The 55,470-nt window shown below is 66.0% G+C and carries 59 protein-coding genes and 1 pseudogene (1 of these 60 only partly in view); 26 read left to right on the forward strand and 34 right to left on the reverse strand.

The genetic code is table 11. From position 1 onward, the window contains the following. Positions 1 to 189: pseudogene (locus AC1DTF_RS05015) on the reverse strand (YihY/virulence factor BrkB family protein); the annotation flags it as partial. 61 nt (positions 190 to 250) lie between these two features. Continuing rightward, complete coding sequence (locus tag AC1DTF_RS05020) at positions 251 to 442, reverse strand: DUF7455 domain-containing protein (RefSeq protein ID WP_082614296.1); 192 nt, start codon at positions 440 to 442, stop codon at positions 251 to 253. Positions 443 to 577: 135 nt separating this feature from the next. On the opposite strand from AC1DTF_RS05020, the gene AC1DTF_RS05025 reads away from it, so the two are divergent. The 4 genes from AC1DTF_RS05025 (at position 578) to AC1DTF_RS05040 (ending at position 3,199) form a co-directional block, all read left to right on the forward strand. Next, positions 578 to 946 (forward strand): DUF952 domain-containing protein, encoded by a 369-nt coding sequence (locus tag AC1DTF_RS05025; RefSeq protein WP_057169006.1) that lies wholly within the window; start codon positions 578 to 580, stop codon positions 944 to 946. A 66-nt stretch (positions 947 to 1,012) separates the two neighbouring features. Further along, complete coding sequence (locus AC1DTF_RS05030) at positions 1,013 to 1,846, forward strand: SDR family NAD(P)-dependent oxidoreductase (protein ID WP_477473275.1); 834 nt, start codon at positions 1,013 to 1,015, stop codon at positions 1,844 to 1,846. Positions 1,847 to 1,882: 36 nt separating this feature from the next. Then, positions 1,883 to 2,677 carry a hypothetical protein gene (locus AC1DTF_RS05035; RefSeq protein WP_477473276.1) on the forward strand — a complete coding sequence of 265 codons (795 nt, stop codon included), beginning with the start codon at positions 1,883 to 1,885 and terminating at the stop codon, positions 2,675 to 2,677. A 129-nt stretch (positions 2,678 to 2,806) separates the two neighbouring features. After that, on the forward strand, positions 2,807 to 3,199 hold the full coding sequence (locus tag AC1DTF_RS05040) for a nuclear transport factor 2 family protein (protein WP_057168873.1): 393 nt from the start codon (positions 2,807 to 2,809) through the stop codon (positions 3,197 to 3,199). A gap of 64 nt (positions 3,200 to 3,263) precedes the next feature. Here AC1DTF_RS05040 and AC1DTF_RS05045 read toward each other — a convergent pair whose 3' ends face one another. Further along, positions 3,264 to 4,661, reverse strand: coding sequence for an RNA polymerase sigma factor (locus AC1DTF_RS05045; protein WP_057169013.1), 1,398 nt, complete (start codon positions 4,659 to 4,661; stop codon positions 3,264 to 3,266). A 207-nt stretch (positions 4,662 to 4,868) separates the two neighbouring features. Further along, complete coding sequence (gene ppgK, locus AC1DTF_RS05050) at positions 4,869 to 5,651, reverse strand: polyphosphate--glucose phosphotransferase (protein WP_477473349.1); 783 nt, start codon at positions 5,649 to 5,651, stop codon at positions 4,869 to 4,871. A 54-nt stretch (positions 5,652 to 5,705) separates the two neighbouring features. On the opposite strand from ppgK, the gene AC1DTF_RS05055 reads away from it, so the two are divergent. Further along, complete coding sequence (locus AC1DTF_RS05055; RefSeq protein WP_477473277.1) at positions 5,706 to 6,548, forward strand: inositol monophosphatase family protein; 843 nt, start codon at positions 5,706 to 5,708, stop codon at positions 6,546 to 6,548. A gap of 1 nt (position 6,549) precedes the next feature. Here AC1DTF_RS05055 and cei read toward each other — a convergent pair whose 3' ends face one another. Next, positions 6,550 to 7,203, reverse strand: coding sequence for an envelope integrity protein Cei (gene cei / locus AC1DTF_RS05060; RefSeq protein ID WP_477473278.1), 654 nt, complete (start codon positions 7,201 to 7,203; stop codon positions 6,550 to 6,552). A gap of 174 nt (positions 7,204 to 7,377) precedes the next feature. Between cei and AC1DTF_RS05065 the strand changes: the two genes are divergently transcribed. Beyond that, entirely contained in the window at positions 7,378 to 7,680 is a 303-nt protein-coding gene (locus tag AC1DTF_RS05065) for a DUF4193 domain-containing protein (protein WP_057169015.1), read from the forward strand. Positions 7,681 to 7,689: 9 nt separating this feature from the next. Here the strand turns inward: AC1DTF_RS05065 and AC1DTF_RS05070 are convergent, their stop codons facing one another. Beyond that, positions 7,690 to 8,178 carry a DUF3093 domain-containing protein gene (locus AC1DTF_RS05070; RefSeq protein WP_477473279.1) on the reverse strand — a complete coding sequence of 163 codons (489 nt, stop codon included), beginning with the start codon at positions 8,176 to 8,178 and terminating at the stop codon, positions 7,690 to 7,692. A gap of 25 nt (positions 8,179 to 8,203) precedes the next feature. On the opposite strand from AC1DTF_RS05070, the gene dut reads away from it, so the two are divergent. Both dut and AC1DTF_RS05080 read left to right on the forward strand, forming a co-directional pair. Further along, complete coding sequence (gene dut / locus AC1DTF_RS05075; protein ID WP_477473280.1) at positions 8,204 to 8,668, forward strand: dUTP diphosphatase; 465 nt, start codon at positions 8,204 to 8,206, stop codon at positions 8,666 to 8,668. Continuing rightward, positions 8,644 to 9,387, forward strand: a complete 744-nt coding sequence (locus tag AC1DTF_RS05080) for a DUF3710 domain-containing protein (protein ID WP_477473350.1) — start codon at positions 8,644 to 8,646, stop codon at positions 9,385 to 9,387. The genes dut and AC1DTF_RS05080 overlap by 25 nt, the downstream gene beginning before the upstream one ends. Here the strand turns inward: AC1DTF_RS05080 and AC1DTF_RS05085 are convergent. After that, positions 9,384 to 10,085: an alpha/beta fold hydrolase gene (locus tag AC1DTF_RS05085; protein WP_477473281.1), complete on the reverse strand. Its 702-nt coding sequence runs from the start codon at positions 10,083 to 10,085 to the stop codon at positions 9,384 to 9,386. The two genes, AC1DTF_RS05080 and AC1DTF_RS05085, sit on opposite strands and share 4 nt — an antisense overlap. Positions 10,086 to 10,205: 120 nt before the next feature. Here AC1DTF_RS05085 and AC1DTF_RS05090 point away from each other — a divergent pair, with 120 nt between their 5' ends. Together AC1DTF_RS05090 and AC1DTF_RS05095 are read left to right on the forward strand one after the other, a co-directional pair. Continuing rightward, positions 10,206 to 10,577 (forward strand): OB-fold nucleic acid binding domain-containing protein, encoded by a 372-nt coding sequence (locus AC1DTF_RS05090; RefSeq protein WP_477473282.1) that lies wholly within the window; start codon positions 10,206 to 10,208, stop codon positions 10,575 to 10,577. 83 nt (positions 10,578 to 10,660) lie between these two features. After that, positions 10,661 to 11,251 (forward strand): DUF3159 domain-containing protein, encoded by a 591-nt coding sequence (locus AC1DTF_RS05095; RefSeq protein ID WP_082614316.1) that lies wholly within the window; start codon positions 10,661 to 10,663, stop codon positions 11,249 to 11,251. Here the strand turns inward: AC1DTF_RS05095 and AC1DTF_RS05100 are convergent. After that, positions 11,239 to 11,904 carry a potassium channel family protein gene (locus AC1DTF_RS05100; protein WP_477473283.1) on the reverse strand — a complete coding sequence of 222 codons (666 nt, stop codon included), beginning with the start codon at positions 11,902 to 11,904 and terminating at the stop codon, positions 11,239 to 11,241. The genes AC1DTF_RS05095 and AC1DTF_RS05100 overlap by 13 nt on opposite strands. After that, on the reverse strand, positions 11,904 to 12,575 hold the full coding sequence (locus AC1DTF_RS05105; protein ID WP_477473284.1) for a potassium channel family protein: 672 nt from the start codon (positions 12,573 to 12,575) through the stop codon (positions 11,904 to 11,906). The genes AC1DTF_RS05100 and AC1DTF_RS05105 overlap by 1 nt, the downstream gene beginning before the upstream one ends. 111 nt (positions 12,576 to 12,686) lie before the next feature. Here AC1DTF_RS05105 and AC1DTF_RS05110 point away from each other — a divergent pair, with 111 nt between their 5' ends. Continuing rightward, positions 12,687 to 14,681, forward strand: coding sequence for an APC family permease (locus AC1DTF_RS05110; protein ID WP_477473285.1), 1,995 nt, complete (start codon positions 12,687 to 12,689; stop codon positions 14,679 to 14,681). After that, positions 14,678 to 15,874 (forward strand): class I SAM-dependent RNA methyltransferase, encoded by a 1,197-nt coding sequence (locus AC1DTF_RS05115; protein ID WP_057168883.1) that lies wholly within the window; start codon positions 14,678 to 14,680, stop codon positions 15,872 to 15,874. Before AC1DTF_RS05110 ends, AC1DTF_RS05115 begins: the two co-directional genes overlap by 4 nt. Here the strand turns inward: AC1DTF_RS05115 and AC1DTF_RS05120 are convergent, their stop codons facing one another. Then, complete coding sequence (locus AC1DTF_RS05120) at positions 15,875 to 17,140, reverse strand: HNH endonuclease (RefSeq protein ID WP_477473286.1); 1,266 nt, start codon at positions 17,138 to 17,140, stop codon at positions 15,875 to 15,877. It abuts the gene before it with no gap. Between the two features lie 63 nt (positions 17,141 to 17,203). Then, a complete protein-coding gene (locus AC1DTF_RS05125; RefSeq protein ID WP_477473287.1) occupies positions 17,204 to 17,749 on the reverse strand; it encodes a TetR/AcrR family transcriptional regulator in 546 nt (181 codons plus the stop codon). A gap of 55 nt (positions 17,750 to 17,804) precedes the next feature. On the opposite strand from AC1DTF_RS05125, the gene AC1DTF_RS05130 reads away from it, so the two are divergent. After that, positions 17,805 to 18,128 (forward strand): hypothetical protein, encoded by a 324-nt coding sequence (locus tag AC1DTF_RS05130; RefSeq protein WP_477473288.1) that lies wholly within the window; start codon positions 17,805 to 17,807, stop codon positions 18,126 to 18,128. A gap of 9 nt (positions 18,129 to 18,137) precedes the next feature. Here the strand turns inward: AC1DTF_RS05130 and AC1DTF_RS05135 are convergent, their stop codons facing one another. The 9 genes from AC1DTF_RS05135 to AC1DTF_RS05175 form a co-directional block, all read right to left on the reverse strand. Continuing rightward, positions 18,138 to 21,542: a DEAD/DEAH box helicase family protein gene (locus AC1DTF_RS05135; protein ID WP_477473289.1), complete on the reverse strand. Its 3,405-nt coding sequence runs from the start codon at positions 21,540 to 21,542 to the stop codon at positions 18,138 to 18,140. Between the two features lie 65 nt (positions 21,543 to 21,607). After that, complete coding sequence (locus AC1DTF_RS05140; RefSeq protein WP_477473290.1) at positions 21,608 to 22,312, reverse strand: hypothetical protein; 705 nt, start codon at positions 22,310 to 22,312, stop codon at positions 21,608 to 21,610. Next, on the reverse strand, positions 22,312 to 22,968 hold the full coding sequence (locus AC1DTF_RS05145; protein WP_477473291.1) for a hypothetical protein: 657 nt from the start codon (positions 22,966 to 22,968) through the stop codon (positions 22,312 to 22,314). The genes AC1DTF_RS05140 and AC1DTF_RS05145 overlap by 1 nt, the downstream gene beginning before the upstream one ends. Next, positions 22,965 to 24,752: an ATP-binding protein gene (locus AC1DTF_RS05150; protein WP_477473292.1), complete on the reverse strand. Its 1,788-nt coding sequence runs from the start codon at positions 24,750 to 24,752 to the stop codon at positions 22,965 to 22,967. The genes AC1DTF_RS05145 and AC1DTF_RS05150 overlap by 4 nt, the downstream gene beginning before the upstream one ends. A 560-nt stretch (positions 24,753 to 25,312) precedes the next feature. Beyond that, on the reverse strand, positions 25,313 to 25,870 hold the full coding sequence (locus AC1DTF_RS05155) for an exonuclease domain-containing protein (protein ID WP_477473293.1): 558 nt from the start codon (positions 25,868 to 25,870) through the stop codon (positions 25,313 to 25,315). A 655-nt stretch (positions 25,871 to 26,525) separates the two neighbouring features. Next, positions 26,526 to 27,071, reverse strand: coding sequence for a hypothetical protein (locus AC1DTF_RS05160; protein WP_477473294.1), 546 nt, complete (start codon positions 27,069 to 27,071; stop codon positions 26,526 to 26,528). Positions 27,072 to 27,143: 72 nt separating this feature from the next. After that, the gene (locus tag AC1DTF_RS05165) at positions 27,144 to 28,367 is read right to left on the reverse strand and encodes an exonuclease domain-containing protein (protein WP_477473295.1); all 1,224 of its coding nucleotides are present in this window, start codon (positions 28,365 to 28,367) and stop codon (positions 27,144 to 27,146) included. Further along, positions 28,367 to 29,542, reverse strand: a complete 1,176-nt coding sequence (locus AC1DTF_RS05170) for a restriction endonuclease subunit S (protein ID WP_477473296.1) — start codon at positions 29,540 to 29,542, stop codon at positions 28,367 to 28,369. The genes AC1DTF_RS05165 and AC1DTF_RS05170 overlap by 1 nt, the downstream gene beginning before the upstream one ends. Continuing rightward, positions 29,539 to 30,996, reverse strand: coding sequence for a type I restriction-modification system subunit M (locus AC1DTF_RS05175; RefSeq protein WP_477473297.1), 1,458 nt, complete (start codon positions 30,994 to 30,996; stop codon positions 29,539 to 29,541). The genes AC1DTF_RS05170 and AC1DTF_RS05175 overlap by 4 nt, the downstream gene beginning before the upstream one ends. 271 nt (positions 30,997 to 31,267) lie before the next feature. Between AC1DTF_RS05175 and AC1DTF_RS05180 the strand changes: the two genes are divergently transcribed. The 3 genes from AC1DTF_RS05180 (at position 31,268) to dxs (ending at position 34,757) form a co-directional block, all read left to right on the forward strand. Next, complete coding sequence (locus AC1DTF_RS05180) at positions 31,268 to 31,474, forward strand: DUF732 domain-containing protein (protein ID WP_477473298.1); 207 nt, start codon at positions 31,268 to 31,270, stop codon at positions 31,472 to 31,474. 61 nt (positions 31,475 to 31,535) lie between these two features. Further along, positions 31,536 to 32,807 (forward strand): Na+/H+ antiporter NhaA, encoded by a 1,272-nt coding sequence (nhaA, locus tag AC1DTF_RS05185; RefSeq protein WP_057168886.1) that lies wholly within the window; start codon positions 31,536 to 31,538, stop codon positions 32,805 to 32,807. A gap of 27 nt (positions 32,808 to 32,834) precedes the next feature. Next, positions 32,835 to 34,757, forward strand: coding sequence for a 1-deoxy-D-xylulose-5-phosphate synthase (gene dxs / locus AC1DTF_RS05190; protein WP_477473299.1), 1,923 nt, complete (start codon positions 32,835 to 32,837; stop codon positions 34,755 to 34,757). Positions 34,758 to 34,790: 33 nt separating this feature from the next. Here dxs and AC1DTF_RS05195 read toward each other — a convergent pair whose 3' ends face one another. Genes AC1DTF_RS05195 through AC1DTF_RS05205 form a run of 3 tightly spaced genes read right to left on the reverse strand, consistent with a single transcriptional unit; the run spans position 34,791 to position 37,175 of the window. Beyond that, the gene (locus tag AC1DTF_RS05195) at positions 34,791 to 35,285 is read right to left on the reverse strand and encodes a phosphate-starvation-inducible PsiE family protein (RefSeq protein ID WP_477473300.1); all 495 of its coding nucleotides are present in this window, start codon (positions 35,283 to 35,285) and stop codon (positions 34,791 to 34,793) included. 43 nt (positions 35,286 to 35,328) lie between these two features. Beyond that, complete coding sequence (locus tag AC1DTF_RS05200) at positions 35,329 to 36,594, reverse strand: HRDC domain-containing protein (protein ID WP_477473301.1); 1,266 nt, start codon at positions 36,592 to 36,594, stop codon at positions 35,329 to 35,331. Then, entirely contained in the window at positions 36,594 to 37,175 is a 582-nt protein-coding gene (locus AC1DTF_RS05205) for a DUF3000 domain-containing protein (RefSeq protein ID WP_057169019.1), read from the reverse strand. Before AC1DTF_RS05205 ends, AC1DTF_RS05200 begins: the two co-directional genes overlap by 1 nt. A 79-nt stretch (positions 37,176 to 37,254) precedes the next feature. Between AC1DTF_RS05205 and hemE the strand changes: the two genes are divergently transcribed. Genes hemE through AC1DTF_RS05225 form a run of 4 tightly spaced genes read left to right on the forward strand, consistent with a single transcriptional unit; the run spans position 37,255 to position 42,739 of the window. After that, positions 37,255 to 38,304 (forward strand): uroporphyrinogen decarboxylase, encoded by a 1,050-nt coding sequence (hemE, locus tag AC1DTF_RS05210; protein WP_057168890.1) that lies wholly within the window; start codon positions 37,255 to 37,257, stop codon positions 38,302 to 38,304. Beyond that, on the forward strand, positions 38,301 to 39,656 hold the full coding sequence (locus AC1DTF_RS05215) for a protoporphyrinogen oxidase (protein ID WP_477473302.1): 1,356 nt from the start codon (positions 38,301 to 38,303) through the stop codon (positions 39,654 to 39,656). Before hemE ends, AC1DTF_RS05215 begins: the two co-directional genes overlap by 4 nt. Positions 39,657 to 39,660: 4 nt before the next feature. Next, positions 39,661 to 40,353: a hydrogen peroxide-dependent heme synthase gene (gene hemQ, locus AC1DTF_RS05220; RefSeq protein ID WP_057168892.1), complete on the forward strand. Its 693-nt coding sequence runs from the start codon at positions 39,661 to 39,663 to the stop codon at positions 40,351 to 40,353. A 52-nt stretch (positions 40,354 to 40,405) separates the two neighbouring features. Further along, positions 40,406 to 42,739, forward strand: a complete 2,334-nt coding sequence (locus AC1DTF_RS05225; protein WP_477473303.1) for a putative bifunctional diguanylate cyclase/phosphodiesterase — start codon at positions 40,406 to 40,408, stop codon at positions 42,737 to 42,739. Here AC1DTF_RS05225 and msrB read toward each other — a convergent pair. From msrB to AC1DTF_RS05245, 4 genes are read right to left on the reverse strand one after another with little or no spacing between them, the layout of a single operon-like run. Beyond that, on the reverse strand, positions 42,687 to 43,109 hold the full coding sequence (gene msrB, locus AC1DTF_RS05230; protein ID WP_162264254.1) for a peptide-methionine (R)-S-oxide reductase MsrB: 423 nt from the start codon (positions 43,107 to 43,109) through the stop codon (positions 42,687 to 42,689). The genes AC1DTF_RS05225 and msrB overlap by 53 nt on opposite strands. Positions 43,110 to 43,111: 2 nt before the next feature. Beyond that, the gene (aftC, locus tag AC1DTF_RS05235) at positions 43,112 to 44,401 is read right to left on the reverse strand and encodes an arabinofuranan 3-O-arabinosyltransferase (protein ID WP_477473304.1); all 1,290 of its coding nucleotides are present in this window, start codon (positions 44,399 to 44,401) and stop codon (positions 43,112 to 43,114) included. Positions 44,402 to 44,421: 20 nt separating this feature from the next. After that, positions 44,422 to 45,981 carry an alpha/beta hydrolase gene (locus AC1DTF_RS05240; protein WP_477473305.1) on the reverse strand — a complete coding sequence of 520 codons (1,560 nt, stop codon included), beginning with the start codon at positions 45,979 to 45,981 and terminating at the stop codon, positions 44,422 to 44,424. Positions 45,982 to 46,012: 31 nt separating this feature from the next. Then, a complete protein-coding gene (locus AC1DTF_RS05245) occupies positions 46,013 to 46,783 on the reverse strand; it encodes a pyrimidine reductase family protein (RefSeq protein WP_057168896.1) in 771 nt (256 codons plus the stop codon). 35 nt (positions 46,784 to 46,818) lie between these two features. Here AC1DTF_RS05245 and zapE point away from each other — a divergent pair, with 35 nt between their 5' ends. Both zapE and AC1DTF_RS05255 read left to right on the forward strand, forming a co-directional pair. Then, entirely contained in the window at positions 46,819 to 47,859 is a 1,041-nt protein-coding gene (zapE, locus tag AC1DTF_RS05250) for a cell division protein ZapE (RefSeq protein WP_057168897.1), read from the forward strand. Continuing rightward, positions 47,860 to 48,615, forward strand: coding sequence for an alpha/beta fold hydrolase (locus AC1DTF_RS05255; protein WP_057168898.1), 756 nt, complete (start codon positions 47,860 to 47,862; stop codon positions 48,613 to 48,615). It abuts the gene before it with no gap. Here AC1DTF_RS05255 and AC1DTF_RS05260 read toward each other — a convergent pair. From AC1DTF_RS05260 to AC1DTF_RS05285, 6 genes are read right to left on the reverse strand one after another with little or no spacing between them, the layout of a single operon-like run. Next, a complete protein-coding gene (locus AC1DTF_RS05260) occupies positions 48,591 to 49,121 on the reverse strand; it encodes a GNAT family N-acetyltransferase (protein ID WP_057169021.1) in 531 nt (176 codons plus the stop codon). The two genes, AC1DTF_RS05255 and AC1DTF_RS05260, sit on opposite strands and share 25 nt — an antisense overlap. After that, on the reverse strand, positions 49,121 to 49,663 hold the full coding sequence (locus AC1DTF_RS05265; RefSeq protein WP_057168899.1) for a hypothetical protein: 543 nt from the start codon (positions 49,661 to 49,663) through the stop codon (positions 49,121 to 49,123). The genes AC1DTF_RS05260 and AC1DTF_RS05265 overlap by 1 nt, the downstream gene beginning before the upstream one ends. A gap of 48 nt (positions 49,664 to 49,711) precedes the next feature. Continuing rightward, positions 49,712 to 50,137: a PPOX class F420-dependent oxidoreductase gene (locus AC1DTF_RS05270; protein WP_057168900.1), complete on the reverse strand. Its 426-nt coding sequence runs from the start codon at positions 50,135 to 50,137 to the stop codon at positions 49,712 to 49,714. A gap of 8 nt (positions 50,138 to 50,145) precedes the next feature. Further along, positions 50,146 to 50,862: a Clp protease N-terminal domain-containing protein gene (locus AC1DTF_RS05275; protein ID WP_057168901.1), complete on the reverse strand. Its 717-nt coding sequence runs from the start codon at positions 50,860 to 50,862 to the stop codon at positions 50,146 to 50,148. 48 nt (positions 50,863 to 50,910) lie between these two features. After that, positions 50,911 to 51,387: an SRPBCC family protein gene (locus AC1DTF_RS05280; RefSeq protein ID WP_057168902.1), complete on the reverse strand. Its 477-nt coding sequence runs from the start codon at positions 51,385 to 51,387 to the stop codon at positions 50,911 to 50,913. Between the two features lie 12 nt (positions 51,388 to 51,399). Next, positions 51,400 to 52,056, reverse strand: a complete 657-nt coding sequence (locus AC1DTF_RS05285; RefSeq protein WP_057168903.1) for a class I SAM-dependent DNA methyltransferase — start codon at positions 52,054 to 52,056, stop codon at positions 51,400 to 51,402. Between the two features lie 25 nt (positions 52,057 to 52,081). Here AC1DTF_RS05285 and AC1DTF_RS05290 point away from each other — a divergent pair, with 25 nt between their 5' ends. From AC1DTF_RS05290 to AC1DTF_RS05300, 3 genes are all read left to right on the forward strand, one after another. Continuing rightward, on the forward strand, positions 52,082 to 52,267 hold the full coding sequence (locus tag AC1DTF_RS05290) for a hypothetical protein (RefSeq protein ID WP_057168904.1): 186 nt from the start codon (positions 52,082 to 52,084) through the stop codon (positions 52,265 to 52,267). Between the two features lie 372 nt (positions 52,268 to 52,639). Beyond that, entirely contained in the window at positions 52,640 to 53,011 is a 372-nt protein-coding gene (locus AC1DTF_RS05295) for a hypothetical protein (protein ID WP_477473306.1), read from the forward strand. Between the two features lie 432 nt (positions 53,012 to 53,443). Next, on the forward strand, positions 53,444 to 54,496 hold the full coding sequence (locus AC1DTF_RS05300) for a 3-deoxy-7-phosphoheptulonate synthase (protein WP_477473307.1): 1,053 nt from the start codon (positions 53,444 to 53,446) through the stop codon (positions 54,494 to 54,496). Between the two features lie 155 nt (positions 54,497 to 54,651). On the opposite strand, the gene AC1DTF_RS05305 is transcribed toward AC1DTF_RS05300, so the two are convergent. Then, positions 54,652 to 55,164, reverse strand: coding sequence for an SRPBCC family protein (locus AC1DTF_RS05305; protein WP_477473308.1), 513 nt, complete (start codon positions 55,162 to 55,164; stop codon positions 54,652 to 54,654). 106 nt (positions 55,165 to 55,270) lie between these two features. Between AC1DTF_RS05305 and AC1DTF_RS05310 the strand changes: the two genes are divergently transcribed. Next, positions 55,271 to 55,470 carry the start of an AEC family transporter gene (locus AC1DTF_RS05310; protein ID WP_477473309.1) on the forward strand. 724 nt of this gene lie beyond the right edge of the window, so only the first 200 of its 924 coding nucleotides appear in the window; its start codon is at positions 55,271 to 55,273; the stop codon falls past the right edge of the window.

Below are 55,470 nucleotides of genomic sequence, written 5' to 3' on the forward strand. Positions count from 1 at the left end.
GAACAGCGGCGCGAGATAGGCCAGACTGCCGAGCATCCCCAGCAGCAGCGGTGGCAGCGACAGCGCACACCAGAAGGCGGCCTGAGCGGACTCGGAGAAAATCGAGTCATCCCAGGATTTGCTCAGGGTGCGTTTGGTGATGGGCCAGACGTGATGACGTGATGGCTTCGCCGGGAGCTGATCGGTCATCACCAGACCAGCATTCCCGACGATGGACTCCGCCGCCCGGTATCACCGGACGGGCGGGTCGCTACGCGTCGACTGCGCCGACCTCGATCACGGCAGCCAGCTCGATCAGCTTGGCTTCGTGTTCGTTGGCATGGTGTTGGCAGAACAACAGCTCGGCGCCTGACGGCAGCTTCGCGCGTACACGCGCGGCAGCACCACAGCGGTCGCAGCGATCGGCCCGGGTCAGTTCCGGACTTGTCAGAGTTGCGTTCACGGCACTTCCTCCGTTCAGCTTTGGTGCGTATGTCTACTGTGTCAGACGTTTTCGGTTCTGGCCTTGTTCCCTCGGGGTTCACCGGTGTGTCGTGTCTCACTGCGTGTGCGTTACCGGGGGAGCAAGCTGGAAATCATGGGTACCCAGAACGCCGTCCTTGTGCACCTGTGCGCCGACCACGAATGGCAGCGCGCGCTGGAGAGCGGTGCGCATCGCCCCGCGTCCCTGGCCGAAGCCGGTTTCATTCATCTTTCGTCCCCTGAACAGGTCCATCTGCCGGCCAACCGCCTGTACGCGGGGCGCACTGATCTTGTGTTGCTGAACATCGATGCCACGCGGCTGTCCGATCCGGTTCGCTGGGAGCCGGGTGTGCCGACCGATCCTGAATCGATGCTGTTCCCACACCTGTACGGGCCGTTGCCCGCTGAGGCTGTGACAAGTGTCACGCGTTATCTGCCCGCCGCGGACGGCTCGTTCGCTGAGTTGCCGGCGACTCCCGAATAGACCACGGCCGCCTCGAAATCCACGCCGCCATCGTAGACGCGAAAGCTGGGACGTTAGGTTGGGGGAGTGAGTGCATCCGGGCGCGTCGCGGTGGTGACCGGCGCCAGCCGCGGCGCCGGTCGTGGTATCGCGGTGGCACTCGGGGCGCACGGCTGGCGGGTCTATGTGACCGGTCGCTCCATCGCGGATTCCGGCACGGCCGAACTGGTCGGCGCGGCCGGCGGCGTCGGTGTGGCGGTGCCCGTCGACCATGCCGACGATGACGCGGTGGCGCGGTTGTTCGCCCGCGTGCGTGACGAGGACGGCGGGCTGGATCTGCTCGTCAACAACGCGGCCGTGATCCACGACGAGCTCACCGGTGCGAAACCGTTCTGGGAGAAGCCGGTCGGGCTGGGCGATGTGCTCGACGTCGGGCTGCGCTCGGCCTATGTGGCGTCCTGGCACGCGGCGCCGCTGCTGATCACCCGGCCCCGCGCACTGATCGCCTTCACCTCGTCACCGGGTTCGGTCTGCTACATGCATGGCCCCGCCTACGGCGCCCAGAAGGCCGGGATCGACAAGATGGCGGCCGATATGGCCGTCGACTTCAGCGATACCGCCGTGGCGTGCGTGTCCATCTGGATGGGCATCCTGCTGACCGAACGGCTGCGCTCCGCGTTCGCCGGGAAGCCCGACGCGCTGGCGGCAACCGCGCAGCACGCCGAGACCCCGGAGTTCGCCGGGCATCTGATCGATGCGCTGTTCGCGGATCCGGAACTGGCCGCGCTGAGCGGGCACACATTGATCGCCGCCGAATTGGCCACCCGCTACGGGATCACCGACGAAGACGGGCGCCGTCCGCCGTCGCACCGCGAAATGCTCGGTTCGCCAAGGGAACCCAGCTCCGTGGTGATTCGCTGATTAACAAATGCCGATAACTTTGTAAACTGACCCACTGTGGCAATACTGTCCGGCTTCGCGCCGTGGATCGTCTACTGGATTCTGGTCGGCAACGTGCCCTTCACCGCCGCGGTGCTGGTGGCGCTGGCGGTCGCGGTGGCCTCCTACGCGATCGGGCGGGTCCGCGGCACCGCGGGCCGGACGCTGGAGATCGGCGCCATCGCCACCTTCGCGGTGCTGACGGTCCTGACGTTCACCGTCAGCCAGGCGTTCATGGAGCGCTGGATCCAGCCACTGAGCAGCCTGGGCATCCTGCTGGTCGCGCTCATCGGCGTGCTGGCCGGCAGGCCGTTCGTGCGCGAGTTCGCCGAAGCCGATCAGCCGGCCGAGGTGATCAAGAGCGAGCTGTTCGGCAAGATCACCACCCTGGTCACCTGGATCTGGGTCGCCGCGTTCGCCGGGATGACCATCTCCTCGGCGATCCCGCCGATCGTGCAGGGCGGTGCCACGATCCTTGACACCAAGACCCCGCTGTCGTTCATCTGCTACTGGGTGCTGCCCTTCGCCCTGCTCGGCGCGGCGGTGCTGGGTGGTCGGGTGCTGACGGAACGGATGGTGGCCGAGGCCACCAGCCCGCACACCGTCCGGCGCAGCACCTTCGTCGCGTTCAAGGAACTCGAGATCGACCAGCTGTACTACCTGGCCCGGGAACGGGCCGAGCGGGAGGCCGGCCCCGATCTGGAGGCCTACGACGTGAAGCTGGGCAGCCAGGGCGTGCCGCTGACCGGCGACGAATCCCGCGAATCGTGGCCGATGAGCTACAAGCTTCGTGAACGCCGCGTCAAGCACTGAGTGCGCAGCTTATAGCAAATACTTCTTCACTTGGCAACTAGTGGACTTGTTTTGCCTGTACAGAGGCATGTTTTCGGGCGTACATTCGATGCGGCTCGTGCAATCGGGTCGGCTCGAAAGGAGCGTGAGATGTCTGAGCAGCAGGACAACATCGAACTGATCAAGAAGGGTTACGAAGCGTTCTCCACCGGCGACGCGGAGACGACGATGTCGTTGTTCGATGACAACATCGAGTGGGTGCAGCCCGGCAACAGCACCATCAGCGGCACCTATCACGGCAAGGGCGAGGTCGGCCACTACATGGCCCTGCTCGGCGAGAAGAATGTGTCGGTCAAACTCAATCAGCTGTTGGCCGACGGCGACACCGTCGTGGCGCTGACCGAGGTGAGCGTGGGTGAGGACACGGCGCACGACGCGGACGTCTTCACCATCAAGGCGGGCAAGACCACCCGGGTCGAGGTGCACACGGACACCGCGATGATGGAACGGGTGTACGGCACCAAACAGCACGCGGCGCACTGAGCGCCCACACGAAACGGCCGCAACCAGCATGCTGGTTGCGGCCGTTTCGTTGTTCTCACCGAATCTAGTCCAGATAGTCGCGCAGAACCTGGGAGCGGCTCGGGTGGCGCAGCTTGCTCATCGTCTTGGATTCGATCTGACGGATGCGCTCACGGGTGACGCCGTAGACCTGGCCGATCTCGTCCAGGGTGCGGGGCTGACCGTCGGTCAGGCCGAACCGCAGCCGGACCACGCCGGCCTCACGCTCGGAGAGCGTCTCCAGCACCGACTGCAGCTGGTCCTGCAGCAGGGTGAAGCTCACCGCGTCCACGGCCACCACGGCCTCGGAGTCCTCGATGAAGTCGCCGAGCTGGCTGTCGCCCTCGTCGCCGATGGTCTGGTCCAGCGAGATCGGCTCACGCGCGTACTGCTGGATCTCCAGCACCTTCTCCGGCGTGATGTCCATTTCCTTGGCCAGCTCTTCGGGCGTGGGCTCGCGGCCCAGGTCCTGCAGCAGCTCGCGCTGGATACGGCCCAGCTTGTTGATGACCTCGACCATGTGCACCGGGATACGGATGGTGCGGGCCTGGTCGGCCATGGCGCGGGTGATGGCCTGCCGGATCCACCAGGTGGCGTACGTGGAGAACTTGTAGCCCTTGGTGTAGTCGAACTTCTCGACCGCGCGGATCAGACCGAGGTTGCCCTCCTGGATGAGATCCAGGAACGCCATGCCGCGGCCGGTGTAGCGCTTGGCCAGCGACACCACCAGACGCAGGTTGGCTTCGAGCAGGTGGTTCTTCGCGCGGTCGCCGTCGCGGCAGATCCACTGCATGTCGCGGCGCTGGGCCGCGGGCAGCTTCTCGCCCTTCTCGGTCAGCTCGGTCATCAGCTGGGTCGCGTACAACCCGGCCTCGATGCGCTTGGCGAGCTCGACTTCTTCTTCGGCGTTGAGCAGCGCCACCTTGCCGATCTGCTTCAGATAGGCACGGACCGAGTCCGCGGAGGCGGTGAGCTCGGCATCCTTGCGCGCCTGGCGCAGTGCCTCGGATTCCTCTTCGTCCCAGACGAAGTCACCGGAGGCCTTGTCCTTTTCGGACGGCTCGGCGATCTCCTCGTCGGCCTTGGCCGGCTTGGCCTTGGCATCGCCCGCGGTTTCCGCCTCGTCACCGTCGGCTTCGGCCTCTTCCGATTCCTCGGCGTCGTCCTCGGTCTCCAGGTCGTCGATCTCCACGTCCTCGACGTCGAGGACGTCGCCGGGCTCGACTTCGATGTCGTCGGTGGTTTCGATGTCCTCGCCTTCGGCGGAGACGTCCTTCTTGGACGCAACACCCTTGGCCGGGGCCTTCTTGGCGGGAGCTTTCTTGGCGGCCCGCTTCACAGGCGCCTTTGCAGCGGCCTTGGCGGGCGCCTTCTTCGCAGGCGTCTTGGTTGCGGTGGGCGTCACCAGCTCATCGGTTGCCGGGCTGGTCTTTGTCGCTGCCACGTACACCCTCTCGGTCTTGCGGATTCGATGGCGCGCGCAGGCGTCACCGAAAGTCGTCGGCTGTCTCGAATATTGGCGTTTGATCTCTGCTCGGATATCCGCCGCTATCTCGGTAGGCGGCCGCCATCAACCATTGTAACGACAGTGTGGGTGTGTACCGCGCCGAGCGGCAAATTTGACTCGGCGCGCGCGTCGTGTTCGTCCGGTTCAGGGTTCGACGTGGATGCCCTGAGCGGCCATCGCGGCGCCCACGATCCCGGCACTGTTGAGCAGGGCGGCCGGCACCACCGGGACGCGGTTCTTCAGCATCGGGATCCAGCGGTCGGCCTTGCGGCTGATGCCGCCGCCGGCGATGAAGAGGTCCGGCCAGATCGCGTTCTCGACCGCTACCAGCACTTTGGTGACCTCCTCGGTCCAGCGCTGGTAGTTCCACTCCTTGCGTTCCTTCACCGAGGACGCGGCGCGGTGCTCGGCCTCCTTGCCGCCCACCTCGAGGTGACCGAACTCGGTGTTGGGCAGCAGCACGCCGTTGTGGATGACGGCAGATCCGATACCGGTGCCGAACGTCAGAAGCACGATCAGACCGGTGTTGTCCTTGCCCGCGCCGTAGCGTTCCTCGGCCAGGCCGGCGGCGTCGGCGTCGTTGAGCACCGTCACCTCCTGCCCGCCGAGTTCGGCGCTGATGACCTTGGCCGCGTCGGTCCCGATCCAGCCCCTGTCGACGTTGGCGGCGGTCCGCACGATGCCGTTGGTCACCACACCCGGGTAGGTCACGCCGAGTTTGCCGGTCCAGCCGAATTCGCGGACCACGGCGGCGACGGTGGTGGCCACCGCGTCCGGGGTGGCCGGTTGCGGCGTGGCCAGCTTGAACCGCTCGCCGACCAGTTCGCCGGTGTCCAGATCGACGATCCCACCCTTGATGCCGCTGCCGCCGACGTCGACGCCGAATCCGGTGTTGGTCGATTCGGTCACTGGAACGCTCCTAAGCAGGCGGCGGACAAGGCAATTCGCCACCACATTAACGGTTTGTGGTGCGATGTAGCCATGCCGGATGACAACGATCCCCAGACGCTGCGCGCGGTGGCAGAACAACTGGCCACCGAGGCGGCGGCTTTCGTACGGACCAGGCGGGCCGAGGTGTTCGGCGCGGTGCCGGCCTCCGGTGCGGTGCAGACAGGTTCGATTCAGACCAAGAGCACCCCGACCGATCCGGTCACCGTGGTCGATACCGAGACCGAGCGCCTGCTGCGCGAGCGGCTCGCCGAACGCCGGCCCGGCGATCACATCCTGGGCGAGGAGGAGGGCGGTTCGGCGGTGGCCGCGCCCGGCGAGCCGGTCTGGGTGATCGACCCGATCGACGGGACGGTCAACTTCGTCTACGGCATCGAGGCCTACGCGGTCTCGGTCGGCGTGCAGATCGATGGCGTCTCGGTGGCCGGCGCGGTGGCCAATGTGGCGACCGGCGAGCTGTATTCGGGCGCGGTCGGTCACGGCGCGAGCGTGACCCGCGAGGGTGTGTCGACCGCGTTGCGGTGCAACACCATCGATGACCTGTCGCTGGCGCTGTTGGGTACCGGGTTCTCCTACGAGGCCGAGCAGCGCCGACGGCAGGCCGCGGTGTTGGCGGCGCTGCTGCCCGGGGTGCGCGATGTCCGCCGGATCGGGTCGTGCGCCCTGGACCTGTGCATGGTGGCCGCCGGGCGCCTGGACGCCTATTTCGAGGACGACGTGCACGTGTGGGACTGGGCGGCGGGTGCGGTGATCGCTTCCGAGGCCGGTGTCGTGCTGCGGTTGCCGACCTCCACGGGTGACGCGCAGGACGTACTGGTGGCCGCCGCGCCGGGCGTGGCGGCCGCGCTCGACGAGGCGCTGGCGCGCGCCAGGTAGCTCAGCAGGTGGCGCTGTGGATCTTGGTCAGCAGCGACGCATCGGCGGGCTGGGTAGCGTCCGGACGCAGACCCGCCAGCATGGCGTCGATGTCGTCGCTGCGGCTGAACTCGCTGAACTCGGTGCCCACGGCGAGGTCCACCGAGTCATCGGAGCGGCCGTCGAGGAACAGTTCGGTGCAGGGTGCGACCAGCCATACCGCGGCCGCGGCGGCCCGCCCGGTCTCACCGAACCGGATCTGGCCCTGGCATTCGAGCCGGCCGTTGGCGTACACGGGGTCATTGGCGGCGGTGGGCTGGGCGAAGCCCAGATCGCGCAGCGCGCCGGACACCTCGGCGGCCTGACCGCCCTGGCCGCTGGCATTGAGCACCTGCACCCGGGTGTCGGCCAGCCGCGACGGCATCACCTCGGCCATTTCGGCGGGGGAGACCTGCTGGCCGAGCACCGGCTGGCTGGCATCGCCGCTCGGCGGGGGCGGCGCGTTGCAGGCCACCGCCTCGGGGACTGCGGTGGACTGATTGAGCGCAATCACCCACACCACGCCACTCACCAAGGCGAGCACGAGGAACAGGCACAGCACAGGCACATGGTTGCGGCGGCGGAACGGACGACCGTGTTTGTCGAACGCTGTGCCCTCGGTGATGGATGCGACCACCCCTGCACCTTAAGGGCACGCCAGGGCATGCGTTCCTACCAGGGGTTTTGCTCTGTGATATAAATCACAGTCAATCTACGCCGATTCCGGGCACGAATCATTTGGTGTAGGCGTTCGACGCTGGTACAAAGCACTGCTGCAAGGGTGCTGCAAACGGTACCGGAGGGGATGAATATGGCTACCGACTACGACGCTCCACGGCGAACCGAGACAGACGATGTGTCCGAGGATTCGCTGGAAGAGCTCAAAGCGCGACGTAACGAGGCCCAATCGGCCGTCGTTGACGTCGATGAATCAGAGTCCGCGGAATCTTTCGAGCTTCCGGGTGCCGATCTGTCCGGTGAGGAGTTGTCAGTTCGGGTCGTCCCGAAGCAGGCCGATGAGTTCACCTGCTCCAGCTGCTTCCTGGTGCATCACCGCAGCCGGCTGGCCAGTGAGAAGAACGGGCTGTACGTCTGCACCGACTGCGCGGCGTGACCCGAGGGGTCAGCTGCGCAGTGCGGCCAGCACCCGGTCAGGGTGTCGGCAGCTGACCAACCAGTACGGGGTGGGGTCGTCCGGATCATCGAGCACGATGAGCACCATCGGACCGACCCACGCCCTGTGCAGGACATAGGCCGCAGGGTCGAGTTGGCGGCCCAATGCCGCCGACTTGGCCGACCTGGGCACCTCCGCCGACCGTGAGATGACGCTCAACGGAAGGTGGGCCGGGCCCGCCCACAGCTCGACGGCGCCATCGGGCCCATCCCCGTTCTGCACCACCCGGATCTCCATGCGGCCCGCCCACATCAGCGCCGCCGCGGCGACCGGCAACAGCACCGCATAGGGCGTCCAGTCCGGCAGGCCCTCCACGCCCATGTTGACTTCGGCGGCGATCAGGGCCGCGAGCCCCAATCCGGGCAACCAGAACCACCACGGCAGCCGCAGGCGCTCGCGGTAGCGCACGGTTTGGGTGATGGCGCGCGTGTCGGACACGTGCCCAAGAGTAATCTCATCCGTCGTGCCCACCTCTCTGGCTGTCGTGAGATTGGATCCCGACCTCCCCATGCCCGGCCGGGCCCACGATGGCGACGCCGGCGTCGACCTGTTCAGCGCCGTCGATGTGGAACTGGCGCCCGGTCACCGGTCGCTGGTTCCGACGGGGATCRCCGTCGCCATCCCGCACGGGATGGTCGGCCTGATCCATCCGCGGTCGGGATTGGCGACCCGCGTTGGGCTTTCGATCGTCAACACGCCCGGCACCGTCGACGCCGGTTACCGTGGCGAGATCAAGGTGACATTGATAAATCTCGACCCGCAGGAGCCGATCGTGGTGCGGCGCGGAGATCGCATCGCTCAGCTGCTGGTGCAGCGGGTCGAGCTGCCGGAGCTCATCGAGGTGTCATCCTTCGACGAGGCCGGGCTGGCCGACACCACCCGCGGTGCGGGTGGGCATGGTTCATCCGGCGGACATTCGAGCTTGTGAAAGAAGGCGACAGCGTGACTGACGAAGCCGAAGACTTCGATGGACCGTTCGATATCGAGGATTTCGACGACCCGGAGTCGGCGAAGCATGCCCGCCTTGACCTCGGGTCCGTCCTGGTCCCGATGCCGGCGGCCGGCCAGGTGCAGGTCGAACTGACCGACCAGGGGGTGCCCAGCTCGGTGTGGGTCGTCACCCCCAACGGGCGGTTCACCATCGCGGCCTACGCGGCCCCGAAATCGGCCGGGTTGTGGCGCGAGGTGGCCGCAGAGCTCGCCGACTCGTTGCGCAAGGACGGCGTCAAGGTCCGCGTGGAGGACGGCCCGTGGGGCCGTGAGGTGGTGGGGGCCAGTACCTCGGCGCCGGAGGGCCAACAGCCCGGGGTGGTCCGCTTCATCGGCGTCGACGGCTACCGCTGGATGATCCGCTGTGTGGTCAACGGACTGCCCGAGAACGCCGACGCGCTGGCCGCGGAGGCGCGGGAATCCTTGGCGGACACTGTGGTTCGTCGCGGTGACACGCCGCTGCCGGTGCGCACCCCGCTGACCGTGCAACTGCCCGAAGCGATGGCCGCCCAGCTGCGCGCCGCCGCCGAACAGGCCCAGGCGCAGGCCCAAGCCCAAGCCCAGGCGCAGGGTCAGGTGCCGCCGGAGCCCGCGGCACGGCGCAGCGCCGAAGGTTCGGCGATGCAGCAGATGCGCAGCACCATCACCGGCGGTTAGAGCTCCAGCAGGGCGGCCACACACGCAGCCCCCAGCCGTGACGGGTCGGCGCCCATCTCGTCGAGCGTCACCGTGTGCAGCGACGCGTGCCGGGCCGCGGCGGCCCATTCGACCGCGACATCGGCCGGGTGGACGGGATCGTCCACAGCGGCCGCCAGGCCCATCGGCACCGTCAGCGCGGTCAGTTCCTCGACCGTAGGTGCCACATAGGCGGCGGCCTCGGCCATGGCATCGGGTAGCGCGGGCCACTGGGCCAGCCAGGAGCGGGTCAACTCGGCGGCCAGCCACGGCGGACTACCGGCCTGCATCGCCGCGATGGTGGCGGAAAGCCCTTCCTCGCGCAATTGCTGCGCCGAATGACGTGCGGTGAGCGCGGCGGGCGCATTGCCGGGTGCACCCGACCAGGCGGGCAGCGCCGCCAGCACTGCCACGACCCGGCTGGGGTGCTGCAGCGCCCAGGCGGTGGACACCGCGGCCCCGATGGACACGCCGCCGACAGCGATCGGCGCACCGCTGCGCGCGGCGTCATCCAGTGCGGCCAGGTAACCGGCGATCAGCCGGGACGGTTCCGGCTCGGGTGTGACGACAATCGCACCCAGTTCGTGCAGCGGCCCGGAAAACGCCCGGTAGACGTAGTCGTCATCGGATCCGGTCCCGGCCAGCAGAACCGTTGTCACACCACGTAAGTTGACCGCCATCACACGATGGTGACAGTTCCGCCGCAACGCCCGGGCGCGACGTGGCGAATCGGAACCAACAGGTCTACGGTGGCGTTGGTCAGGTAGTGGATCCACGACGGATCCGCGGCAGGGAGAGGTATGGCTACGGCCGAAGGGTATCTGCGTCGGCTCACCCGCCGACTGACGGAAGACCCCGAGCAGCTCGACGTCGAAGAACTCAGCGACGAGGCCGCCGGCACCGGCGCGCAGAAGGCAATCAACTGTCAGCGCGGCCAGGAAGTCACCATGGTCGGCACCCTGCGCAGCGTCGAGTGCAACGGCAAGGGCTGCGCCGGCGGCGTGAAGGCCGAATTGTTCGACGGCACCGACTCGGTCACCCTGGTGTGGCTGGGACAGCGCCGCATCGCGGGCATCGAATCCGGCCTGAGACTGCGCGTACACGGGCGCCTCGGCCAGCTCGACAACGGCACCAAGGCCATCTACAACCCGCTCTACGAGATTCAGAAGTGACGGAGCAGAACTCCGAGCAATCCACCGCCGACGCTGCCGCCGAGGAGCCGCCCAAGAAGGGCGCCCAGGCCGTTCTGGAGCAGATGGGCGGCATCAGCGGGCTGATCTACTCCTCGCTGCCGGTACTGGTGTTCGTGCCGGTCTCCACCAACTTCGGGCTGATGCCTGCGATCTACGCCGCCCTCGGGGTGGCGGCGCTGGTGCTGGTCTGGCGGCTGATCCGCAAGGAGTCGCTGCAACCGGCCGTGTCCGGGTTCATGGGCGTCGGCATCAGTGCGCTCATCGCCTACCTGGTCGGCGAATCCAAAGGCTATTTCCTGTTGGGCATCTGGTCCTCGCTGGTGTGGGCGTCGGTGTTCCTGCTCTCGGTGCTGATCCGGCGGCCCGTCGTCGGCTACATCTGGGGCTGGGTCAACAACCACGACCGCGACTGGCGCAAGGTGCGCCGGGCCGTGCTGGCCTTCGACATCGCGACGCTGACCTGGGTGGCGGTCTTCGCGTCGCGTTTCGTGGTGCAGCGCCACCTCTACGACGCCGACGACACCGGCCTGCTCGGGGTCGCCCGGATCGCCATGGGCTGGCCGCTGACCGGGGTGGCCGCGGTCATCACCTACTTCGCCATCAAAGCCGCGCAGCGGGCGCTACACGCGCACGAGCCCGCTCAGCGCGCCTGAGGATGCAGCAGCAGCTCGCGTAGTTCGTCCTCGGCGCCGGCGGTGGCTACGAACACCAGCTCGTCGCCGCCCTCCAGCGGCTCGTCGCCCTCGGGCACGATCACTCGTGGGCCGCGCAGAATCGTCACCAGGGACGCGTCACGCGGCAGGTTGAGCCGCTTGACGGCCTTGCCGCCCCACGGGGTGTCATCGGGCAGGGTGATCTCGACCAGGTTGGCCTGTCCCTTACGGAAGCTCAGCAGCCGCACCAGGTCACCCACGGCAACGGCCTCCTCGACGAGCGAGGCCAGCATGCGCGGGGTGGACACCGCCACGTCGACGCCCCAGTTCTCGTCGAACAGCCACTCGTTGCGGGGGTCGTTGACCCGCGCGACCACCCGGGGCACCGCGAACTCGGTCTTGGCCAGCAGGCTCAGTACCACGTTGGCCTTGTCGTCGCCGGTGGCGGCGATCACGACGTCGAACTCCTCGAGGCGCACCGACTCCAGCAGGCTGAGCTCGCAGGCATCACCGAGACGCCAGTGCGCGGCCGGGATGGCGTCGACGTCGATGTGTTCGGGGTCGCGTTCCAGCAGCGTGACGTCGTGGCTGGCGACGAGTTCGCGGGCGATGGAACGGCCGACTGCGCCGGCTCCGGCGATGGCGACTTTCATCAGCGGTCGTTGTCCTCGCTCGGGGGTAGGGCTGAAATCGCCAGGGCCTCGGCGATATGGCCGGAGATGGCGGCGATGAACACGTGGTCACCGGCCTGGATGATGGTCTTGGTGTCGGGCAGCAGTCCGGTGCCCAGTCGCAGCATGAACGCGACGCGGCCGCCGGTCGCGGCCTCCAGTTCGGTCACCGCGTGGCCCGCCCAGTCCTCGTGCAGCGGTAGTTCGGCCACGCCGACATTGCCGGACGGGTCACGCCATTTGGTGGTCTCGGATTCCCGGGTGAGCACGTTGAGCAGACGGTCGGTGGTCCATGGCACGGTGGCCACGGTGGGGATGCCCAGGCGCTCGTAGACGGCGGCGCGCTTGGCGTCGTAGATACGGGCGACGACGCGTTCGACGCCGAAGGTCTCGCGCGCCACGCGGGCGGAGATGATGTTCGAGTTGTCGCCCGAGGACACCGCGGCAAAGGCGCCCGCCTCCTGAATTCCGGCGCGCAGCAGCACATCCCGGTCGAAGCCCATGCCGAGCACCCGTTCACCGGGGAACTCGGGGGACAGCCGGTTGAACGCGGTCGCATCCCGGTCGATCACGGCCACCTCGTGGCCGATCCTGGCCAAGCCGTCCGCCAGCGATGCGCCTACCCGGCCGCACCCCATCACCACTACCCGCACCCTCGGTCCTCTCTGGCCGCTGTCCAGGAATACCGCAACATCGAACACGCCATTCAACCAGCGCACCCGGAACGCTACAGCCAAACCCGGGTGCGCTTACTCTTGGCACTCGTGTCCAAGCTATCGACCGCCACGCGCCGGCTGGTCCTCGGTAGACCCTTCCGCAGCGACAAGCTGGGTCACACGCTGCTACCGAAGCGGATAGCGCTGCCGGTGTTCGCCTCCGATGCGTTGTCGTCCACCGCCTACGCACCCGAGGAGATCTTCCTGGTGCTGTCGGTGGCCGGGCTGTCGGCGTACTCGTTCGCACCGTGGATCGGGCTGGCGGTGGCGGCCGTCATGCTGATCGTGATCGCCAGCTACCGCCAGAACGTGCACGCCTACCCGTCCGGCGGCGGTGACTACGAGGTGGTCACCACCAATCTCGGGCCGACGCCCGGGCTGACGGTCGCCAGCGCGCTGCTGGTGGATTACGTGCTGACCGTAGCCGTGTCGATGTCCTCGGCGATGGCCAACATCGGATCGGCGGTGCCGTTCATCGCCCAGCACAAGGTGTGGTTCGCCGTGGCGGCGATCCTGATACTGGCCTCGCTGAACCTCCGCGGTATCCGGGAGTCGGGCACCGCCTTCGCCATCCCCACCTACGCCTTCATGTTCGGCATGGTCGTCATGCTGGCGTGGGGTTTCTTCCAGATCTTCGTGATGGGCCACGAGCTCAAAGCGGAATCCGCAAATTTCGAGGTGCGGACCGAGCACGGTGAGATCCTCGGGTTCGCGTTGGTGTTCCTGGTGGCGCGGGCTTTCTCCTCGGGGTCCGCGGCGCTGACGGGTGTGGAAGCCATCAGCAACGGTGTCCCGGCCTTCCGGAAACCCAAGTCGCGCAACGCCGCGACCACCCTGCTGCTGCTCGGTGCGATCGCCACCACGCTGTTCATGGGGATCATCCTGCTGGCCAAGGAAACCGGCGTGAAGATGGCCGAGCGGCCCGCCGAACAACTGGTCGGCGCCCCGGACGGCTACCACCAGAAAACCCTGATCGCGCAGTTGGCCGATGCGGTGTTCCACGACTTCCCGGTCGGGCTCTTCCTCATCGCCCTGGTCACCGCCCTGATCTTGGTACTGGCCGCCAACACGGCGTTCAACGGTTTCCCGGTGCTGGGATCGATCCTGGCCCAGGACCGCTACCTGCCGCGTCAGCTGCACACCCGCGGCGACCGGCTGGCGTTCTCCAACGGCATCCTGTTCCTGGCGTTCGCCGCCGTCGCGTTCGTGATCGCTTTCCAAGCCGAGACCACCGCGCTGATCCAGCTCTACATCGTCGGCGTGTTCGTCTCGTTCACCCTCAGCCAACTCGGCATGGTGCGGCACTGGACCCGCTTCCTCAAGATCGAGAACGACCCCGCGACGCGGCGCAAGATGATGCGGTCACGGGTGATCAACGCGGTCGGCTGTCTGTGTACCGGCGCGGTGCTCGTGGTCGTGGTGATCACAAAGTTCCTCGCCRGAGCGTGGATCGCGATCCTGGCGATGGCCGTGCTGTTCGTGATCATGAAACTGATCCGCAGGCACTACGACACGGTGGCCCGTGAGCTCGACGAGCAGGAAGCCGACCTGGAGGATGTCGTGCTGCCCAGCCGCAACCACGCGGTGGTGCTGGTGTCCAAACTGCACCTGCCGACCCGTCGGGCGCTGGCCTACGCGCGGGCCACCCGCCCGGACGTGCTGGAGGCGATCACGGTCAGCGTCGATGACGCCGAGACCCGTGAGCTCGTGCACACCTGGGAGGAGAGTGATGTCAGCACCCCGCTGAAGGTCATTGCCTCGCCCTATCGCGAGATCACCCGGCCGGTACTGGATTACGTCAAACGGGTCACCAAGGAATCACCGCGCACCGTGGTGACGGTGTTCATCCCCGAGTACGTGGTGGGCCATTGGTGGGAGCAGGTGCTGCACAACCAGAGCGCGCTGCGGTTGAAGGGCAGACTGCTCTTCGAACCGAACGTCATGGTGACTTCGGTACCCTGGCAGCTCAACTCGTCGGAGCGGCTCAAGACACTGCAGCCGCAGTCAGCCCCCGGCGATGCACGAAGAGGATTTCTTGATTGACCGCACCCGAGGCTGACCTGATCCTGACCACAGGGCCGGCCGCCAATGGCGGTAGTTGCGTGGCGCGCCACGACGGCCGTGTCGTCTTCGTGCGCTACGCGCTGCCCGACGAGGTGGTGCGGGTGCGTGTGGTGTCCGAACGCGGATCGTATTGGCATGCCGATGTTGTCGAGGTGATCGAGCCGTCACCGGACCGCGTCGAGTCACTGTGCACCATCGCCGGCCGGGACGGTGCGGGCTGTTGTGATCTGGCATTCGCCGATCCGGCCGCCGCCCGTCGCATCAAGGGCGCGGTGGTCGCCAATCAGCTGGAGCGCCTCGGTGGCCACGAATGGTCCGGGGTGGCCGAGGAAGTCGGCGATCGCGGGGCGACGGGGTGGCGCACCCGGGTGCGCCTGGACGTCTCGGAAGCCGGCCGGGCGGGCTTCCACCGCTATCACAGCGCCGAGTTGGCCGACGACTTGAACTGCGCGCAGTTGCCGGACGGGATGCTCGACGGCCTGGACGGGTCGCGCTGGCCGCCCGGGGCGCAGCTGCATGTGGCCCTGGATGACCACGGGCGGCGCCATGTGGTGCAGGCCGGTCCGCGTAACGGCGGACGCAAGGCGAGCACGCAGGTCGTCGAGGGTGACTATGAGGCCGTGCAGGAGATCGACGGTCGGCAATGGCGGATTCCGGTCACTGCGTTCTGGCAGGCCCACCGCGATGCGCCGCGCGTGTACAGCTCCCTGGTGAGCGAGGCGGCCGGTCTGCAGCCCGGTATGACGGCGTGGGATCTCTACGGCGGGGCAGGCGTTTTCGCGGCTGTGCTGGCCGAGGGCGTGGGGGTGACCGGGCGGGTGCTCACCGTCGACACATCTCGTGGCGCGGCCCGCTCCGCACGGGCGGCGCTGGCCGATCTGCCGCAGGTCTCGGTGGTGACGGATTCTGTGCGCCGCGCATTGTCGGCGGAGCAGAGCCGGGCCGATGTGGTGGTGCTGGATCCTCCGCGGGCCGGCGCGGGCCGGGAGGTCATCGAGCAGTTGGCCGCCGCCGAGGTGTCGCGCATCATCCATATCGGCTGTGAGGCAGCGTCATTCGCCCGCGACGTGGGGGAGTACCGACGACAGGGCTATGCCGTGGAGCAGTTGCGGGTGTTCGATTCGTTCCCGCTCACCCACCACGTGGAATGTGTGGCGGTACTCAGCCGGTAATCAGGCCGCGCGGTTCACCGTGACGAGATGCACGTCGCGGGTCAGGATGCGCAGACCGCCGGCTATCGGTGGTGCCATCGATCGGTAGGTGGCTCCGGTGGGAGTGGTGTGTTCGGCCACGTGCCGCCCGTCCGGATCGAAAAGGGTACGGACTTTCCAGCCCGGTCGTTCCTTGACGTAATTGCAGCGCTCGCACGAGCCCCGACCGTTCCGTGCGTTCGTGCGGCCGCCGCGGGAGTGCGGCGCGCTGTGATCGATATGGCGAATCGGCGCATCGCAGTACGGGGTTCGGCAGGTCTGATCGCGCAGCCGGATGAACTGTGCCAAGCCCTCCGGGAACGCGCGGGCGCGAGAATCCATCGCGACCAACGCGCCGCTCTCCGGGACCGCGTAGAGCCGGCGTAGCTCGGCCCAACCCTGTTCGTCGATGGCCTCGGTGATCATGCTGCGCGCCACGGCGGCCGGGATCGGTTCGTAGTCCTGGACCGCGGCGGCGTCATCGCTGTTCCCCAGCAGGGCCTCATCGGAGATCACCACATTGACCGTGATCGGCACCGGGACGTCAGCCGGGCGTCCGGTCACGCGCTCGATGAGGGTGTCGGCCATGGTCTGGCCGCGTGAGCGACCGTCGGGGTTGGTGTCGGCGGCGCGTTTCAGGCTCGCGTAGCAGGACACGCCCTGCGCCATCGGAAGCAGCGCGGTCAGGTACACCATGTTGTCCGGTGCCGGCCGGCTGGTCACGTTGCGTTCTTCGGGTGCCTTGGCGGCCCGGTCGACGATGGCCTGCGGATCGAGCGTGTAGGCGATGTTCTTGGCCTTGGCGGTGATCCGTTTGTTGCCCAACCCATCGAGCGAGGCGGGGTCTGCGCACATCTGATGATCGAGCCGGCGGCGGTCCTCGACCGTCAGGCACGCCGATTCCCGCACGATCAACGTGGCTCGCCATTCCGAGAGCACACCGGCTTCCAAAGCGGCCAACGTGCAGGGCATTTCATTGACCAACGCCTTCGCGAACCCGAGGTGTTGATCGCCCTTGCTGGTCGAATCGCGGCGCGCGAGCGCGATTTCCGAGGAGAGGCCGCGTCCGCGCCGCTTGGCCGGCACCCCCGCCCGTGCTTCGAGCCGGCGGCGGATGGCATCCCACTCCGCGGTGTCTCTGGCCTGCTCGGCAGCGGCGGCCGACTTCTGTCGTTCCAGTTCCGCGATCCGATCCCGCAGCGCCACCTCACGGGCCTGCAGATCATCGGTCGCCAACTGTTCGAACATGTGTTCGATGGTACACGACTCTACTGACTCAACGTTCTGTCAGGGCCGCGCGGATGGTGTCGATCAGTTCGGTAAGGCCGGCCACCACATTGCGATCAGCCGCGACTCCCAGTCGTCCTGCACCTGTCCGGTGCGGGCGCGCTCGGCGATATAGGCGCCGACGATGGCGTCTATCAGCATGTCGGGGTTGACGCGCGGGCCCATGTCGCCGTCGCTTTTCATCTCCTCGATCACCGTGACGAGGTCGGCGCGCTGCGCGACGAGGACCTCCCGGAAGAGTCCGCTGAACTCGGGATCCTCCTCGGTCAGCAGGGATGCGAACCCGCCGAACCCGATTCCGTCACCCACTGCGCCGACCGCCTGCCGGATGAGCCAGTGCAAGCGTGCCGTCGCGTCGGTCCGCGGTGGGGCCGGGGTGGTGGTGATCAGTTGGGCCAGCGCCGCCCGCAGCATCTCGCGCCGATCTCGATAGCGGCGGTAGATCGTCGTCTTCGCGACCCCGGATTGCGCCTGGACGGCCTGCACGGTGACCGACCGCGGCCCACTGGAACGCAGTAATTGCAGTGCCGTCTCGGCGATCCGGTCGCCGACATCGGGGGGCGTCGTCATGGTGCCATTATGCGCTACACTGTGTGTATCGCTACGCTTCACGTAGCGTAGCGACTTGAGAGAGGTGTTCGGGATGAGAAAGCCGTCTGGAACGACGGTCGTGTACGTCGGTTATCTGTTCTTTCTGCTCGGCTTCGTTTCGCTGGGGCTGTTCGTGGCAGCGCTGGCGTTCGGCAGTTCCCTGGCTGCGTGGGCAGGTGTCGCACTGGTAGGCACTTTCGCCATTGCCGTCGTCGCGTTCCGCGCCGGTTCGCGCGGGGTGGCGAACATCTGGGCGGAGTCCGTCACGCGCACCGAAGCGGATCGGTACAGGTCGACGTACAGAAGTGACGCGCGGGGTGTTGATGGCCCCGCCGAGGTCACGCAGTGGGCCGCATGATCGGACGGGCTACGCCGACACACCCTCAGCGTTCGCCCGCACGGTCCGCAGGATCGCCACGATGTTGTCCACGTCGGCATCGGGGAACACGCCGTCGGGCCCGGTGGGCGCGTGATCGGTGTAGGGCGACTCGTAGAGACGGACCGGCTCGACGACACCGGTTGCGGTCAGTTCACTGATGATCAGATCGATGAACCGGATCTGATTGACGGTGAATTTGGCCCCGTCGAGATAGGCGCCGAAGGCGTCGGCGGCGGCCTCCCGGTCCAAGCCGACCAAGCCCCTGATGAACAATCCGAGGCCCTGGGAGCGTTCTTTGGCGTCGGCGATATCGGCGGGCTCGCCGGTGCCGCTGTCGATCAGCATCTGTTCCAAAGCCTCAAGATCGTCCGGGGTGAGCGGTTTGTTGCGGTGCAGCCGCTGCAGAGCCAGGTGGTCGCGGTGCTGATTGAGATACGCGCCTGCCCGCAACCTGAACCGTTCCCAGTTGGTGCCGGGGGTGATGCCCGGTAGATCGACAAGCGTCGTTTCGCCCAGCTCATCCTGGAACGAGGTGTAAACCGTGACCTTTTTGGTCTTCTCCAGGAATCTCAGCAGCCCGCGCAGTTTGCGACGCACCTGCTCCAGCATCGGCAGGGTGACGTCCACCCACCATTCATCACTGGCGACCTCGTCGAGCAGGGCCTGCTGCGTGGCCACGGACGGAATCGCAGTCTGGGTGAGCAGGCCCGTCGCAATCTGCTGAAGTTGTTCACGCAGGCGTTCGGCGGCCACCGTGTCGCCCTCAAGCTGTGCGAGCTGGCGGCGCAGGATCAGCATGTCGAATCGCTTGGCGTCCTCGTCGTCGTCCTTCTGAGTGGACGGCAGCCCCGCCAGGTTCTCGGCGACATCCCCGGCGGCTTCGGGATTCAGGGTCGTCCACGGGTCCCAGTGCGCGTACTGCTCCACCAAGCGGCGATGCGGGCGCACCAGGAAGTTGTCCGTGGTCATGCCGGCAACGATGCGATGCAGCGACCATGCGATATCGACGCGCAGTCCGCGTTCGGACTCCTCGCCCTGGCCCTCGGGCGGGTCAGGCTGTGAAGGTGGCTGCTGCTGATCCAGTGCCGTGATCAAACCCAGTCGGGTCTCGAACAGCCGCTGGTTCAACGATTTCTGCAGTGAGCCCTGTGATCCGGGCAGGTCCTGGGAGAAGAACTCAAGGTTGCCACAGAAATCGAAAACGTAGAAGTTCTGCTTGTGAAGCCCGGGCCCGAACAGGTCGGGCCGCAGCCGGGTGCCGCGGCCGATCATCTGCCAGAACTTGGTCTTGGACCGCACGAGCTTGAAGAACACCAAATTGACGACTTCGGGCACATCGATCCCGGTGTCGAGCATGTCCACCGAGATGGCGATGTGGGGTGCCTTGTCCGGCACCGAGAAGTCATCGATCAGGGACTGCGCGTACGGAACAGCGTGTGTGATGACGCGCGCGAAATGTCCAGCCAGATGTGGGTATTGAATATCGAAGCGCTGCGCGATGAACTCCGCGTGCGCCTGGTTCTTGGCAAAGACGATGGTCTTGCCGAGGCGGTCACCCGCGGACACCCGGTGCCCCTTGCTCATCAGCTCGGCGAGCACCTTGTCGACGGTGTCCTCGTTGAACAGGACTCTGTTCACCTCTTCGGCGGTGACGTCGTCCGGGGTTTCCTCGCCCCAGTCCAGTTCGTCCCAGCGTTCTTTCTCGTCCTCGGTGAGATCGGTATAGCGCACCCCTCGGTCGAGAAACTTTGTACCGCCGGCGATGCCGATCGCCGGTACGAGGAATCCTTCCTTGACGGCATCGTCGAGACCGTATGCATCAGTGGGCATTCCGTCTTCGAGGTGAAACAGTCGGTAGGTGTTGTGGTCGACCTCATCTTTGGGGGTGGCGGTGAGCCCGACCAGCAGTGAGTCGAACCACTCGAAGATGGCCCGATACTTCTGATAGACGGACCGGTGCGCCTCGTCGATGACGACGAGGTCGAAGTAGCCGGGCCCGAACTTGCGGATCCCGTCGTCGGTCTCGTTGATGAGATTCATCATTGTCGGATAGGTACTGACGAAAACCCTTCCATCACTGATCTTCTCGGTGACCAGGTTAACGGTGGTCGCGTTCGGCAGGTGTGCCTTGAATGCGCCGACGGCTTGGTTGACCAACGCGGTGCGGTCGGCCAGAAACAGCACCTTCTTCACCCAGCCCGCCTCCATGAGCTGCTTCACCAGTGCGATCACGGTGCGAGTCTTCCCGGAGCCGGTGGCCATCACCAGGAGTGCCTCGCGACGCTTGTCGGTGAATACGTCGTCGATGGCACGGATCGCGCGCTGCTGATAGTGACGCTCGACGATGCTGGAATCGATGTCGATATCTGCGAGCGCCTGGCGGCTGCTTCGGCGCTGCACCAGCAGTTCCAACTCGTCGCGGCTGTAGAAACCTTGTATTTCACGAGGCGGATAGCCGGCGGCATCATCCCAGATCGAATGCTCGAAACCATTGGTGTAGAAAATGACCGGTCGTCGGCCGGTCATTTCTTCCAGGCAGTCGGCGTACAACTTGGCCTGCTGCTGCCCAATGTGCGGGCTCTTACTGGTGCGTTTGGCTTCGACGACGGCCAGCGGAAGCCCGTTGGCGCCCCAGAGCACATAGTCGACGAAGCCTTTGCCGTCGCCATTGGGCATGCCGGTGACCCCGAACTCACGGTCTTTGGGATCGGACAGGGGCCAGCCGGCCTCGTTGAGTAAGAGATCGATGAAAACATCTCGGGTATCGGCTTCGGAGTAGTCACGATCATCGGGTTGTTGATTGGCAGCCTGAGCTTTCTTGACCTCTTCCCGAAGCGCTGCGATTTCGGCGTCGCGCGCTGCGGCCAGCTCATCCTTCTCGGCCAGCGCCTTGGCGTGCGCCGCATCCTGCGCCTGGAACTTCGCGGCGAGTGCGGCGGCCTCCTGACGAGTCAGCGGCGCGGACTTGGCGGCCAGCTTCGGGTCGAAGGGCAGCTTCAGCGGGGCGGCCTTGGGGTAGGCCGAATGGTGATAGACCGCCCAGACCATGACATGGTGCAGCTCGCGCAGCACCGCGAGCGCAATCTGCGGTGCGATCTGCTTTTGTTCGTGCACGGCGGCATTGCCGGCTTTGCGAATCAGGTTCAGTTTGTGTCCGATAGCCGTTGGCACCTGCTTGCGGAACGGCGGCTCGTTGATCCTCGCTGCCAAGTCGTCCTTGTACGGCTCGGGGAGACTCAGTAGCTCGTAAAGCAGTGCGACAAGTTGTTCGATCGCGCGGCGACTGTAGATGCAGGCCGAACGGGGATCGGCGCCGAGGTAGCTTTCAGCCCGGGCGCAATCTTCTTGAAGAGTCGGCCATTCAGCAGCGCCGACGAACGCGAAGTTGCTCACGGACAGCCTTTCTCTATCGTTCCCGGTCGGTCCGATTAGGTGAACTTATCAAGTCCCGCCATTGATCAGGCGTTGTTGACGCCCGGTCGGCCACGGTTACCGAAGGTGAGCGCGAGGTCCCACGGTGCAATGCGCCAGGTGCCTATGGCTTCGAGCATGATCAGTGGTGCCGCCTCGATGGTGCCGGCGTCAACCGGCGCACTCAACGTCACGCTCTCGCCGTCACCGACGATGTGCGGTGCCCATAATTCTGAGCCATCGGGGTCGGGGGACGTTTCGATGACGCTGACGTGTCGATTGCCGGAGGGAATGACAGTGAACAGGCAGAACGGCTCAACGGACGAATCCCACCCGCCTCTTTCGACCAGCAGGTATTCATCGTTGTCGAGCGCGTGTCTGATGGCCTGAACGAGCGTTGCATGGACGTCGTCGTATGTTGACTCGGTCGGCGGACGGGCTGGCTGAAGCTCCATGACGGTGCCTCGCATCTCCAACGTGCCCTCGRCATTCCTGGTCGGGAACCGCGATTGGATCCACAGCGTGTTGCTGTCTTCGGACAGAATGCCGACCTCGCGGAATCGGTCGCGCTCGTGTGCGGTGCGCGCAATGTTGCCGGTGCCCAACACCGAGTGCAGGTACGCGGCATCCGGAACCGACCACAGCTTCGGGGGACCGATATCTGTCCACGTTCGGACCAGGCCGCCGGCGCACAGACTGAGTTGTGCAACGGTGCCGGTGTCACCGGTTTTGAGCGGGAAGTAGGCGGCCATCACCCATCTCCAACGTCGTCAGACAGGGCGAACCGGATGTCCCAGAGGTGGACGTGGCCGGGGATCACCTGATCCATGTCCTCATCCCAGTTGGCGTACCTGCTTGCCTTCGCCTGCCATTCGTCGGCTTCACCAACGCGTCCGACGTGGCGCAAGGCCTCGGCAACTCGCTGCTGTAGCACCTGCCCGATGCGGTGGAAACAGACGTCATCGAGTGCGTCGATCGCGGTTCGTGCGATGCCTTCGACGACGTGGTCGATGCGGTGGGGAGTCACCTCTGCGTATGCGAGTTCGGCGACGGCCCAGTGGTAGGCGGCTTCGGCTGCGCGCATGGGGTGATAGATGTCGTCTCGGTTGATGAGATGGCCAGCCATCTCCTGTGCAAGGGTGATCGATTCCTCTGACGGGGAAAGGAAGTGGAACAGCGACGTGAACGCTGCCAACACCAGCTCCGGATCGCGCCCATCGACCTGCCGGGCGAGAACGACGGCATCGCGATGTGCGGATTCAGCGCCCTCGCGGTCTCCAAGCTTCTCCAACAACCCGCCAAGCCGGAAGCTCGTATGCGATGCGTGGGCGATGTCACCAGACTCGACGGATTCCTGTACCTCTGCTCGGAATTTGTCGACCCGCTCTGCTGTGTAGTCGTTGCTCATCTGACGGCCTCCGTACCGTCGATGCCCGCGGCCAAAAGGATGATGTCGTCGAGAGCTTCGGACAGAAGGGTGCGGTCTTCGGGGCCGTCGCATTGCGCGGCCATTCGGGACTGGACGTACAGCAGCTGCATGAGCCGGCGGAACACAAGGTCGTCGGTGGTGCGGTTGAGTGCGCGTACGACGCGGTTGTCCCAATTCATCACCAGGTTCGCCGCTTCGTCGTACCCCGGGGACACCGAGTCGACCTGTCCACGGTTGATGTAGACGGCGGGCAGATCAGCGGCCGGGAATCGGCGCACCACCACTCGGCAGTGGGATGCGTTGAGCACCTGGGTACCCCGCCGCTCAAGTGTCAGGGCTTCCTGAGCGGTCGCGGTAGATGGGTACGTCAACGTTGCCGCCTCCGACGCCGGGTAGGCGCGGGTGACAGTAACGCCGGGAATCACCTGCGGCAGCATGAGCAAGGTCTCCTGGTCCAGGGTGTGGCCAGCATTGACGATGATGCGACCGTCCGGATTGAAACTCGCGATGGTGCGAAACTCCTTGACTGACAGTGCGTAAAGGATGTTCGGATTGGCGGTGATGACATCGATCAGGCGCATGCGCCCGGACGTCGTCTCGACCGTCAGCATCGGCAGAACGACGGCCGCGAGTTCGAGATTCTCAGCATCGTCACCCCGCACCGCAGCGGACTTCAGGTCCAGTTCATTGTCGAGGACGAACTCGGCGAATCGCCCCGGGTCGTTGTCGGCGAGATTGCGAAGCCATTTCAGGGCCACATGCCGGAGCTTGCGTTGGGTATGGGTCAGTGCGGATCTCTTCATGAGAGATTCGCGGCTGGCCGTAGGTTCCAGCGTTGTGGAGTTGATCACGGCCCAGGCGAAGAACGCCCACGAAGGCAACAGTTCGGCGTCGGCGTCGTCGACGAGCACGTCGTTGACGTACACACGGTTGCGTGTGCCGCCTCTGGATTTTCCTGATGTCGCACCGATGTACACGACACCGTGCAGTCCGAGGTCGACATCGCTCACCTCGATGGCGTCGAACTGCCGGCCGACTCCGAGGCCGCCGTACATCGGTGAGACCCCTTGAAGGACAGCGGAACGATGGGCCGCGAAGTCCCGGGCCCACGGATATGCACGCGAAACGAGACTGGGTTCCTGCCCCGTCAGCACCTTGATGTGGAGGGGGATGAATTCGGCGTACTTCTTCACGAGCGGAATCACCTGCTCGACGCGTGTCCAACCGACCATGTTGGGCAGGGGTCGCAACCGTACGGTCGTCCCGATGGCGACGCTTGCGGTGAGCGGCCGCATCGTGTACGTGCCGTCGCTCTTGCCGACCCATTCGACCGGTTGCGACCCGGTGGCGCTTCGCGAGACCACGATGATCTCGTCGGCGATGAGAAAGCAGCTCAGCAGGCCAATTCCGAACTGGCCAATGTAGGTTCGGCGGCTCTGTCCCAGCTCACCGCCCTTCGAGCTGGCGCCGACGGTGGCCAGGAACTCTCGGACCTGCTCGGCGTTCAGACCGATGCCGGTATCGGTGATCGCGAACTCCGCAGCCGGCGAGTCCTCGGACATCACTCCGTAGGGGGAGATAGTGATTGTGCCGGGCTCACGGGATTGGCGGGCGGTCGTGGCGTCGACGGCATTCTGTATCAATTCGCGTATGTAGACACCAGGACTGGAGTACATATTCTTGCTCAGCAGCTTGATGACGCCGTCGAGATCGACGCGGAAGCTGTCATGATGAATCCCGGACTGGGGCGGGTTGTAGGTCATGTCGTTGTCCTCCGTTTGAGCAGCCGGACAGACTCTCATGTGAGTACGACAAGTCGCGTCATCGTGCGCAGCGTCGGCGTCAGCCAGTGGGCCGCGGCTCACTCTCGCGGACCACTGGCAACCGCTACGGACACTGACCGAAGGTCCGCCGGGCAGTCACGCCTTTGGGTACGCGTTTCCGGGCGGCGTCACGGGATTGGTCACGAATCACGTAACTTCGGCGCAGCACGCCATGCCGTGGATCAAAAGGCGGTGATGGTGGTCTTGGTGTGCCGCAAGCACAGGGTCACTTCGTGGAAGGCGAGACCACCGGCGCGCGAAGCTTCGGTGTACGAGACGGCGCGACAAAGCAATCTGCTCTTCGAGCCTACTGCGGGCGACCCTTCAGGTGGCTGGGCGAGAGATCCCTACGATGGTTCGACGACCGGGTTCGTGATGAACATGAGCGAGCTACCCGACTTCGACGGCCAGTTTCCGGGTCATCCACTGTCGATGGCGCGGGAGCTGTTACGGAGTGTCGCGGTTAGTTGGCAGGATGCCGGATTCCGCTCAGCTGGGCTTCATACCCAAATCGCAGCATGGGAAGCAGCTTCAAGATCATCGACCGTGGATGCGCCAACCATTTCAGCCAATCGGAGTGCGATCTGAGCTGCGGCGAAAGCATCGTCACCCGCATCGTGATGCGTGCCCATCGTGATGCCAAGGTGTTGGCAGACTCGGGGCAAGGTGTACCTGGGAAGATGGAATAGGCGTTTCGACCATGCGATTGTGCAGTGATTCGCTGGCGGCGGCAGTACCTGCCCGCACCTGGCCAGGGACTGCTTGAGGACGCCGATGTCGAATCGCGCATTGTGCGCCACGAGGGGGAGCCCGGCGTCAATACGGTTCAGCAGGTCGGGCACCCTGTCTGCGAATGACGGCTGGTCAGCAACCGTCTCGGCAGTAATGCCGTGAGCGCGCATGTTGTATATCCCGAACTCTTCGAGGCCCACGGGCGGCCTACACAGCCACGAACCACGATCGGTAATGACACCGTGTCGCACCGTCGCCCATCCCATCGCGCAGACTGATGCATAGTTCGGGTTCGCAGTCTCAAAATCAATGGCCACAAAGTCCATTGGAAGTAGTCCCTTTCTGGCTAAGAGTCGTGCCACGACAAAGTCGTCTGGGGGCACTTGACGTCGATTTGTCCCGGCGCGGCAATGACATCGAGCGCGTACAGGCGAACACCTGGCGCAGAGTCGTGCGCGAGTATCCATCCTCCGACCCCAAGCATTCGGAGCACGTGTCGCAACGACAGCGGGCCTTTGCGCGCTGATGAAGGAATCACGATCGTTGAAGGTGGCCCGCACGATGCTGCCGTGTTCGAGGCTCGGCGGAGCGTCGATCGGGCCTGTTGCCGCGCTCGTGTGGTCGGAGGTGTCGAGACGAACGATGTCACTGGGCGGAGTTCCTTACGTTTCAATGGATAGAACCCGACGAGGACCAAGTCACCATGGGACCCGCGTCTCACCTTGCCGCTCATTACGTAGACGCCGAATATGGGGCTGACGAATGTTGCATCGATGGTGTCGCCCTGTCGATCTCACTGATCTGCAGCCTCATTTCGTTCACCAGTCGACGAGGGGGCGGCGTCAATAATGATCTGACGTTGTCGATGCCCGGTTTCTCGATAGATTGAATTCCGTTCTTCAGCAGTGTGTCACTGGATCGACCTAACTAGGTCGATCTCAAGGATTGGACGATGATGTCAGCCGATCGCGTCGGCGCAGTTTAGCCTCGCAGTACGACGGGTATGGGACGTTGCACCTTTAGCCCGGCTGACAGATAGTCGCGGGACACCCGTATGACCTCAATCTCAGCCCAGACGTCGGCCAGACGGGATACCCACGTGGCCACGGCGATCGACTCACTGGTCAAGCTGTCTTCAGCGACGCCCCGGGGCGGCTTGGGAATGTGTGCCCAGTCGAGCGGCTCCGGTACCCGCGGCCATGAAATCGCAGCTCGTGGTTTGCCAGCTTTGGTGGGGTTGTTCAGATGCTGTGCATTCAATTCTTCGATGACAGCGGCCACGGCATCTCGAGTTGCGTTCGGGTCCAGGACTCCGGCACTTTCAGCCTCTAAGTGTTCCAAGCCGTCTGGCATTTGTCCCCCAAAAGGCAGAAGAAGCCGCTTTGCGTACAACGCCGGTGCGACAGTGTCCACCCACGCCCCGCTGAGGCGGCTCATCGGCCAGGTTGGGTCAATCACGATGTGCCAGAACGCGGTGCGATCGTTCTGTTGTTTGACAAGTGCCACGACATCGGCGTCGACGGACATTTGTTCCTCACCTTTCTGGGTGTGTAAATCGAGGTGGAGATCGAGCAATCCAGAGGTCTGCGGCCGCTTCTTCTATTGGCTTGCTTGATACTTGGCGAAGATTTTCTCGAAGGCCGATTCGCCGACGACGGGGATTCCGTACTGGCGAGCTTTGGCGGCTTTACCGCTCAGGGAGTCGGGGTCCGCGGCGACAACGAGACGAGTTGACTTGGTGACCCCACCCGACGCGAGACCGGCAGTAGTGATGGCTGAGACCCACTCATCGCGACCGCGTTCCATGTCGCCGGTGAACACCACTCGGTCGCCGCGCTGCAATGTGAAGCCGCCATTCGCGGCGTGTGGGGCGGGTGACTTGGATCGGGCCCAGTCCAGCGCTTCGTCCACGTACGGGCTTCCGAAACCCAATGCATTGGCGACAGAATCGAGTTCGGTGCGCTCGTCATCGGTGACGACATCGTCTGCAATCGCCTCCACGGCGACAGCGCGAAGGTAGTCCTGGTGCAAACGCGCGACTGTCCCACGTGACAAGCCGGCTGCTTCGGCGGTCTCCAAGAGCTGCCGTCCTTCGCTGCGCGAAATTGAACGGTCGAGAAGCGCGTTGTCGAGCATCACCATGTAGGTCGCCTCGTCCTCGGGGGTTCCGGGAATCCAGGCAGCCCCTAGTACAGATCGCAACCAGGAGTGTGGATCTGCGGCCGATTGGTCACGGTGCACCGCCACCGCGAGAGCGGCACGCTTGGTGGGGACCGGCCACGCATAACCGGAGCACCGTTCGATGTCGGCCCGCCAATCCGACGAAGTGCAGCAAACGTTGATCAGGTGGGTGAGGAGTTGCGCCGTCGCACGAGCGTCGCCTAGCGCGGAGTGAGCGTCGGTAAGCGAAATATCCAGCGCTTCGCAGCAGTGGGCCAGCTTGGCCGCCCCAATAATTCGGCCGGCCCACTTCATCGAGCAAAGGGCGGCGGGTCGACTCGAGGTGGAGTACCTAGCAAGCGCAAGCTCGCGGTGGAGGAACCTCATATCGAAACTGGCGTTGTGGGCGACGACTGTTCGGCCGGAGAGTATTTCGAGTAGATGATCGCAGATATCGGCGAACTCGGGTGCGTCGAGCACATCGCCGGCGGAGATGCCATGAATATGCGTTGCTCCGATGTCACGGCGTGGGTTGACCAACGTAGTCCACTCGTCCTCGACGTTGCCTTGGCTGTCCGTTAGGACGACGCCGACTTCGACGACTCGGTCGGATCCCTCGGGGACTAAACCGGTTGTCTCGAAGTCGATTACGGCGAATGTCATCAGAGTTCACCTCGGAAGGCCCGGGATTGGAGGGAAGTAAACAGCTCGACGAATGGTTCCGTCATTGTCGCACTGTACAGTGTGCGAATTGCATTTGCGCTACTGAGATAGGAGTCCTGCGCTTTCACAGACGGAAGGTCCAGTCGAAGCTTTTCGATGCGGTATAGGGCAAGCTTGCCTATAGTCACTTGCCCTATATAGCTTTCGATCTGACGTTGAAGTCGCGCAGATCTCAATGCCGCAGCGAGCCAAGCTGGACGATAAGAAGCACTCTGCTTCGGCATGATGCGTGCCGCGTTCTCTGTAAGGTTTGCGCCATCAAGTTCCTGAGGTATTTCTGCGATCTGACCGATCGAACCAGCGATCGAGATCACCACGTCCTGGGGGTGAACGACGTATGAAACTATCTGTCGATGAGTTTCGTCGTCGATGTACTTGATATCTTTCGTGTTGATCTGTCCACGCTCAAAGTCCAACACTCGAATGTAGGGATGCGACGTAGGCGTATCGGAATAAAGAGCCCCTTTTGGAAGCCGCTTTCCACCTTTGACGAGTGCAATATCTCCAAGCTCGACCAACGTGGTCGTCGTGTCGACCAGACTTATGGACAACGCATTGTCGAGGAGCGTTTGCACTCGCTGACGCACTAATTGGCGCTTGGCGCGTAACTGTGCGGCGTGGTCGAGAATTGAGGCAATGCGACGCTGTTCGGCTAAGTTCGGAAGGGGAATTGGCCATTTTGATAGTGCCTCTCTACCAAGATGGCTGATGCCGACGCCCCGTGAGCCGCGTGCAAACGCGCCGCTTCTTGCTTGCTGGCTGAAGTAGTGCAGCAGATACCGGGGTTCTATTCGAGTAGTTGGACGTACTCGCAGTAGTGTGTTTTGGAATGCGCAGTTTGCAATCTCGTCGCTCCAAATGGCCGGCTTACCAACTTCTTTGGGCGAACCCGATGCCTCGTTGAGTAGGAGATCGCCCGATTGGAGGCGGAATACTCGCATCTCGTCATCAGTAAAGTTCATCTGCTTCACGTCGTCCAGCAAAAGTCCTGACCACCCCACGTTCGCCGCGCGAAGGTACGGTCGCATCGACGGGCCAGTGTGATTCTGAGGTGATCGCTGCCGACCGAGCTTGACTTCTGCGACTGACGACAGTTCGACGACCGGCCACGTCACGACAGCATCGCCTTCAACTCCGCCACGCCCGCAGCGATCTCACTTTCCAGTTGTTCGATCTCTGAGATGATCTCCAGCGGCGGCCGATGCTCGACCTCGTCGTGCACGACCTCCTTGTAGCGGTTCAATGACAGGTCGTAGTCCTGAGCCACGATGTCCGCCACCGGCACACAAAAAGACTGATCGGTCCGCACGCGTTCCAACTCAGAAGAGCTTCGTGAAGTCCACCGGGACAAAGCCTCAGGAAGGTCGTTGGCTTCCACCGGATTGCGTTTGTCGTCCAACGAAAATCCATCGGCCTGAACGTCGAAGAACCACACATGGTCCGTGGCTCCGGAGTTCGTCTTGGTGAACAGCAAGATCGCCGTTGAAACACCGGCGTAAGGCTTGAACACGCCGGATGGCAGCTTCACGATGCCGTCGAGTTTCTGGTCCTCGACCAGCATTCGCCGTAACTCTTTATGTGCCTTTGATGATCCAAACAGCACCCCATCCGGCACGATTACCGCGGCCCTGCCGCCAGGCTTGAGCAGCTTCAAAAACAAGGCGAGGAAAAGCAACTCAGTCTTTTTGGTCTTGACTACTCGCTGCAAATCCTTGGACGTCGCTTCATAATCCAGCGATCCGGCGAACGGGGGATTGGCGAGGATCAGCGTGTATTTTTCGGAATCCTCACTAGCTCCCTCTGACAATGAATCGCGATAGCGGATGTCCGGAGACTCGATGCCGTGCATCAGCATGTTCATACTGCCGATGCGCAGCATCACCGAGTCGAAGTCGTAACCGTGGAACATGCTGTTGTGGAAGTGCTTTCGCTGCACCGCGTCGGTAAGCACCGTTTCGTGGGTATCGCGTACGTACTCGGACGCCGCGACCAAGAAACCAGCGGTGCCCGAAGCCGGGTCACAGATCTCATCCGTCGGCTGCGGCGCGGTCATCTGCACCATCAGGTTGATGATGTGTCTCGGCGTGCGGAATTGGCCGTTCACGCCGGCGCTGGAAAGTTTGGACAGCAGGTACTCGTACAGATCGCCGTTGGTGTCGCGGTCATTCATCGGAATGTCGTCGAGCATGTCGACGACCTTGGAAAGCAGCGCCGGAGTGGGGATGGTGAACCGGGCATCACGCATGTGCTCGGAGTAGGTCGAACCATCCCCTCCGAGTTCCCGCAGGAATGGGAACACCTTCTCGGCGACGGTGGAGAACATCGTCGCAGGCTCGGCGTTCTTGAATTGCGACCAACGCAGCTCCTGCTGCTCAGGCCCGAAACGTGGTCCCTCGGCCTTGCCCGTCACCCGGGACTTCTTCTCCGCGAGGATCTCCAAGTCGTTAAGCCGCCGAATGAACAGCAGGTAGGTGATCTGTTCGATGACTTCCAGCGGATTGGATATGCCGCCGGACCAGAACGCGTCCCAGACACGGTCGACCTTGCTCTTCAACTCACCGGTGATCACTGCATCGCCTCAATCTTCATCCATCCGAAACTGAACAGGACTGTATATAGGACGGCGCCGACAAAACGCGGTCTTTGGGCGCGTGTCGGTGGGCTCTGTCATTCTGTGCGGCTCGCCGCCGCGGGCAGTCCGAACCCGGAGGCCCTCATGAAGATCATCACCGCGCTACTCGCTGCCATCGTCGCCGCGCTCACCCCGGGCCGTCCCGGCCAATGCCGACCACATCGACTACGTCATGGTGCTGGACGACGAGGGCGTCTACTACGACTAGATGCTCGACGTCATCGACGTCGGCAAGATGACCTGCCGCAACCTGCGTGGCGGAACCGGGGTGCCGGCGACACTGAAGTACGTCGCGTCCAACGGGTACGCGCCGTATGAGATCGGCGTCATCGTGGAATCGGCGGCCAACAACATGTGCCCCGACGTCCTGCCGGTCCTCAACTCCTTCCTCAACGTGCAAGCTGCGGTAACCTGACGCGCGGTGTGCCGGGAAGTCTGGTCGGCGTTCGTACGACGCTGACCAAGGGAGAAACTCGATGACAGAACGCCGCAGTCGTCTGCTGAGCCTCGGATCCTGGCCGGAAACCCAGCGCGTCAGCGAGGTCCTGCGTAAGGAGACCGTCGGCGGCATCATTCTTCTTATCGCTGCGGCCGCAGCCATCATCTGGGCCAACTCGCCGTGGGCGGAAAGCTATTTCGCGCTACGAGATCTGAAGCTCGGCGGCGAACCCTTCGGGTTTCACCTGGACCTCAGCCTCGGCGCCTGGGCGGCCGATGCATTGCTCGCCATTTTCTTCTTCGTCGTGGGTGTGGAGCTCAAGCGCGAGTTCGTCGTGGGTGATCTGCGCGATCCGAGCCGGGCCGCACTGCCGATCGCTGCGGCGATCGGCGGCATGGTGGTGCCCGCGCTGATCTTCGTCGCGCTTGCCTCGCAAGGGGGCGAGGGTGCGCTGAAGGGTTGGGCCATCCCGACGGCGACCGATATCGCTTTCGCGGTGGCGGTACTGGCCGTGATCTCCACCCACCTGCCCGCCGCGCTGCGAATGTTCCTGCTCACGCTGGCGGTCGTCGACGACCTGCTCGCGATCACCGTGATCGCGTTCTTCTACTCCGAATCCATCAACTTCGGCGCGCTGGCGTTGGCGCTGGCACCGCTCGGCGTGTTCACGGTCTTGGTCCAGCGCGGCGTCAAGGCGTGGTGGGCGTTGATCCCGCTTGCCGCGATGACCTGGGTGTTCGTGCACGAATCCGGGGTGCATGCCACCGTCGCCGGTGTGCTGTTGGGCTTCGCGGTGCCCGCCGCGCGGTGCGCAGCTTTCGAGCATCGGACACGCCCGATCTCCGCGGGCATTGCGATCCCGGTGTTCGCATTCTTCGCAGCCGGAGTGAGCCTTGGTGGTTTCAGTGGCCTCGCTTCGGCCCTGAGAGATCCCATCACGCTGGGCATCGTGCTCGGTCTGGTGCTCGGCAAACCCATCGGCATCTTCCTCACCACCTGGACGTTGTCCAAGGTCACCAGGGCCGAACTGGATTCCTCGCTGCGCTGGGTGGACGTGCTGGGCGTCTCGATGCTGGCCGGTATCGGGTTCACGGTGTCACTGCTCATCGGCGACCTCGCCTATGGGCTCGGCTCGGAACGTGACGAATTTGTGAAAGTCGGCGTACTGGTGGGGTCCCTGCTCGCGGCATTGCTCGCCTCGGTGCTGCTGGCCACCAGAAACGCCGCCTATCGGCGTATCGAGCAAGAGGAAACGTCGGACGCCGATCAAGACGGAGTGCCCGACATCTACCAGCCTCGACAGGACTGACGGGTGTTACGTGGCTAAACTGGCGGGATGCTTAAACAGATCCGCGGTCCCGCCGATCTGCAGCACCTGTCCCAGTCGCAGCTCGACGAGCTGGCCGGTGAGATCCGTGAATTCCTGATTCACAAGGTCGCTGCAACTGGTGGACATCTGGGCCCGAACCTCGGTGTCGTCGAGTTGACGTTGGCGCTGCACCGGGTCTTCGATTCGCCGCACGATCCGATCATCTTCGACACCGGGCACCAGTCCTATGTGCACAAGATCCTGACCGGGCGCGCCGACGATTTCGACCAGCTCCGGATGAAGGACGGCCTGTCGGGCTATCCGGCGCGCGCCGAGAGCGACCATGACTGGGTCGAGTCCAGCCACGCCAGCACCGCGCTGTCCTACGCCGACGGTCTGGCCAAGGCCTTCGAGCTGTCCGGGCACCGCAACCGGCACGTCGTCGCCGTCGTCGGTGACGGCGCGCTGACCGGCGGTATGTGCTGGGAAGCGCTCAACAACATCGCCGCCGCCAAGCGCCCGGTGGTCATCGTCGTCAACGACAACGGCCGCAGCTACGCCCCCACCATCGGCGGGCTGGCCGACCACCTGGCCGCCCTGCAGCTGCAGCCCGGCTACGAGAAGCTGCTGGAGAAGGGCCGCGACGTGGTTCGCGGTGTGCCGCTCATCGGCGAGGTCTGCTACCAGTGCATGCACAGCGTGAAGGCCGGCCTGAAGGACGCACTCCAGCCGCAGGCCATGTTCACCGATCTGGGCCTGAAGTACGTCGGCCCGATCGACGGCCACGACGAGCACGCCGTGGAAGCGGCGCTGCGGCACGCCCGCGGTTTCAACGCACCGGTCATCGTGCACGTCGTCACGCGCAAGGGCATGGGTTACCCGCCCGCCGAAGCCGACGAGGCCGAGCAGATGCACGCCTGCGGCATCATCGACCCGCTCACCGGGCAGGCGACCGCGGTGTCGGCACCGGGCTGGACCGGAACCTTCTCCGATGAGCTGATCAAGATCGCCAAGCGCCGGCGCGACATCGTCGCCATCACCGCGGCGATGGCGGGCCCGACCGGCCTTGCGGCCTTCGGTCAGCTCTACCCCGACCGGCTCTTCGATGTCGGTATCGCCGAGCAGCACGCGATGACCTCGGCCGCCGGTCTGGCGATGGGTGGCATGCACCCTGTGGTCGCGATCTATTCGACCTTCCTCAACCGCGCCTTCGATCAGATGATGATGGACGTTGCGCTGCACAAGCTTCCGGTGACGATCGTGCTGGACCGCGCCGGCGTCACCGGTCCCGACGGCGCCAGCCACCACGGCATGTGGGACCTGTCGATCCTGGGCATCGTCCCCGGTATGCGGGTCGCGGCACCGCGTGACTCCTTGCGTCTACGTGAGGAACTCGGCGAGGCAGTCGAGGTCAAGGACGGCCCGACGGCCATCCGATTCCCACGGGGTTCTGTGGGCGAGGACATTCCGGCTCTCGAACGGCGGGACGGGGTGGACATCCTGGCCAAGCCGGGCGCCGGTTCCTCCGAGGACGTGCTGCTGATCGCGGTCGGATCTTTCGCTCGGATGGGCCTCGGGGTCGCGCAGCGTCTGCAGCAGCACGGCATCGGTGTGACCGTCGTCGACCCACGCTGGGTGCTGCCGGTGCCAAAGGCCCTGCACAAGCTGGCCTCCGCGCACAAGCTCGTCGTCACCCTCGAGGACAACGGCCTGCACGGCGGCATCGGGTCCTCGGTGTCCGCCGCGCTGCGTGCGGCCGAGATCGACGTGCCGTGCCGCGATGTCGGCGTGCCGCAGGAGTTCCAGACGCATGGCTCGCGCAGCGAGGTGCTCACCGAGATCGGTCTGACCGATCAGCACATCGCTCGTCAGATCACCGGCTGGGTCGCTGCGCTCAACAATTCCGAACTCGACACCGATGCCGACATGTCGGTGCGGAAGTCCGACTAGGCAACTCGGCTACCGCTGTAAACCCCGTGGCGCTCATTCGCCCTCGTCTTGGAGCGGAGCCGCCAGACTGCGCTGTCTGAGCACCCACGCTGCGACAGCCAGTACCAGTACCAGTGCGCCGAGCACCCCGGTCTGGACGATGGTCCTGGCGAACTCCGGCCCCTGACCCACGAGCTTGGCCGCTTCCACCGACTGCACCACAATCTCTTTGATGCAAGCCAGGATTCCGACGATCAAAAACGGCTCGACGGCTATCTCGTGGGACCGCAGGCTGGTCCGCACGGCGTAGAGCAATTCGACGAATATGAAGATCAGCAGCACGCCGTCCAGAAGTTCCAGCATGACGTTGGAGGTGGGCGTGTCCAGTAACGAGAACATGGTTTTGACCTGAGCCACGAGCAGGGCCACCGCTCCGGCCACCAGGATGACCGCGATGGCCCAGTACACGGCGTCTTCGGCGATGCTGAGGACGCGGTCGGCGAACCGCTGGCGGTCCTTTTCGTCGTGCGTCTCGTCCTTTTCGGCCACGTTGGGTGTCCTCCAGCTCGCAGGTGTCGAGTGTTCCCGCTCGTCAATCCGCCGACGCGTCGGGCGATGTCGTCAATGCTGCCGTCAGCACCGGCACCGTCAGCTCACGCTGCCACGGCCGGGCCTTGGCCTGGACCAGGAATTGCTCGACGGTCGACGCGACGTCCTCGACCGGCTGCCAGTCCCAGCACAGCCGCCGGACGGTGTCGGGCATCAACAGGTTCTCGGTGGGAACCGAAACCTTCTGCGAGAGTTCGGACAAACCGCTGCGAGCGGCCTCCAGTCGTTCGGCGGCCTCCGGCTTGCGCCGGGACCAGCGGGCCGGCGGCGGTGGCCCGGTGAGCGGTTCGGAACCCGTCGGGGGGTCCGGGTCCTGACGGGCCCTGGCCAATGCGTCGAGCCACACCTGCGCGCTGCGCCGTTGCCGGCTACCACCGAAAACCGGTAGCGCGACGATCTTTTCGACCGTATCGGGATCCACCGTGGCGGCATTGATGATCGCCGCGTCGGGCAGGATGCGGCCCGGCGCGATATCGCGGCGTTGAGCGATCTGATCGCGCGCCGTCCACAGTTCGCGCACCGCGGCCAGCGCCCGGGGGTCGCGCACCTTGTGGATCCCCGAGGTGCGGCGCCACCGGTCACGCCGGGTCACGGTGGGTTCGGCGGTTCGCAGGAACTCGAATTCCTGTGCCGCCCAATCTGATTTGCCTTGCGCCTCGAGCGCGGCGGCCACCGCGGCCCGCAACTCCAGGAGCACCTCGACGTCCAGCGCCGCGTAGTTGAGCCAGTCCGCGGGCAAGGGGCGCTTGGACCAGTCGGCGGCGCCGTGCCCCTTGACCAGGCCCAGACCCAGCAGGCGGCGCACCATCTCGGCGAGGTTCACCCGCTCGAATCCGGCCAGCCGGGCACCCAATTCGSTGTCGTAGAGGCTCGGCGGCGTCATCCCCAGCTCAGCCAGGCACGGCAGGTCCTGGTCGGCGGCGTGAAGTACCCACTCGTCGGTGGCCAGCACCTTCGCCAGCGGAGCCATCACCTGCAGGGGATCGCCGCCATGGTTCACCGGATCGATCAGCACGGTGCCCGCGCCCGCCCGGCGGATCTGCACCAGATAGGCCCGGTTGGAGTAGCGGAAACCCGAAGCGCGCTCGGCGTCTATCGCAAACGGCCCAGTGCCACCGGCCAACAGCTCGGCCGCCCGCACGATATCGCTGGGATAGAGAGCGACCGGCGGAACACCGTCGRCAGGTGCCAGTAGGGGAGTCGCTTCCGGTTCGGGTGTGTCGCCGGACTCTTCTTCGGGCTCGGTCATCAGGCGCGGGTGCGGGAACCCAAGCTGGTCACTCCGGCAGGCGGCAGGCCGGCCGCGTGCTCGAGGACCTCGCAGAACGCCTGCACGTGCGGGCCCAACTCGAGGTTGGTGGCCGTCCAGGAGGCGCGGAGTTCGAGTTGATGGGCGCGTGGCGGACCGGAGATATCGCCGTAACGCACGGACGTGGTGGCGGTGACGGTGCCGCCCAGTGCGGTGACGGCCTCGCCGTGTTCGGCGAGCGCGTCCACCAGCCAGCTCCAGGCAACCTCGGGCAGCAACGGGTCGACGGCCTCGGTGGAGTCCAGGTCGGCCTGGATGTAGGCGACCAGGCGCATGGTGCCGTCCCAGGCCTCGGCGCCTTCCGGGTCGTGCAGCAGGATCAGCCGCCCGAAGGCATCGCCCTCGGAGCGTTCCGGCACGACCGGGGCGTCGGGGTGGCGCACTTCGGCGCCCAGCGCATAGCTGTAGGGAGCCAGCCGTTGCGGCGGTCGGATCGGTCCCAACTCGATTTCCGGCCGAACGGTAGCGGCATTCATGGCCGCAACCGCGGTGCGGAACTGAGCCGGTTCGGCGGACGTCACAGTGTGGGACGCTAGACCCATCTCGTCTCACCCGTGCGCAGGCGCGCCGATCTCCGGACACATGGCACCATAGGGCTCGATGAGCACCCGTCGTGACCTGCCAGAGTCGCCGTTTCTCGCCGCTGCCGCCGGCCGCACCCCGAGCCGCACCCCAGTGTGGTTCATGCGCCAGGCCGGACGTTCGCTGCCCGAGTACCGCGCCCTTCGTGCCAACCACAAGATGCTGGACGCCTGCTTCGACCCGGAGCTGGTCTGCGAGATCACCCTGCAGCCGGTGCGCAGGCACGGCGTCGACGCGGCCATCCTGTTCTCCGACATCGTGGTGCCGCTCAAGGCCGCCGGCGTCGCGCTGGACATCGTGCCCGACGTCGGGCCCGTCATCGAGCACCCGATCCGGTCCCGTGCCGATGTCGGCACGCTCAAGCCGCTGGAGCGGTCCCAGGTGGCACCCGTCAGCGACGCGGTGTCGCTGCTGGTCGCGGCATTGGGTGAGGTGCCACTGATCGGTTTCGCCGGTGCGCCGTTCACGCTGGCGTCCTACCTGGTGGAGGGCGGACCCAGCCGCAACCACGAGAAGACCAAGGCGATGATGTTCGGCGAGACCGAGACCTGGCACGCGCTGATGACCTCACTCACCGATCTGACCATCGAGTTCCTGGCCGCCCAGCTCGACGCCGGCGTCGATGCCATCCAGTTGTTCGATTCGTGGGCCGGGACGCTGTCGCTGGCCGACTACCGCAGCCACGTCCTGCCGCACAGCTCCCGGATCTTCGCGGCGCTGGCCGATCGCGGTGTGCCGATGACGCACTTCGGGGTCGGCACCGCAGAACTGCTCGGTGCCATGGGTGAGGCCGGGGCCACCGTGGTGGGCGTGGACTGGCGGACATCGCTGGAAGCCGCGGCGGGCCGGGTGCGGCCCGGCACGGCGCTACAGGGCAACCTCGATCCGGTCGTCCTGCTGGCCGGCTGGCCGGTGGTCGACCGTGCCGCCCGGGCTGTCGTCGAGGACGGCCGCGCGGCTATCGCCGCCGGGGCGTCCGGTCATATCTTCAACCTCGGTCATGGTGTGCTGCCGCCCACCGACCCCGGGGTGGTGACAGAGCTCGTCTCGCTGGTGCATTCATTGTGAAACCCACGTACTGCGTTGTCGGAGGAGGCATTTCGGGCCTCACCGCGGCTTACCGGCTGCGGGTCGCGGCCGGTCCGGATGCCTCGATAACGCTGTTCGATCCGGCCGACCGGCTCGGCGGGGTGCTGCGCACCGAGCAGGTCGGCGGGATGTCGATGGATGTCGGGGCCGAGGCGTTCATCACCCGCCGCCCCGAGGTGACGTCCCTGCTGGCCGAGCTGGGCCTGTCCGGACGGCAGGTCGCCAGTGCCGGCGCCCGGCCGTTGATCTACAGCCAGGGCCGGCTGCACCCGCTGCCGGCGGGCACGCTGCAGGGCATTCCCGCCCACGCCGAGTCGGTGGCCGGGCTGGTCGACGCCGCGACGGTGGCCCAGATCGCCGACGAACACCGCCGCGCCTTCACCTGGCGCCCGTCCGTCGACCCGTCGGTCGGCGAACTGGTCGGTGACCGCTTCGGCGCGCAGGTCGTCACCCGGTCGGTGGAGCCGCTGCTGACCGGTGTGTACGCCGGGTCGGCCGCCACMATCGGGGTGCGTTCGGCGCTGCCGGCGCTGGCCGCCGCCCTGGACCACGGTGCCCGCAGCCTGACCGAGGCGGTCCGAAACGCGCTTCCTGCACCGCAACCCGGCCCGGTGTTCGGCGCCCTCGACGGCGGCTACCGCGTCCTGATCGACGAGCTGGCCCGGCGGGCCGACCTGCGCTGGGCCCACGTCGGGATCAGCCGAGTGGAGCGCACCGCGCGGGGCTGGGAACTGATCGACGATGAGGGCGGCCACTGGTCGGCCGACGCGGTGGTGCTCGCCGTGCCCGCGCCGCGGCTGGTCCGGCTCGTCGAGCACGTCGCCCCGCGCAGCGCGGCCGCCGCCCGCCGGATCGGGGTGGCCTCGACCGCGCTGGTAGCCCTCGCGCTACCCGGCGGCACCCCGCTGCCCGATCAGTCCGGAGTGCTGGTAGCCACCGGAGAACAGTTGCACACCAAGGCAATCACCCTGACGTCACGCAAGTGGGGCCGGCGCGGCAACGTGGAGCTGGTGCGGCTGTCCTACGGCCGGTTCGGGGACACGCTGGCGCGTAGCGTCGGCGATGACGAGCTGCTCAACTGGTCGCTCCAGGATCTGCAGACGGTGTTCTCCATCGCCGCCGACCCGGTGGACTACCGGGTGCAGCGCTGGATCGACGCGATGCCCCAGTACGGGCCCGGACACGCGGATCTGGTCGCCGAGGTGCGGGCCGGTCTGCCGCCGAACCTGGCCGTCGCGGGCGGCTATCTGGACGGCATCGGGGTGCCCGCATGTGTGGGATCTGCCACCAGGGCGGCCGCGAAGCTGGTGACCTCCGGCGTGGCACGATAGGCCCATGGCCAAGCTCGATTACGACAAGCTCAACTCGATGACCCGGTACATGATGATCTCGGTCTTCGCCGTCCAGCCCGAGGCGCTCGATCAGGACCGGTCGGCCGTGATCGATGAGACCTCGACTTTCCTGAAGCAGCAGGAGGACAACGGCGTCGTCGTCCGCGGCCTGTACGACGTCACCGGCTTCCGGGCCGACGCCGACTACATGATCTGGACGCACGCCGAGCGGGTGGAAGACCTGCAGGCCACCTACTCGGCGTTCCGCCGGACCACCCTCGGTCAGGCCAGCGACCCGGTATGGAGCGTGGTCGCGCTGCACCGTCCCGCCGAGTTCAACAAGAGCCACGTCCCGGCCTTCGTCGCCGGTGAGGACCCCGGTGACTACGTCTGCGTCTACCCGTTCGTGCGGTCGCTGGACTGGTACCTGCTGCCCGACGACGAGCGCCGCAAGATGCTCGTCGATCACGGTATGGCGGGGCGTGAGTACCCGGACGTGCGGGCCAACACGGTGCCGGCCTTCGCTCTGGGCGACTACGAGTGGATCCTGGCCTTCGAGGGCCCCGATCTGGGCCGCATCGTCGAACTGATGTGGAAGCTGCGCTATACCGAGGCGCGCAGGCATGTGCGCGAGGAGACGCCGTTCTTCACCGGTCCGCGGGTTGCCGTCGAGCAGTTGCTGGCAAAGCTGCCGTAAATAAGTCACGCCGCTGGGACATCGCGCGGCAGAAGTTTGCTAGCGTCTTGGGATGCCGATAGGCGTCCGGGTCGGGGTGGGGGCTACGGTCGCCACCCTGGCTTTCTGTGCGTGGCTGCTCGGTGGATGGGGCTCGCCGGCCGCGCGGATCGCCGTGGAGGATCTCGGCTTCGTCGTCCTCGCGCTGTTCGTCACCGCCTGCTGCGGCCACGCCGCGTGGCGGTTCCGTGGCCGTCAGCGCCGGGTCTGGATCTGCGTGACGATCGGCATGATCGGCTACGCCGTCGGGTCGGCGATCTGGGCGTATTACGAGTGGTGGCTGGCTGAATCGCCCTTTCCGACAGCTGCGGACATCGCGTATCTGATGCTGCCGGTGTTCGTCTGCATCGGCCTGCTGATGGTGCCCGTGGGCGCTTCGGGATATACCCACACCCGGCTGGCGCTCGACGGGTTCATCGTGGCGGTCGCGTTCTTTCAGATCGGTTGGTGGACGGTTCTGGGCGAGGTGTTCAACGACTACAGTGACGCCACGCGGTTCGCGGTCGGGGTCGCGCTGGCATATCCGGTGCTGGATCTGGGTGTGCTCACCGTGGCGGTGCTGGTGCTGGGGCGGGCCCGCACTCCGCAGCGGCGGGCGTTGACGCTGTTGGTCAGTGGCATGACGTTGATGGCCGTGGCGGACGGCGTTTTCGTCTACACGAACGCCCACGACGATGTCACCGTGCTCACCTACGGCAGCGTGAGCTGGGCGGCCGGTCTGCTGCTGATTGCGCTGGCCGCGCTGAACCCGGAGACGTGGGTGCGTGGGGCTGCCGAGGCCGACCGCGAGATTTCCCGGATGGCCATGTGGCTGCCGTACGTGCCGCTGGTGTTCGCCATGATTGCCGCGCTGGTGCGGTTTGCTGCAACGCCGGGCCTGCCACCGGCGCTGCTCGCCTCGGTGGTCCTGATCGTGCTGGTGTTGCTGCGGCAGTTCATCGTGGTGGCGGAGAACCGCAGACTGCTCCGGGCTGTGGAAGCGCAGGCCCTGCAGGACCCGCTCACCGGTCTGGCGAACCGCGCGCTGTTCCTGGACCGGTTGACCCATGCCATGGCGCTGCACCGTCGCGACGAGCAGTCGGTGGCGGTGCTGTCCCTGGACCTCGACGACTTCAAGCTCGTCAACGACGGCCTCGGCCATCCCGCAGGTGATCTGCTGCTGGTGCAGGCCGCCGAACGCATCCTGGGCGCCGCCCGGTCCAGCGATACGGTCGCCCGCATCGGCGGCGACGAGTTCGTGGTCCTGATGGAGGGGGACACCGAGGACTCGCATCGCGTTGCCCTGCAGGTGCTGCGCGCCTTCGACGAGCCGTTCGTCATCGACGGTCACGCCCTGTTGTTGTGTCCCAGCGCCGGCCTGGCCGGTGCCTCCGCGGGTGAGCCGGAGATCTCGGCCGACACCCTGCTGAAGCAGGCCGATGTCGCGATGTACACGGCCAAGCGGTCGCGCATCCGCGGGGTGCACGTCTACTCCGCCAGTGACATGCCCGACGATGCCGATCCCGAGGCCGACGATCGCGGGACCGCGGCGGCCGCGGCACGGAAGAGCACGGTGGCCTTCCAGCTTCTCGGCCAACTCCGGCACGCCATCGCCAATCAGGAACTCACCCTGGCGTATCAGCCCAAGTTCGACCTGCGTGACGAGTCGATCGTGGGGGTGGAGGCGCTGGTGCGCTGGCCGCACCCCGAACGGGGGTTGTTGGGGCCAGACCAGTTCCTGCAACTGGTCCGCGATCACGGGCTGATGCGGCCGATCACCGAACTGGTTCTGTCCCAAGCGCTCAACCAGACCGCGGAATGGCGGGACATGGGTCTGCTGGTGCCGGTGGCGGTCAATGTGTTCGCGCCGTCACTGAGCGATCTGGCCCTACCGGAGACGGTGGCGCGGGCGCTGGAGGAGCGTGGCCTGCCGTATGAGGTGCTGACCGTCGAGATCACCGAGGACCTGCTGCTGGACAACCACGAACGTGCCCGTGCGGTGATCGAGCGTCTGCGCCAGGGCGGGGTGCGCGTCGCGATCGACGATTTCGGCAGCGGCTATTCGGCGCTGTCGTATCTGCGGGAACTGTACGTCGACGAACTCAAACTGGACCGTGGCTTCGTCACCGCGGTCCTCGACGACCGGCGCGCCGCCGCCATCGTGCGCGCCGTCATCGATCTGGCGAACGAACTCGGCCTGACCACGGTGGCCGAGGGCGTGGAAGATCCCGAAACTGCCACGCTGTTACGTGATTACGGCTGCCAGGTGGCGCAGGGCTATCTCTACAGTGCGCCGCTGACGCCGCCGGACATGCTCAGTCTGCTGAAGTTGCGCCGGCCGGTACCAGACGCAGCGATATGGAGTTGATGCAGTAGCGCTGGTCGGTCGGCGTCGGGTAGCCCTCGCCTTCGAACACGTGCCCGAGGTGGCTGTGGCAGTTGGCGCAGATCACCTCGATGCGGGTCATTCCCAGCGAGTCGTCGCGTTTGAGGATCACCGCATCGGAGTTGGCGGGATCGAAGAAAGAGGGCCAGCCGCAGTGGGATTCGAACTTCTCGGTGCTGCGGAACAGCTCGGTGCCGCAGGCCCGGCATTCGTAGACCCCGGCGGTCTTGGTGTCGGTGTACTCGCCGGTGAACGGCCGTTCGGTGCCGGCGCGGCGCAGCACCGCGTACTCGGCGGGGTTGAGCTTCTCGCGCCACTGGTCGTCGGTCAGCTCGAGCTTGGGACCCGGGATTGTCATGATTCAACGCTAGCGCGCCGACGCTCATCCGTCATCCACGGCGGATCGATACCGGAATCCAGCCGACCTTCGGCCTTGGCGTCCAGGTAGCGGAAGTACAGCACGCAGAACACCACCACCAGCAGCAGCGACCAACCGTAGGTGATCTTCATGTATTCCAGGAAGCGTCCGGTGGTCGGCCAGTGCCCGAGCAACCAGCGGTCCATTGTCATGAACCCGTACACCGCCAGCCAGGCCGGCCAGTTGTGCAGCACGGAGTTGCGCAGCACCACCGTCATCAGGAACGGGAACAGCATCGTCGAGTAGTAACCCTGGCCCAGTGAGAGCACCAGGAACGACGCGGTCAGCAGTACCCCCGAGGAGGTCAGCAGCCAGAACAGCGGATCGCGCTCGCGGTAGTACTTGTAGAGCAGGTAGAGGCTGCCGGCGGCCAGCAAGGTGAATCCGATACGCAGCGCCAGGATCAGCCACATCGGCAGGCCGTAATAGATGCCGTTGCCCAGGATCGAGGAGTTGAAGTAGTCGCGGGTCTCCAGGATGTAAGGCACGGTGCGGTGCACGAAGTTCATCGGGTCCGACACCAGCGGCCAYGCAGCCGCGTTGAAGACCAGCGGCACGCCGAAAGCGGTGATCAGGGTGTAGAACTGGCGATTCAGTACCGGTAGCAGCAGCAGCGGTAGCAGCGACGGTTTGACCACCAAGGTGAGGCCGATGGCGGCGCCGGCCAGCAGTTCCGCGCGGACTCCGCCCTTGAGCAGTAACCGGAAGAACAGCACCGCCCCCAGCAGCATGCAGCCGTTGATGTTGGTGAACACCAAAGTGTTGGTGACGGATTCGGTGCAGAACATCGCCAGCAGCAGCGCCGGTGCCGCGACCGAACTCAGCGTGTAGTTGAACATCCGCAGCAGCAGATAGGCCGCGAGCAGGAAGGCCACCACGTTGAAGGTGATGTACCAGTAGCGGGCGGCGTCGACGGGCAGGTAGCCGAACGGCGCCAGCAGCAGCGTCCCACCCGGCGGGTACAGGTAGTGCGGGTCCACCTGATGGAAGTTCTCGTTGTAGATGTCCCAGCCCATTTTGAAATTGATCACCGCGCGGTAGACCGGGCCGAAATCATCGGTGATGTAGCCGTTGGTGCCCAGCACGTAGCTGCGGTGGATCACCGACAGGATGGCGATGGGCCACAAGATCGACCGCAGAATCGTTGCGGTGCTGGGCGGTGTGGTGCTGGGGCGAAAGGCGTTCAGCACACCGGAGGGCAGGAACGACACCAGCGCACCGTACACCGCAGTTCGTCGGGGCTTGATCAGGCGGGGCAGAACGTGTCGGTCTCGGGCAGTTTGCCGCTCTCCAGGTATCCGATGACCGGCGGCAGCGCGCACGCCGTGTAGATGCCGGCGCCGTGCCCGATGCCCTGCCAGATCACCCGCTTGCTGGTGGAACCGGCGTTGATGACGGTGGCGGCGACCGCGGCCACCCCTTCGTTGCCGACGATCGGATCGTTCTGGACACCGAGCAGCATGACCGGGATCTTGAGGTCCTTGGGATCCTGCGGTGCGGAGCCGCTGGGCCAGCTCAGGCAGTTGACCATCCGCAGTGCGCCGACGCTGCCGAACTGCGGGTAGAGCCGGTCCCAGGCGACGACGAGCTCGCGGACCCGGTCCGGGGTGGGCCGGTTGAGCGCGTCGCTGCAACCGTTGACGAACTGACCGTCGGTCTGGCGGAGGGTGTCGGCCTGGGTGATCAGGTTGGTCATCGCGTTGGTGTCACCGCCGCGGGCGGAGGCGATCGCACCGGCCAGCGCGTTGGTGGCGCTGGCCCGGTCCCCGCGCGGGAAGGCCAGCGCCGTCGTGATGGCGTCCGCCACGGCAGCCTCGGAGGCGCCGTTGGGTCCGTCGCCGTTGCGGGCGGCCGTCAGCAGGGCGTCGACGGCGCCGCGGGGGTCCGGGCCCAGTGGGCAGTTCGTGGCGGCACACTGCGCGGCGAATGCGTCGAGGGCCGCCTGCTGGCCCTTGACCATCTGCTCGGTGGCGGCCTCGGCGCCGATGCCCAGCGGCAGCGGCGAATCCAGCACCAGCCGCGCCACCTTGTCGGGGTGCGACCCGGCGTAGGCCAACGCGACCTGCGCACCGTTACCGATGCCCATCAGCGCGATCGTCGGGACATCCCAGGTGCTGCGCAGCCGTTCGATGTCCTCGGCGGCGTGGGCGTTGTCATAGGCCGAATCGCCGGGGGCGATGGTGTCGGTGCAGGTGGTGGTGGCGGTCTGGACGATGGCGCTCAGGTTGGCCACCGGGTCGTCACCGGGCTCGAACTGGGTCTGGTCGATCATCTCCTGACGGTCGAACAGGTCGCGGCAGTCGATGGCCTTGGACAGTCCCATCCCGCGCCGGTCGACGGCGACGATGGGGTTCTTCTTGAGGATGTCGGAGCCGGCGCGGGATAGCCATACGGGCAGTTGCGATGACGAGGGCAGGTCCGTGCCGGTGGTCATCACCAGCGGGCCGGCGTCGGCGGGGGTGTCCACGGAGGTGGCCCGCACCACGCCGATAGTGATCTTGCCGTTGGCGCCCTTGATCGAATCGAGGTCGGCATCGTAGGTGGCGCAGTCCAGTGTGATGCCCGGCAGCGCGGGCACGGCAGCGTCACTGAACACTCTGGAGGTGCAGTCCTGCCAGGACAGGTCGTTCTTGGGTGCCTCCAGCGCCGGTGGCCCGTCGGCCTCGGCGGTGGTCGTGGGCGCGCCCTGGGGTCCGGCGCCGTCGTCGGTGGCGTAGCGCGGGTTGGCGGCCAGCAGCGGGGCACACGAGGTCAGCAGCACTGCGACCGACGACACGGCGATCGTCGACAGAATCCCCACACGCATGCCGACCACAGTAGCGATCGTCGACGCCGGATCAGTCGCGGCTGTAGCGCGTGTACAGATAGCCCTCGTCGTCGGTCAGCACGTGGCGGCGCTGCAGCCGGGTGATCAGCTCGCGGTGCCCATCGGCGATCCGCTTCGACCCGCCGCCCACCACCGTCGGCGCGATGGTCAGGCACAGCTCGTCGAGCAGGCCGTCGGCGATGAAGGTGCCGAGCAGGCTGGGGCCGCCCTCGGCGAGCACCCGGGTCAACCCGAGGCCGGCCAGGGTGCGCAGTGCGGCGCCGAGGTCGACGCCGGCGGGATCGGCGCCCGAGCAGTCGTACACCTCGGCCAGGCCGGCGAACCGGGCGCGCGCGTCGGCGGCGGTGTCGCGGGAGGTCAACAGCAGTGGGGGCACTTCGGTCTGGGTGAACACCGCCAGGTCGTGGTCGAGGTCAGCGGAGCGGGTGACCATGGCGATGGGCGGCACCTCGCGTTGCCCGCGGGCGTGCCGGCGCTGTCGTTCGGCCACCCCGAGTTGGGCGCCGGAGTAGTTCTCGACGCGCACCGTGCCTGCCCCGACCACCACCACGTCGGCCAGCTCACGCATCAGCCGGAACACGGCCCGGTCCCCGGCGCCCCCGAGCGCACCGGAGCGGCCGTCGGCCGTCGCGGCACCGTCGAGGCTGCTGATGAAATTGGCCCGTACCCAGCAGGAGCTCAGGTTCTCGGGGTAGGCGTAGTACTGCGCCAGCCCGCCGTCCTCGGTGGTGGAAACCGGTCCAAGGGCTGTGAGATCCGTCCCAGCGGTGCTATCCGACATGGGCAACATTGCAGCACGTCGATAGGGTGCCTGACATGCAAAGCACGGGCGGGGTCGCGGGTCTGGTCGAGCGACGGCCGAGCGTCACCCCGGAGCGGCTGGTCGCGCAGCTGGTCCCGCCGCCCACGTTCGCCGATGTCAGCTTCGACACCTACCGGCCCGATCCCAATGAACCGTCGCAGGCCGAGGCGGTCGGGCACTGCCGCAAGTTCTGCGAGCTGGCCAAGGAACGCCGGGCCGGCAAGAAGAAGCTGTTCGGCAAGCGTGAGGTGCTGCCCGGCGTCGGCGTGTACCTCGACGGCGGGTTCGGTGTCGGCAAGACCCACCTGCTGGCCTCCACGTATTACACGATGTCCGAGGGCGACGCCCCGGTGGCGTTCGCGACCTTCGGTGAACTGACCCAGCTGGCCGGCGTGTTCGGCTTCACCGAGTGCATCGACCTGCTCGCCGACTACGCGGTGGTCTGCATCGACGAGTTCGAACTCGATGATCCGGGCAACACCACGCTGATCTCCCGGCTGCTCTCCGCCCTGGTGGAGCGCGGCGTATCGATCGCGGCCACGTCGAACACGCTGCCCGAGCAGCTCGGGGAGGGTCGCTTCGCCGCGCAGGACTTCCTGCGTGAGATCAACACGCTGTCGGCGATCTTCACCACCATCCGCATCGAGGGCCCCGACTATCGGCACCGCGGGCTGCCGCCGGCACCCGAGCCGTTGACCGATGACCAGGTGCGCACCGCGGCAGCGGCGAAACCCGGTGCGACACTGGATGATTTCGACGCGCTGTGTGCGCACCTGGCGACCATGCACCCGTCGCGCTATCACGCGTTGATCGACGATGTCACCGAGGTGTTCATCACCGGGGTGCACCCGATCAACGACCAGAGTGTGGCACTGCGGTTGGTGGCGCTGACGGACCGGTTGTATGACGCCGGTATCCCGATTCTGGCCTCGGGCACCAAGCTGGACACGATTTTCAGCGATGAGATGGTGGCCGGCGGGTTCCGCAAGAAGTATCTGCGCGCCACCTCGCGCATGCTGGCGCTGACTGCCGCCGCGCAGTCTCAATCGAACTGAATGACCGGGCCTGCGGTACTGCTGCTTCCGGGGGCCGGTGCGCGCTGCGACGGGTTCTTCCCCGGTCTGGTGGATTCGCTTGCGGCCGAACCCGGTTGCCGGGTCATCGTGCACGACGTTCCCGAGACACTGGCGCAGGTGCCCGCGCACCTGCATGACCTGATCGCGCGGGAGGGCGCCGGGCCGGTGGTCGTGGTGGGCCAGAGCCTGGGTGGTGCGATGGCGCTGCTGCTCGCGCGTGACCATCCCGACGACGTGGCCGGTCTGGTGCTGCTGGATGTCACGCCGATCAACGATGCCGCGATCTGCCGCCGTGTCGAACGCGCGTTCCGCGCCGTGGCCGTCATCTGCCGAATCCCGGTGATCCACCGCTGGTTTCGGTCGCGGATGATGAAGGGAGCCGCGCGCGAGGCCCACAGGCTGCGGTTGCGGCCGGATTGCGCGGCGGTCCACTCACGGGTCGCCGCCGAAGCCGATCTGATCCGGCTCGGACGGGTGGTGAGCGGGCTGTCGGGACTGTCCGCGCAGTTCGACGAAACCGGGCTGCCGCGTGTGCCCGCCGCCGTCATCACCGCGGATCGCGCGCCCACCGGTGCGACACATGTTGCCCATCAGCGCATCGCGGATGCCCTCGGCGAACCACTGCTCTGCTGGCCGGGTTCCACGCACTCGGTGCACCTCACCCATCCCGACGAGGTGCTCGACGCCGTGCGTGACGTCCTCGGGCGCACTCAGGCCGAGCGGACCATCACGTAATCGCTCTCGACGCTGTCGCCGAGGCGGAAGGTCTTGGTGCCGCTGACCCGGAAATCGGATTTGGCGTAGAAGCGTTGGGCGCGCTGGTTTTCCTGATTGACGCCCAGCCACACGCTGGCCGCGCCCAGTTGTGCGCAGCGCCGCAACGATTCGGCCATCAGCGCCGCGGACACCCCGGCGCCGTGTACGTCGGGCAGCGTGTACATCTTGGAGATTTCCACGGCCGGGAGCAGCGGCACGGCCTGCTGCACGTCGGCGTCTTCGGGCACACCGCGGATCAGCATGGCATAGCCGAGGATTCGGGTGTCGTCGCGGGCGATCAGCACCACGCGGTCCGGGTTGTTCAGGTAATCGGCGAACGCCTCGACCGACAGGTTCGCCGCGATGAACGCGTTGACGTTGTCTTCGGTGACGCCCGGCGGGCAGGCCAACGGAAAGGTGGTGGCGGCGACGGCGGCAAGCTCGGTCAGATCTGCCGGTCCGGGTACCTCGACGTGCACGGCGATCAGGGCAGCGGAGCGCCGGGCTGCCAGATGTTCCACTGGGCCAGGTGCGTTCCGGTCTGCGGGTTGATCATCACCACGTTGGTGACCAGCGCGCGGTAGACGTCCCAGTAGACGCCACCGTTGACGGTGGACCCGGGGGGCGCGTTCAGCAGTGCCTTCTCCAGCGCGTCCGGGGCGTCGGTGTGCTTGGCGGCGTAGGCGTCGGCGTAGGGGGTGACGCCGCTGAACGTGGTGGCGATGGACAACTTGTACGGGTTGGGCGCGGAGATGACGTGCACCGTCACACCGGCCCGCCACGGGCCGCCCTGGGCGCGCCAGCGCGGGGAGCCGTTCCAGCCCCATCCCGGTGGCACCGGCACGGCCAGCACGTCGTGCACCGTCACGTCGGCGACGAAGTCGTCGAACTGCACGCGCAACGTCTCACCCAGGTTGCCGATGGGAGTGACTGCAGCCGCGGCGGGCGGCGCGATGCCGACTGCCACCGCGGCGGTCAGGCTCGTCAGGAGAACCGCGAACCAGGTGCGGACCTTTGCCAATCGCATGCTTGGCATGATGGCACATGCCCGACGGACACTGCGGTGTTCGGCGGTTTAGGCGATCCAGGGTCCCTGACCGCCGATGGATTCGATGCGGATCCGGGTCAGGAAGCCGTCCGGTGCGTCGGCCGGCGGGAAGTACTGGTCGGAGCCGAGCAGGGCGATGGCCAGCTCCTTGAGCAGTTCGGGCGCACCGCCCTCGACGATGCGTGCGGTGCCGGTCACCGACAGGTACTGCCGCTGCTGACCTGGCTGGCTGGGGCCCAGGATGGTCGCGGTGACCCGCGGATCGCGCCGGATGTTGCGCACTTTCTGGTACTTGTCCGACAGGTGCGCGGACACCAGTTCGTCACCGTCGGGAGTGGACTGCAGCGCTACCCAGACCAGTGAGACCTGCGGGCTGCCGTCGGCGTTGAGGGTGACCAGGGTGGTGTCGACCCCTGCACCGATGAGCTCGCGTGCTGCTGCGTTCAGTTCCATGAGCTGTTCTACAGCGACGGGTCCGCTTTCATTCCCGTGATGGAGGCCAGCAGCTCGATGAGCTTGGCGGTCGTGCGGTCCTTGTCGACGCCGAGACCGTGCAGCGGACCTTCGCCGTCCTCGGATTCCAGCAGTGCCAACAGGATGTGCTCGGTGCCGATGTAGTTGTGGCCCAAGCGAAGTGCTTCGCGGAACGTCAATTCCAGCACCTTCTTGGCCGGGCCGCTGAAGGGCACCAGGTCCAGTGTCTGGCCCGTCGCGGGCGGCAGTGTGATCGCCGCGCGGATCTGATCGGGTTCGGCGCCCTGGGCCTGCAGGATCGCGATGGCCAAGGATTCGGTGTCGCCGAGCAGCCCCAGGATCAGGTGTTCGGGGCCGATCTCGATGTTCTCCGCGTCGCGGGCGACGCGTTGGGCGGTGACGACGGCGGTGCGTGCACGCGGGGTGAACCGCGCGAAGCCCTCGTTGGGGTCGATGCCGGCGGCATCGGCCTTGGGGACGAAGCGTTTCTGGGCGGCCTGTTTGGTGACACCCATGCTGGTGCCGATATCGGTCCAGGAGGCGCCGGAGCGGCGGGCCTGGTCGACGAAGTGGCCGATGAGGTGATCGGCGACCTCGCCGAGGTGCTCGGCGGCCAGTACCGCATCGGTGAGTTGCTCGAGGGCGTCGGTGTGAACGGACTTGATGGCGCGGATGAGGGTGTCGAGGCTGACGGAATCGGTCATGCGTCAACCGTAGGTTGACTCTGTGGTTTCGTCAACTACGAGTTGACGTCAGGGTTGCGGGTAGCCGCGCCGCACCGTCCGGTCCAGAATGCCCAGGGTGGCGCGCAGCGCGCTCTCTGGGATGACCGGAAAGATGCCTGCCTCGCGCCACTTGTCGGTGATGTTGGACCAGTCGTAGAACGAGGTGACCAGCGTCCCGTCGCCGGTCGGTTCCAGGCGGTAGCCGTAGACGTGGCCGATCTGCGGTTTGATCTGACCCAGGATCGTCCAGGCGATCAACCGGTCCTGCTCGAACTCGGTGATGTCGACGGTGACGTCATACTTGCCCATCGGAAAGTCGTTGAGCGCTTCACGATCCATGTGCACGACGAACTGATCGCCCACCTGCCGCGCCGGCGCCCCGGTGGCGTCCTGCAACATCCCGGAAGCATCGATGGCGACGTGTCCCTGCGGGTCGGCCAGCACCGCGAAGATGTCGGCGGCCGGTGCCGCGATGGTGCGCTGCACTTCGAAGCGTTCGGTCATGCGGTGTGCTCCTCAACTGGTGGGTGCGGGTTTGCGGGCGATCAGATACCCCTGCGGTGTCGATTCAACACCGTCGCCCTCGGGTTCTCGGACGAGTCGGGCGTGCACGGGCAGGCCGGCGTCGTTCAGCAGCTCTGCGACGGCCTCGGGACGGCGGCGGTGAAAGAGCAGGTCGACGCGTTCGCCGAACGCCTCGGTCAGGTGGCGCGGCCGATCGCCGATCTGGAAGGCCAGCAGCGCCACGCCGCCCGGGATGAGCACCCGGTGGAACTCGGCGAACACCGCGGGCAGTTGATCGTCGGGGATGTGGATCACCGAGTACCAGGCGCACACGCCGCCGGCGCACGCATCGGGCAGGTCGAGGTCGGTCATCGATCCCACGCTGAAGCCGATGTCCGGATGAAGCCTGCGGGCTTGGGCAATCATGTTGGGCGACAGATCGATTCCCGATACCTGTGCACCATTGTCGCGCAGGATCGTGGTGGCCGCGCCGGTGCCGCAGCCGATGTCGATGACCTGCTGGTTCGGCGGCACCATGTCGGTGAAGGCCTTCAGCACGGCGAGGTCCAGGGGTTTGTCGTCCAGGTGGTACTGGAATGCCGCGACGTATCCGGCGGCGGTGCGGTCATAACCGTCGCGGGTGCGGTCCAGGAACGGGGTTTCAGCCATCGACGCTGAGGTTACTGTCGACGGTATGCGTATCGCGGTGTTGGTCATCGGAATAGTCGTCGCCATGTTCGGAACGCTCTTCGCGTTCCAGGGATTCGGGGTGGTCGGCGGCAGTCCGATGAGCGGTACCACCACGTGGTCGGTGCTCGGGCCGATCATCGCGCTGATCGGCGTGGGCATCGCGGGCTACGCCTGGCGTCTCAAGCCCTGACTCATCCCACGGGCTGTCCCACGCTCGGGGGATAGGAGAGCCGGTTCGGCGAGCGTAATCTTCGCGCATGAGTGGGGAATTGGCTGTCGCGATCGGTGTGCTGGGGGCACTGTCGGTGCTCGCGGTCACAGTCTTCATGTATGTGCGGGTGCGGCGGTGGCGCGCCGAGTCTCCCGCGGAGGCTTACCGGCGTGAAATGCGCGCCGGTAAGAGCGGATCCCGGGGCATTTGGGCCGCGGGTTCATTCGGCATCGTGGGCACAGGCGCGGACGGTTGGCCGTCTTCGGGCGATAACGGCTGGGGCGGCGGTGGATGTGGCAGTGGCGGCGGTTGCGGTGGGGGTGGCGGCGGCTGTGGTGGGGGCGGTTGCTGATGGACATATTGGCCGTGTTGGTCGGTGTCGTGATCATCGCCGCGGTGACTGTCACGGTGGTTGTCGCGCGCCGGCGGCGACGGGCCCTGCTGCTGGCTGCCGAGACTCCCGAGGCCAAGTACCGGCGTGAGGTTGCCGCATTGCGGCCCAAGCAGACTCGGGAGGACCGCGCACCCGGTGGCCCGGCGATCGAGCGTTACCACGAGCGCAAGCGCAAGGACGTGCGCAACCGGCGGTCCAAGCGGATGTGGGCGGCGGGATCCGCTGGAGCGGTGGGGATCGGGCCGGACGGTTTTCCCGGCAGCGGCGGTGACGGTGGTGCGGGCTGCGGTGGGGGTTGCGGCGGCGGTTGCGGTGGGGGTGGGAGCTGATGAACGTAGTGCTGGCCCTCCTTGCGTTGGCCTCGTTCGTCGGCGGGGCGGGGGCTTACCTGTGGTGTGAGAGCTTGGCCCGCAAAGATCGTGAACGCCGGGGGGCAGGTGTGGCGGAAAGACGGCAGCGGTGGAGGTGGTTTCGGCGACGGAGGTGGTGGATGCGGCGGTGGCGGCTGTGGTGGAGGCGGTGGCTGATGATCCGGGCCCACTTTTGACGTTCGTCGACCGCGGTGTAATCTCACCCTCGTGAACATCCGCGTGCGCGCCGGCTATTGGCGCTTTATCGAGGCTCCGGGCGGAGCCGATAAAGCGCAGCACTAAGCACGCATCCACCCGGAGCCCAGGCAGTGACCACTTTTGGTCGCTGCCTTTCGTCATTCAAGGGCGCCCGGGATGTCACTCAGGTGCCCATACCAGAAAGGCACCATCGTGAACCTGGCGCAGACCGCCACCGCACCCGCAACGTCGGACCGGCGGATACGCAGTTTCAGCGAAATCCCCAGCCCGCATGAGGTGCTCTCCGAGTTCCCGCTGGGCGCCCGCCGTGCCGAACGCGTCGCGCGCGACCGCGACGAGATCGCCGACATCCTGGCCGGCCGCGACGATCGCCTGCTCGTGGTCGTGGGTCCCTGCTCGGTGCACGACCCGGAGGCGGCCCTCGACTACGCCAGCCGACTGGTCAAGGTCGCCGACGAAGTCGGTGACCGGCTCAAGATCGTGATGCGGGTGTACTTCGAGAAGCCCCGCACCACGATCGGCTGGAAGGGCCTGATCAACGATCCCGGCATGGACAACACCTTCGATGTCACGCGAGGCCTGCGCACCGCACGGCAATTGTTGCTCGACATCATCGACATCGGCCTGCCGGTGGGGTGCGAATTCCTGGAACCCACCAGCCCGCAGTACATCGCGGACGCGGTCGCCTGGGGTGCGATCGGGGCCCGCACCACCGAATCCCAGGTGCACCGCCAGCTGGCGTCGGGACTGTCGATGCCGGTCGGTTTCAAGAACGGCACCGACGGCAACATCCAGGTCGCCGTCGACGGCGTGAAAGCCGCTGCCGCCCAGCATGTCTTCTTCGGCATGGACGATATGGGTCGCGGCGCGCTGGTGAACACCGAGGGCAATGAGGACTGCCACGTCATCCTGCGCGGCGGCACCGCCGGACCCAACTACGACGCGGACTCGGTACGCGACACGGCGGCCAAGCTGACCGCCGCCGGCCTTCCGGGCCGGGTCGTGATCGACTGCAGCCACGCCAATTCCGGTAAGGACCACGTGCGGCAGGCCGGGGTGGCCGCCGAGGTGGCTCAGCTGGTGCGCGACGGATTGCCGGTCAGCGGCGTCATGCTGGAGAGCTTCCTGGTCGCCGGCGCCCAGGCCCCCGAAGCGCGTCCGCTGACCTATGGACAGTCCGTCACCGACAAGTGCATGGACTGGAGCGCAACCGATCTCGTGCTGCGCGAGCTCGCAGCGCGGTAGTCCCGTGCCGCTGATCTTCACCTACGGCTGACGCTGCGGGACCCGGCCGTGCAGCATTCGCTGTTCGGCCGGCATCGGATCCTGCGGCCCGGAACCGACGCCGACGACTATGTGCGAGTGCAGGTGACGCTGAGTTCCGGTCGCCAGGCGTGGGTCTACGTATCTGCCGACTGACGTTGCTCGGCCAGTGCGGCCAGGTTGAGCAGTGAGTTCTCCAGATGGCTCACCGGAAACGGCGGGAACTCGATATCGCGATGGTGCGGCGACACATTGGACCAGTCGTAGGTCAGCGTGACCTCGGTGCCGGCGCCTGCCGGAACCAGGTCGTAGCGCCACGTCCAGCCGCCGTAGTCGATACCGGCACCGGGCGGACCCTGATAACCGGGGATGTCTTTCGGTTCGGCTCCGGGCTGCCACGCGATGGCCTGCGGACGCTCCAGCACCTCGACCCGGTTGGCCATCTCGTAATGCTTGTTGGGGTGGTTCTCGTGGTACATCCCCATCCGGAAGATCTGCCCGACGTCGGTCAGCGGGGCGGTATCGATGGGTGGCTGCACCCAGCCGGTGCCGTCGATCGACGGGTGCGTCGACGGGTCGGCCAGCAGGTCGAACACGGTTTCGGGGCGGGCATTGACGACCGTCGTGACGGTCAGGGATTGATCGGTCATACCTGTACCGACCGCAGGCGGGGCCGATACTCATCGGGCTGACTGCGCATCGCCGATGGGGTGGCGGATAATTGCATGGTCAAGTTCACGCGGGAAGGGGTGTGCAGTGCTGGCGGTGTTGGAAGCCTTCGCCGTCATCGCCATCATCATTGTCGTCGGTGCCATCGTGGGCCGCCGCAACGTCCTCGGGGACAACGCGCGGATGGTGCTCAACCGGGTGGCCTTCCACGTCGGGGTGCCCGCGCTGCTGCTGCTCTCGCTCGCCGATTCGACACCTTCGCAGGTCTTTTCACTGCCACTGCTGGT

The organism is Mycobacterium sp. P4_H6 (assembly GCF_056400845.1).

Bases quoted from the DNA above. Each gene is read 5' to 3' on its own strand.
- AC1DTF_RS05245 (WP_057168896.1), bottom strand. From the start codon at position 46,783: ATGTCGGATAGCACCGCTGGGACGGATCTCACAGCCCTTGGACCGGTT.
- AC1DTF_RS05270 (WP_057168900.1), bottom strand. From the start codon at position 50,137: ATGGAACTGAACGCAGCAGCACGCGAGCTCATCGGTGCAGGGGTCGAC.
- AC1DTF_RS05040 (WP_057168873.1), top strand. From the start codon at position 2,807: ATGTCTGAGCAGCAGGACAACATCGAACTGATCAAGAAGGGTTACGAA.
- AC1DTF_RS05240 (WP_477473305.1), bottom strand. From the start codon at position 45,981: ATGCGTGTGGGGATTCTGTCGACGATCGCCGTGTCGTCGGTCGCAGTG.
- AC1DTF_RS05085 (WP_477473281.1), bottom strand. From the start codon at position 10,085: ATGGCGGTCAACTTACGTGGTGTGACAACGGTTCTGCTGGCCGGGACC.
- hemE (WP_057168890.1), top strand. From the start codon at position 37,255: ATGAGCACCCGTCGTGACCTGCCAGAGTCGCCGTTTCTCGCCGCTGCC.
- AC1DTF_RS05145 (WP_477473291.1), bottom strand. From the start codon at position 22,968: ATGAGCAACGACTACACAGCAGAGCGGGTCGACAAATTCCGAGCAGAG.
- AC1DTF_RS05055 (WP_477473277.1), top strand. From the start codon at position 5,706: ATGCCGGATGACAACGATCCCCAGACGCTGCGCGCGGTGGCAGAACAA.
- AC1DTF_RS05150 (WP_477473292.1), bottom strand. From the start codon at position 24,752: ATGACCTACAACCCGCCCCAGTCCGGGATTCATCATGACAGCTTCCGC.
- AC1DTF_RS05180 (WP_477473298.1), top strand. From the start codon at position 31,268: ATGCTCGACGTCATCGACGTCGGCAAGATGACCTGCCGCAACCTGCGT.
- AC1DTF_RS05155 (WP_477473293.1), bottom strand. From the start codon at position 25,870: ATGGACTTTGTGGCCATTGATTTTGAGACTGCGAACCCGAACTATGCA.
- AC1DTF_RS05280 (WP_057168902.1), bottom strand. From the start codon at position 51,387: ATGACCGAACGCTTCGAAGTGCAGCGCACCATCGCGGCACCGGCCGCC.
- AC1DTF_RS05225 (WP_477473303.1), top strand. From the start codon at position 40,406: ATGCCGATAGGCGTCCGGGTCGGGGTGGGGGCTACGGTCGCCACCCTG.
- AC1DTF_RS05275 (WP_057168901.1), bottom strand. From the start codon at position 50,862: ATGACCGATTCCGTCAGCCTCGACACCCTCATCCGCGCCATCAAGTCC.
- AC1DTF_RS05095 (WP_082614316.1), top strand. From the start codon at position 10,661: ATGGGCGGCATCAGCGGGCTGATCTACTCCTCGCTGCCGGTACTGGTG.
- AC1DTF_RS05100 (WP_477473283.1), bottom strand. From the start codon at position 11,904: ATGAAAGTCGCCATCGCCGGAGCCGGCGCAGTCGGCCGTTCCATCGCC.
- AC1DTF_RS05120 (WP_477473286.1), bottom strand. From the start codon at position 17,140: ATGTTCGAACAGTTGGCGACCGATGATCTGCAGGCCCGTGAGGTGGCG.
- AC1DTF_RS05025 (WP_057169006.1), top strand. From the start codon at position 578: ATGGGTACCCAGAACGCCGTCCTTGTGCACCTGTGCGCCGACCACGAA.
- AC1DTF_RS05125 (WP_477473287.1), bottom strand. From the start codon at position 17,749: ATGACGACGCCCCCCGATGTCGGCGACCGGATCGCCGAGACGGCACTG.
- AC1DTF_RS05165 (WP_477473295.1), bottom strand. From the start codon at position 28,367: ATGACATTCGCCGTAATCGACTTCGAGACAACCGGTTTAGTCCCCGAG.
- AC1DTF_RS05290 (WP_057168904.1), top strand. From the start codon at position 52,082: ATGCGTATCGCGGTGTTGGTCATCGGAATAGTCGTCGCCATGTTCGGA.
- AC1DTF_RS05160 (WP_477473294.1), bottom strand. From the start codon at position 27,071: ATGTCCGTCGACGCCGATGTCGTGGCACTTGTCAAACAACAGAACGAT.
- dxs (WP_477473299.1), top strand. From the start codon at position 32,835: ATGCTTAAACAGATCCGCGGTCCCGCCGATCTGCAGCACCTGTCCCAG.
- AC1DTF_RS05265 (WP_057168899.1), bottom strand. From the start codon at position 49,663: ATGCGATTGGCAAAGGTCCGCACCTGGTTCGCGGTTCTCCTGACGAGC.
- AC1DTF_RS05255 (WP_057168898.1), top strand. From the start codon at position 47,860: ATGACCGGGCCTGCGGTACTGCTGCTTCCGGGGGCCGGTGCGCGCTGC.
- zapE (WP_057168897.1), top strand. From the start codon at position 46,819: ATGCAAAGCACGGGCGGGGTCGCGGGTCTGGTCGAGCGACGGCCGAGC.
- AC1DTF_RS05305 (WP_477473308.1), bottom strand. From the start codon at position 55,164: ATGACCGATCAATCCCTGACCGTCACGACGGTCGTCAATGCCCGCCCC.
- AC1DTF_RS05065 (WP_057169015.1), top strand. From the start codon at position 7,378: ATGGCTACCGACTACGACGCTCCACGGCGAACCGAGACAGACGATGTG.
- AC1DTF_RS05090 (WP_477473282.1), top strand. From the start codon at position 10,206: ATGGCTACGGCCGAAGGGTATCTGCGTCGGCTCACCCGCCGACTGACG.
- AC1DTF_RS05295 (WP_477473306.1), top strand. From the start codon at position 52,640: ATGGACATATTGGCCGTGTTGGTCGGTGTCGTGATCATCGCCGCGGTG.
- hemQ (WP_057168892.1), top strand. From the start codon at position 39,661: ATGGCCAAGCTCGATTACGACAAGCTCAACTCGATGACCCGGTACATG.
- nhaA (WP_057168886.1), top strand. From the start codon at position 31,536: ATGACAGAACGCCGCAGTCGTCTGCTGAGCCTCGGATCCTGGCCGGAA.
- AC1DTF_RS05285 (WP_057168903.1), bottom strand. From the start codon at position 52,056: ATGGCTGAAACCCCGTTCCTGGACCGCACCCGCGACGGTTATGACCGC.